51 protein-coding genes and 3 pseudogenes (1 of these 54 only partly in view) are annotated in these 57,186 nt (G+C 58.2%); 41 read left to right on the top strand and 13 right to left on the bottom strand.

All coding sequences use genetic code 11. The features are described 5' to 3' along the window. The 3 genes from AC19YS_RS20510 to AC19YS_RS20500 form a co-directional block, all read left to right on the top strand. Nucleotides 1-13,779: the 3' portion of a hemagglutinin repeat-containing protein gene (locus AC19YS_RS20510; RefSeq protein WP_500602518.1), read on the top strand. 3,651 nt of this gene lie to the left of the window's left edge; only the last 13,779 of its 17,430 coding nucleotides appear in the window; its start codon lies beyond the left edge, outside the window; the stop codon is at nt 13,777-13,779. Further along, complete coding sequence (locus tag AC19YS_RS20505) at nt 13,779-14,081, top strand: hypothetical protein (RefSeq protein WP_200625722.1); 303 nt, start codon at nt 13,779-13,781, stop codon at nt 14,079-14,081. The genes AC19YS_RS20510 and AC19YS_RS20505 overlap by 1 nt, the downstream gene beginning before the upstream one ends. 212 nt (nt 14,082-14,293) lie before the next feature. Continuing rightward, nucleotides 14,294-14,539 carry a hypothetical protein gene (locus AC19YS_RS20500; RefSeq protein WP_119735460.1) on the top strand — a complete coding sequence of 82 codons (246 nt, stop codon included), beginning with the start codon at nt 14,294-14,296 and terminating at the stop codon, nt 14,537-14,539. Nucleotides 14,540-14,583: 44 nt separating this feature from the next. Here the strand turns inward: AC19YS_RS20500 and AC19YS_RS20495 are convergent. After that, a pseudogene (locus AC19YS_RS20495) lies at nt 14,584-14,907 on the bottom strand (DUF6124 family protein). Between the two features lie 84 nt (nt 14,908-14,991). Here AC19YS_RS20495 and AC19YS_RS20490 point away from each other — a divergent pair. Both AC19YS_RS20490 and AC19YS_RS20485 read left to right on the top strand, forming a co-directional pair. Beyond that, nucleotides 14,992-15,336 (top strand): HNH endonuclease, encoded by a 345-nt coding sequence (locus AC19YS_RS20490; protein ID WP_500602517.1) that lies wholly within the window; start codon nt 14,992-14,994, stop codon nt 15,334-15,336. Nucleotides 15,337-15,353: 17 nt separating this feature from the next. Further along, nucleotides 15,354-15,824 (top strand): DUF4265 domain-containing protein, encoded by a 471-nt coding sequence (locus tag AC19YS_RS20485; protein WP_500602516.1) that lies wholly within the window; start codon nt 15,354-15,356, stop codon nt 15,822-15,824. 237 nt (nt 15,825-16,061) lie between these two features. Here the strand turns inward: AC19YS_RS20485 and AC19YS_RS20480 are convergent. Continuing rightward, nucleotides 16,062-16,148 (bottom strand): annotated as a pseudogene (locus AC19YS_RS20480) (DUF6124 family protein); the annotation flags it as partial. Nucleotides 16,149-16,202: 54 nt separating this feature from the next. On the opposite strand from AC19YS_RS20480, the gene AC19YS_RS20475 reads away from it, so the two are divergent. The 3 genes from AC19YS_RS20475 (at nt 16,203) to AC19YS_RS20465 (ending at nt 17,809) form a co-directional block, all read left to right on the top strand. After that, on the top strand, nt 16,203-16,433 hold the full coding sequence (locus AC19YS_RS20475) for a polymorphic toxin type 28 domain-containing protein (RefSeq protein WP_491725137.1): 231 nt from the start codon (nt 16,203-16,205) through the stop codon (nt 16,431-16,433). Further along, nucleotides 16,430-16,858 (top strand): contact-dependent growth inhibition system immunity protein, encoded by a 429-nt coding sequence (locus AC19YS_RS20470; protein ID WP_200625725.1) that lies wholly within the window; start codon nt 16,430-16,432, stop codon nt 16,856-16,858. The genes AC19YS_RS20475 and AC19YS_RS20470 overlap by 4 nt, the downstream gene beginning before the upstream one ends. A 564-nt stretch (nt 16,859-17,422) precedes the next feature. Further along, nucleotides 17,423-17,809, top strand: a complete 387-nt coding sequence (locus AC19YS_RS20465) for a DUF5376 domain-containing protein (protein WP_234452762.1) — start codon at nt 17,423-17,425, stop codon at nt 17,807-17,809. 116 nt (nt 17,810-17,925) lie between these two features. Here AC19YS_RS20465 and AC19YS_RS20460 read toward each other — a convergent pair. Beyond that, nucleotides 17,926-18,039, bottom strand: a pseudogene (locus tag AC19YS_RS20460) (DUF6124 family protein); the annotation flags it as partial. Between the two features lie 129 nt (nt 18,040-18,168). Here AC19YS_RS20460 and AC19YS_RS20455 point away from each other — a divergent pair. From AC19YS_RS20455 to AC19YS_RS20415, 9 genes are all read left to right on the top strand, one after another. Beyond that, nucleotides 18,169-18,801 carry a hypothetical protein gene (locus tag AC19YS_RS20455; protein WP_500602515.1) on the top strand — a complete coding sequence of 211 codons (633 nt, stop codon included), beginning with the start codon at nt 18,169-18,171 and terminating at the stop codon, nt 18,799-18,801. Between the two features lie 71 nt (nt 18,802-18,872). Continuing rightward, on the top strand, nt 18,873-19,352 hold the full coding sequence (locus AC19YS_RS20450) for a toxin C-terminal domain-containing protein (protein WP_169366361.1): 480 nt from the start codon (nt 18,873-18,875) through the stop codon (nt 19,350-19,352). A 1-nt stretch (nt 19,353) separates the two neighbouring features. Further along, a complete protein-coding gene (locus AC19YS_RS20445) occupies nt 19,354-19,551 on the top strand; it encodes a hypothetical protein (protein ID WP_119735454.1) in 198 nt (65 codons plus the stop codon). 363 nt (nt 19,552-19,914) lie between these two features. Then, a complete protein-coding gene (locus tag AC19YS_RS20440; protein WP_234452764.1) occupies nt 19,915-20,385 on the top strand; it encodes a hypothetical protein in 471 nt (156 codons plus the stop codon). Between the two features lie 418 nt (nt 20,386-20,803). Beyond that, the gene (locus tag AC19YS_RS20435; protein ID WP_218911098.1) at nt 20,804-21,406 is read left to right on the top strand and encodes a hypothetical protein; all 603 of its coding nucleotides are present in this window, start codon (nt 20,804-20,806) and stop codon (nt 21,404-21,406) included. Nucleotides 21,407-22,580: 1,174 nt separating this feature from the next. Beyond that, on the top strand, nt 22,581-22,961 hold the full coding sequence (locus AC19YS_RS20430) for an SCO4402 family protein (RefSeq protein WP_500602514.1): 381 nt from the start codon (nt 22,581-22,583) through the stop codon (nt 22,959-22,961). Between the two features lie 140 nt (nt 22,962-23,101). Then, nucleotides 23,102-23,521, top strand: coding sequence for a hypothetical protein (locus tag AC19YS_RS20425; protein ID WP_200625727.1), 420 nt, complete (start codon nt 23,102-23,104; stop codon nt 23,519-23,521). Between the two features lie 198 nt (nt 23,522-23,719). Further along, a complete protein-coding gene (locus tag AC19YS_RS20420) occupies nt 23,720-24,160 on the top strand; it encodes a hypothetical protein (protein WP_234452765.1) in 441 nt (146 codons plus the stop codon). Between the two features lie 174 nt (nt 24,161-24,334). Next, nucleotides 24,335-24,622: a hypothetical protein gene (locus AC19YS_RS20415; RefSeq protein ID WP_200625728.1), complete on the top strand. Its 288-nt coding sequence runs from the start codon at nt 24,335-24,337 to the stop codon at nt 24,620-24,622. Nucleotides 24,623-24,747: 125 nt separating this feature from the next. Here AC19YS_RS20415 and AC19YS_RS20410 read toward each other — a convergent pair whose 3' ends face one another. Further along, entirely contained in the window at nt 24,748-25,050 is a 303-nt protein-coding gene (locus tag AC19YS_RS20410; protein ID WP_500602513.1) for a DUF6124 family protein, read from the bottom strand. A 485-nt stretch (nt 25,051-25,535) separates the two neighbouring features. Between AC19YS_RS20410 and AC19YS_RS20405 the strand changes: the two genes are divergently transcribed. The 5 genes from AC19YS_RS20405 to AC19YS_RS20385 all read left to right on the top strand — a co-directional run bounded on the left by AC19YS_RS20405 (nt 25,536) and on the right by AC19YS_RS20385 (nt 27,871). Then, nucleotides 25,536-26,525, top strand: coding sequence for a hypothetical protein (locus tag AC19YS_RS20405; RefSeq protein WP_500602512.1), 990 nt, complete (start codon nt 25,536-25,538; stop codon nt 26,523-26,525). 2 nt (nt 26,526-26,527) lie between these two features. Then, nucleotides 26,528-26,890: a hypothetical protein gene (locus AC19YS_RS20400; protein WP_500602511.1), complete on the top strand. Its 363-nt coding sequence runs from the start codon at nt 26,528-26,530 to the stop codon at nt 26,888-26,890. 186 nt (nt 26,891-27,076) lie between these two features. Further along, on the top strand, nt 27,077-27,439 hold the full coding sequence (locus tag AC19YS_RS20395) for a hypothetical protein (RefSeq protein WP_200625691.1): 363 nt from the start codon (nt 27,077-27,079) through the stop codon (nt 27,437-27,439). Continuing rightward, complete coding sequence (locus AC19YS_RS20390) at nt 27,429-27,623, top strand: hypothetical protein (RefSeq protein WP_200625692.1); 195 nt, start codon at nt 27,429-27,431, stop codon at nt 27,621-27,623. The genes AC19YS_RS20395 and AC19YS_RS20390 overlap by 11 nt, the downstream gene beginning before the upstream one ends. A gap of 2 nt (nt 27,624-27,625) precedes the next feature. After that, the gene (locus AC19YS_RS20385) at nt 27,626-27,871 is read left to right on the top strand and encodes a hypothetical protein (protein WP_500602510.1); all 246 of its coding nucleotides are present in this window, start codon (nt 27,626-27,628) and stop codon (nt 27,869-27,871) included. A 176-nt stretch (nt 27,872-28,047) separates the two neighbouring features. Here AC19YS_RS20385 and AC19YS_RS20380 read toward each other — a convergent pair whose 3' ends face one another. The 3 genes from AC19YS_RS20380 to AC19YS_RS20370 are packed head-to-tail and all read right to left on the bottom strand — an operon-like array spanning nt 28,048 to nt 32,109. Beyond that, nucleotides 28,048-29,388 carry a c-type cytochrome gene (locus tag AC19YS_RS20380; RefSeq protein ID WP_500602509.1) on the bottom strand — a complete coding sequence of 447 codons (1,341 nt, stop codon included), beginning with the start codon at nt 29,386-29,388 and terminating at the stop codon, nt 28,048-28,050. Between the two features lie 16 nt (nt 29,389-29,404). Beyond that, nucleotides 29,405-31,642 carry a xanthine dehydrogenase family protein molybdopterin-binding subunit gene (locus AC19YS_RS20375; protein ID WP_500602508.1) on the bottom strand — a complete coding sequence of 746 codons (2,238 nt, stop codon included), beginning with the start codon at nt 31,640-31,642 and terminating at the stop codon, nt 29,405-29,407. Beyond that, the gene (locus tag AC19YS_RS20370; RefSeq protein WP_106580615.1) at nt 31,642-32,109 is read right to left on the bottom strand and encodes a (2Fe-2S)-binding protein; all 468 of its coding nucleotides are present in this window, start codon (nt 32,107-32,109) and stop codon (nt 31,642-31,644) included. Before AC19YS_RS20370 ends, AC19YS_RS20375 begins: the two co-directional genes overlap by 1 nt. Nucleotides 32,110-32,379: 270 nt before the next feature. Between AC19YS_RS20370 and AC19YS_RS20365 the strand changes: the two genes are divergently transcribed. The 3 genes from AC19YS_RS20365 to AC19YS_RS20355 all read left to right on the top strand — a co-directional run bounded on the left by AC19YS_RS20365 (nt 32,380) and on the right by AC19YS_RS20355 (nt 34,318). Next, complete coding sequence (locus tag AC19YS_RS20365; RefSeq protein WP_106580616.1) at nt 32,380-33,120, top strand: hypothetical protein; 741 nt, start codon at nt 32,380-32,382, stop codon at nt 33,118-33,120. Between the two features lie 131 nt (nt 33,121-33,251). After that, the gene (locus AC19YS_RS20360) at nt 33,252-33,542 is read left to right on the top strand and encodes a hypothetical protein (protein WP_106580617.1); all 291 of its coding nucleotides are present in this window, start codon (nt 33,252-33,254) and stop codon (nt 33,540-33,542) included. A gap of 266 nt (nt 33,543-33,808) precedes the next feature. Further along, complete coding sequence (locus tag AC19YS_RS20355; RefSeq protein ID WP_177410146.1) at nt 33,809-34,318, top strand: hypothetical protein; 510 nt, start codon at nt 33,809-33,811, stop codon at nt 34,316-34,318. A gap of 49 nt (nt 34,319-34,367) precedes the next feature. On the opposite strand, the gene AC19YS_RS20350 is transcribed toward AC19YS_RS20355, so the two are convergent. Next, nucleotides 34,368-34,994, bottom strand: a complete 627-nt coding sequence (locus AC19YS_RS20350; protein WP_500602507.1) for a helix-turn-helix domain-containing protein — start codon at nt 34,992-34,994, stop codon at nt 34,368-34,370. A gap of 5 nt (nt 34,995-34,999) precedes the next feature. Further along, nucleotides 35,000-35,158 carry a hypothetical protein gene (locus tag AC19YS_RS20345; protein WP_500602505.1) on the bottom strand — a complete coding sequence of 53 codons (159 nt, stop codon included), beginning with the start codon at nt 35,156-35,158 and terminating at the stop codon, nt 35,000-35,002. Nucleotides 35,159-35,419: 261 nt separating this feature from the next. Here AC19YS_RS20345 and AC19YS_RS20340 point away from each other — a divergent pair, with 261 nt between their 5' ends. The 3 genes from AC19YS_RS20340 (at nt 35,420) to AC19YS_RS20330 (ending at nt 39,409) form a co-directional block, all read left to right on the top strand. After that, nucleotides 35,420-37,537: a TonB-dependent receptor family protein gene (locus AC19YS_RS20340; protein WP_500602504.1), complete on the top strand. Its 2,118-nt coding sequence runs from the start codon at nt 35,420-35,422 to the stop codon at nt 37,535-37,537. Between the two features lie 400 nt (nt 37,538-37,937). After that, nucleotides 37,938-38,480, top strand: coding sequence for a sigma-70 family RNA polymerase sigma factor (locus AC19YS_RS20335; RefSeq protein ID WP_106580620.1), 543 nt, complete (start codon nt 37,938-37,940; stop codon nt 38,478-38,480). Further along, nucleotides 38,477-39,409, top strand: a complete 933-nt coding sequence (locus AC19YS_RS20330; protein WP_500602503.1) for a FecR family protein — start codon at nt 38,477-38,479, stop codon at nt 39,407-39,409. The genes AC19YS_RS20335 and AC19YS_RS20330 overlap by 4 nt, the downstream gene beginning before the upstream one ends. A 1-nt stretch (nt 39,410) precedes the next feature. Here AC19YS_RS20330 and AC19YS_RS20325 read toward each other — a convergent pair whose 3' ends face one another. Next, nucleotides 39,411-41,243, bottom strand: coding sequence for a sigma-54-dependent Fis family transcriptional regulator (locus AC19YS_RS20325; RefSeq protein WP_500602502.1), 1,833 nt, complete (start codon nt 41,241-41,243; stop codon nt 39,411-39,413). Nucleotides 41,244-41,621: 378 nt separating this feature from the next. Here AC19YS_RS20325 and AC19YS_RS20320 point away from each other — a divergent pair, with 378 nt between their 5' ends. The 6 genes from AC19YS_RS20320 to AC19YS_RS20295 are packed head-to-tail and all read left to right on the top strand — an operon-like array spanning nt 41,622 to nt 47,545. Beyond that, entirely contained in the window at nt 41,622-42,716 is a 1,095-nt protein-coding gene (locus AC19YS_RS20320; protein WP_500602501.1) for an ABC transporter ATP-binding protein, read from the top strand. Continuing rightward, complete coding sequence (locus tag AC19YS_RS20315) at nt 42,716-43,813, top strand: ABC transporter ATP-binding protein (protein ID WP_448210390.1); 1,098 nt, start codon at nt 42,716-42,718, stop codon at nt 43,811-43,813. Before AC19YS_RS20320 ends, AC19YS_RS20315 begins: the two co-directional genes overlap by 1 nt. Next, entirely contained in the window at nt 43,810-44,676 is an 867-nt protein-coding gene (locus AC19YS_RS20310) for a carbohydrate ABC transporter permease (protein ID WP_500602500.1), read from the top strand. Before AC19YS_RS20315 ends, AC19YS_RS20310 begins: the two co-directional genes overlap by 4 nt. A 10-nt stretch (nt 44,677-44,686) precedes the next feature. Beyond that, on the top strand, nt 44,687-45,487 hold the full coding sequence (locus AC19YS_RS20305) for a carbohydrate ABC transporter permease (RefSeq protein WP_106580627.1): 801 nt from the start codon (nt 44,687-44,689) through the stop codon (nt 45,485-45,487). Nucleotides 45,488-45,497: 10 nt separating this feature from the next. After that, complete coding sequence (locus AC19YS_RS20300; protein ID WP_106580628.1) at nt 45,498-45,770, top strand: DUF2160 domain-containing protein; 273 nt, start codon at nt 45,498-45,500, stop codon at nt 45,768-45,770. A gap of 32 nt (nt 45,771-45,802) precedes the next feature. Next, complete coding sequence (locus tag AC19YS_RS20295) at nt 45,803-47,545, top strand: ABC transporter substrate-binding protein (protein ID WP_448210391.1); 1,743 nt, start codon at nt 45,803-45,805, stop codon at nt 47,543-47,545. A gap of 208 nt (nt 47,546-47,753) precedes the next feature. Here AC19YS_RS20295 and AC19YS_RS20290 read toward each other — a convergent pair whose 3' ends face one another. Next, nucleotides 47,754-48,644 (bottom strand): AraC family transcriptional regulator, encoded by an 891-nt coding sequence (locus tag AC19YS_RS20290; RefSeq protein ID WP_500602593.1) that lies wholly within the window; start codon nt 48,642-48,644, stop codon nt 47,754-47,756. Nucleotides 48,645-48,782: 138 nt separating this feature from the next. Here AC19YS_RS20290 and AC19YS_RS20285 point away from each other — a divergent pair, with 138 nt between their 5' ends. From AC19YS_RS20285 to AC19YS_RS20265, 5 genes are all read left to right on the top strand, one after another. Next, the gene (locus AC19YS_RS20285) at nt 48,783-49,526 is read left to right on the top strand and encodes an SDR family NAD(P)-dependent oxidoreductase (RefSeq protein WP_124417049.1); all 744 of its coding nucleotides are present in this window, start codon (nt 48,783-48,785) and stop codon (nt 49,524-49,526) included. A 15-nt stretch (nt 49,527-49,541) separates the two neighbouring features. Continuing rightward, nucleotides 49,542-49,940 carry a VOC family protein gene (locus tag AC19YS_RS20280; RefSeq protein WP_200625699.1) on the top strand — a complete coding sequence of 133 codons (399 nt, stop codon included), beginning with the start codon at nt 49,542-49,544 and terminating at the stop codon, nt 49,938-49,940. Nucleotides 49,941-50,118: 178 nt separating this feature from the next. Then, nucleotides 50,119-51,498, top strand: coding sequence for an iron-containing redox enzyme family protein (locus AC19YS_RS20275; RefSeq protein ID WP_500602499.1), 1,380 nt, complete (start codon nt 50,119-50,121; stop codon nt 51,496-51,498). A gap of 12 nt (nt 51,499-51,510) precedes the next feature. Beyond that, a complete protein-coding gene (locus tag AC19YS_RS20270; protein ID WP_500602498.1) occupies nt 51,511-52,455 on the top strand; it encodes a methyltransferase in 945 nt (314 codons plus the stop codon). Nucleotides 52,456-52,580: 125 nt separating this feature from the next. Continuing rightward, nucleotides 52,581-53,825, top strand: coding sequence for a zinc-dependent alcohol dehydrogenase (locus AC19YS_RS20265; protein ID WP_106580634.1), 1,245 nt, complete (start codon nt 52,581-52,583; stop codon nt 53,823-53,825). A gap of 49 nt (nt 53,826-53,874) precedes the next feature. Here AC19YS_RS20265 and AC19YS_RS20260 read toward each other — a convergent pair whose 3' ends face one another. Then, nucleotides 53,875-54,306, bottom strand: coding sequence for a hypothetical protein (locus AC19YS_RS20260; RefSeq protein ID WP_472526775.1), 432 nt, complete (start codon nt 54,304-54,306; stop codon nt 53,875-53,877). Between the two features lie 167 nt (nt 54,307-54,473). Between AC19YS_RS20260 and AC19YS_RS20255 the strand changes: the two genes are divergently transcribed. After that, the gene (locus AC19YS_RS20255; protein WP_179607316.1) at nt 54,474-54,866 is read left to right on the top strand and encodes a RidA family protein; all 393 of its coding nucleotides are present in this window, start codon (nt 54,474-54,476) and stop codon (nt 54,864-54,866) included. Here AC19YS_RS20255 and AC19YS_RS20250 read toward each other — a convergent pair whose 3' ends face one another. Then, nucleotides 54,867-55,763: a LysR family transcriptional regulator gene (locus AC19YS_RS20250; protein WP_448202241.1), complete on the bottom strand. Its 897-nt coding sequence runs from the start codon at nt 55,761-55,763 to the stop codon at nt 54,867-54,869. It lies immediately after the preceding gene. Nucleotides 55,764-55,912: 149 nt separating this feature from the next. Between AC19YS_RS20250 and AC19YS_RS20245 the strand changes: the two genes are divergently transcribed. Then, the gene (locus AC19YS_RS20245) at nt 55,913-56,926 is read left to right on the top strand and encodes an ABC transporter substrate-binding protein (protein WP_500602497.1); all 1,014 of its coding nucleotides are present in this window, start codon (nt 55,913-55,915) and stop codon (nt 56,924-56,926) included. Nucleotides 56,927-57,186: the final 260 nt, after the last annotated feature.

Raw genomic sequence — 57,186 nt, 5'->3', positions numbered from 1 at the left:
GAGGGCGTGCTGGGTAACCGCCATGGTGAACTGCTCGGCCAGCGCTCGACGGTCAACGTGGCAGCACTGGATAACACTCAGGGTCGTCTCCAGGGCGACAACCAGTTGACCTTGACCGGCCAGGGCGCCATCACCAACACCCAAGGTACCTTGGCTGCCGGGCAGGTGTTGACGGTGAATGCCGCCAGCCTCGACAACGGCGCCGGCAAGCTCACCAGTGAAGGCGCCTTGACGGTGCAGGTTTCGGCCAACGTGCTCAACCAGGCCGGGCTGTTCGCGGCCGGCGACGGTTTGCAGCTCAATGCTGCCAGCCTGGACAACCAGGCCAAAGGCCGCATCACCAGCAAAGGTGATGCGCAGCTGCGTGTGGGCAAACTGGATAACCGCGAGGGCAGCATTACCTCGGTTGGCCAACTGCAGGTTCAGGGCGACGCGTTGGATAACCGCCAGGGCGGGTTGCTCAATTCGGGCAAGGCCATGAACGTGACCGTCGATAAGGTAGACAACCGTGGCGGTGAAGTGTCCAGCGTGACCGAGTTGACGTTGGCAGGGCATGACCTGGACAACAGTAACGGCGGTCGTGTGCTGGCTAACGGCGCACTCCAACTGACGCTCGACAGGCTGAACAACCAGCTTAAGGGCCTGATTTCAGGGCAACAGGACGTCAGCCTCAAGGCCGGCAACCTGGACAACAGTGCTCAAGGTAACCTCTACGCCAAGCGCAACCTTGACGTGAACCTGGCCGAGCACGCCGACAACAACCAAGGTGTGATTCGCAGCGATGCGGGGGTGCAACTGCGCACTGCCATCCTGGGCAACAACGGCGGGCGTATCAGCAGCGGCGGGGCGCTGTTACTAAGCACCCAGGGTGAAATCACTAACCAGAACGGTGAAGTGCTCAGTGCCGGCACCGCGACCGTGAACGGCGCCAGTGTCGACAACAGCCAAGGGCACATCATCGCTGACGGCGCATTGCAACTCACAACGGGTGTGCTGCTCAACCAGCACCAAGGCCGTGTCACCAGCGCCGATCGCCTCAACCTCAAAGCGACCAGCGTCGACAACCGTTTCGAAGGCCGTATCGCCAGTGGCCAAGCGCTCGCCGCCAGTGTGACCAGCCTCGACCAACGCGGTGGCGGCGAGCTTTACAGCAACAGTGAACTGACGCTGGACATGCAGCATGGGCTGTTGGACAACGCCGATGGCTTTATCAATGCACCGGGGATGTTGCTGCTCAAGAACCTCAAAGACGTCGACAACCGCAACGGTGAGGTCTCGAGCACACACGCCTTCACCTTGACCGCCGACACCTTGGATAACAGCGGCGGCAACCTGCTCAGCGACCAGGCATTGACCCTTAAAGTCGAACACGCCCTGCTCAACGTCAAAGGCTTGATTTCAGCGGCTGGAGTTGGGCTTGAAGCCTTGCGCCTGGATAACCGCGAAGGCAGCGTCAGCAGCACCTTGGACACGCGCGTGGCCGTCCAGCAAGATCTGCTGAACGACCAGGGCGAGATTATCAGCGCAGGGCACACCCAGCTGGGTGCAGCCAGCTTGAGCAACACCAAGGGGCAAGTGCTTGGTGATGTGAGCCTGGGCCTCAAGGTCAAGGGCGCAGTGAACAACCAGGGCGGCACAGTGGGTGCCGGCACGTTGTTGGACGTGCACGCCGCCAGCCTGGATAACCGCCAGGGCGGGCAACTGGTCAGCAATGGTCAACTGAACGCAACCGTTGACGGGTTACTGGACAACCAAGCCAAGGGCCAGGTGTTGGCCAAGGGCACCATGGAACTGCACACCGGCCAGCTGGACAACCGCGAAGGGCGGCTGATCGGCCAGGACCTGCTGACGTTGCACAGCGCTAATGTCGACAACCGCAGCGGCGTGGTCCTCGCGCAAAAAGACCTGCAACTCAATGTGGCTGAGTTGGACAACCAGAAAGGTTTGCTCAGCAGCAAGGCGGCCTTGGTGTCCGCCGGGCAACAGTTGCGTAACCAGAACGGCCTGATCAGTGCCGTGGGGCCGCTGCGGCTGACCGCCGCTAACGTGCAAAACGCGGCGGGCCGTATCGCCAGCCAGAACGACCTGCAGGCCACTGTTGGCGTGCTGGCTCAACAAGGCGGTGAGTTGGTTGCCCTGGGTGAGCTGAACTTGAGCGGTACCTCGCTGGACAATCGCGACGGCGGCTTGGTAGGTGCTACAAAAGCGCTGAATCTGAAGGTCGACGCCGTTGATAACCGCGCCGGCGAAATTTCCAGCCAGAGCAGCATCGACTTCAAGGGCCAGCGCCTGGATAACAGCGGCGGCAAACTCGTCGCCGGTACGGCGCTGGAACTGGCCGTGGCCCAGGTGATTAACCAGGCCCAAGGGCTGGTGTTTGCCCGCGATAACCACTTCAACGGCGCGCGCCTGGACAACAGCCATGGCACCTTCTCCGGCCAGCAATCCCTGAACATTGCGCTGGCAGCCATTCCCGGCACCGAACTGAACGGGCAGTTGGACAACCAGCAGGGCCAGATCAGCAGCGAAGGCACGCTGCAACTGACCAGCGCCAACCTCAACAACGCAGGCGGCGCAGTGTCTTCGGCCGCTGCGCTGACGCTGGAGGTCGGCGGTGCTGTCGCCAACCAAGGCGGCATTCTGGAAACCGATGCCAGCCTCAACCTCACCAGTGTCAGCCTCGATAACGGCCCCAAAGGCTTGCTCAACAGTCGCGGCGCGCTGACGCTGACCACCGGCGCCTTGAACAATAGTGGCCGTATCACCAGTGCCGACCGCCTGGACGTCTCGGCCGCCCAACTGAACAACAGCGGGCGTATCGCCAGTGAAAACAACCTCACGGCCACAGTGACCGGGCTGGACCAGCAGGGTGGCGAACTGTTCAGCAAAACCGGGCTCGACCTTGACCTCAATCACGGCCAGTTGACCAACGTCGCCGGCCTGATCAATAGCCCGCTGTTGATGCTCAAAAACCTGGCGGATGTAAACAACAGCCAGCTCGGCGAGATCTCCAGCCAACAAGCGTTCACCCTGGCGGCTCGCAACTTGAATAACGCCACCGGCAAGCTGATCAGCAATCAGGGCCTCACGCTGCAGGTGAAAGAGGCGTTAGGCAACGCCCACGGGACCATCAGCGCAGCCTCGATCAACGCGCGTGCCGCCAGTCTGGACAACAGCGATGGCCTGCTCAGCAGCCACGGGGCAATGGACATCGCCGCCGACCAGGCGATCAACAACCAGCGCGGTACGCTGATCGCCGACGGCGCGTTGCTGCTGTCTTCCGCGCGGCTCGACAACCGTGCCGGTGATGTGACGGGCAAGGCCGCGGTAACGGCCACGATCGACCAAGTCGATAACCGTGGCGGTCAACTTATCAGCACCACCGAGCTGGCGTTGCAGGGCACGTCCCTGGACAACCGCAAAGGCCTGGCAGGCGCCGAAAAAGCGCTGAAACTGCAGGTCGGCAATGTCAATAACCGTGGCGGCGAGCTGTCCACGAATGGCGACCTGGGCTTCACCGGACAAACCCTGGATAACAGCGACAGCGGTCGTGTGCTGGCCGGGCAAGCCTTGAGCCTGACCGTGGCGAAACTGCTCAACGGCAACGACGGCCAGCTCAATGCCCAGCGGCTGATGCTCACGGCGCAGGACCTGGACAACAGCAACGGCAAGTTGCTTGCCCAGCAACTTTTGCAACTGGAACTCAACGGCGAGCTCAATAACAGCCAGGGCGTGCTCAGCAGTGAAGGGCGCCTGAATGTCAACGCCGCCAACCTGATCAACCGCCAAGGCCGTATTTCCAGCGCTCAAGCGTTGGAGCTGGACCTGGCAGGCGCGGTGGATAACCAAGACGGCCAGTTGGTGACCGACAGTACGTTGCAGCTGCGCAGCGCCAGCCTGGACAACCAGAAAGGTGTGGTCAGTGGCAAAGGGGCGGTCTCGGTAACTACCGGTGCGCTGGACAATACCAACGCTCGCCTCAACAGCGGCGACACCTTGAACCTGAAGGCTGGCCTGTTGAACAACGCCGCTGGCAGCATCGGCAGTGCCCAGGCCCTGACGGCCAGCGTCGATGGCCTTGACCAGCAGGGCGGCAAGCTGTTCAGCAATACACGCCTGACACTGGACCTGAACAACGGGCAGTTGAACAACCAGCAAGGCCTGATCAACGCGAACGGGCCGCTGGTGCTCAATCGTCTCAATAGCGTGAACAACCAAGGCGGTGAAATCTCCAGCGGCCAGGCGTTCGACCTGCTGGCGCGCAACCTGGACAACAGCCATGGCCGGCTGCTCAGTAACCAAGGCCTGGCCTTGCGTATCGACCAGGTACTCACCAACGTCAAGGGGTTGGTTGCAGGTGCGAGCCTGAGTGCCAATGCAGCCTCTGTTGATAACAGCGGCGGCACGCTCACCAGCCGTGGCGACCTCGAATTGACCAGCACCGGTCTGCTGAATAACCGGCAACAAGGCCTGATCAACGCCGCACAAACACTGACGGTGAACAGCGGCGACCTCAATAACCAGGGCGGCAGCTTGCTCGGCACCCGCGCCTTGACGCTCAATGCCCAGGCCCTGGACAACAGCGCCAAAGGCCTGATCAACAGCCAGGGCAGCCTTGTGCTGAATGCCCAGGCGCTGGACGCCAGTGACGGTGGCGAGGTGTCGGCCAAGGGTGATATCGACCTCAACCTCAGCGCATTGGCACTGCGCAGCGGCAGGCTGATCAGTGATCAGCGCCTGACCGTGGACCTGGCCAATGGTGACCTGGACAACCGTCAAGGCCTGATCCTCGCCAAGGGACCTTTGACCTTGAAGCGTCTGCGCGACGCGCAAAACCAGGGCGGCGAGATCTCCAGCCAAAGTGCCCTGAGCCTGAGCGGGCGTAGCCTTGACAACAGCGCCGGCACACTCATCAGCCAACAAGTACTGAGCCTGAATGCCGACGCTGTGGTCAATCGCGCTGGCCTGATATCGGGTTGGCAGGGGCTGAATATTGCCGGCGCCAGCCTGGACAACCGCACTGGCGGCACGCTCTCCAGCCGCAACGGCGACCTCGACCTGCGCCTCAGTGGTGGCTTGCTCAACAGCGGCGCAGGCGTACTGGTCAGCCAGGGACGCTTGGGTGTCAGCGCGGCCAGCCTGGACAACAGTGACAAAGGCATTATTTCCAGCGGCGCGCAGCAGACCCTGAATGTGATCGGTTTGCTGAGCAACGCCCAAGGCGGCTTGATCGACAGCGGCTCAACACTGGACCTGAGCGCGGCCAACCTCGACAACAGCGCCGGCAGTATCACGGCAATGCGCAACCTGAACGTCTTGGGTGGCAACCTGATCAACACCGGCGGCTCGCTGATGGGCAACGACCACCTGGTGCTCGACCTGCAAGGTAACCTGGGCAACGTCAACGGCAAGATCGCCGGCACCGGGGCGCTGGTGCTCAAGCAGGCTGTCGAGGTGGATAACCGTGGCGGCCAACTCGCCAGCCAAGGGCGCCTGTCACTGGCCATGGGCGGCCTGAACAACAGCCAAGGCGGCACGGTCGCCGCCAAAGGCCCACTGGCGATTGATGCCAGCGCTATGGTGCAAAACAACGCCGATGGTTTGATTTACAGCCAAGAGGGCGACCTGCAGATCAAAGCCTTCGGCCTGAGCAACGCGCAAGGCAAGCTGCAGGGGCAAAACGGGTTGCGTGTCGAGGTCAATGGCGAACTCGATAACCAAGCCGGCCACCTCATCAGCCAGACCGGTGACGTGCAGCTCAAAGCCGGTAATTTCGACAACCGTGGTGGTGTGCTGGCTGCCCTCAAGGGTGATATCGACGCTGGCGTGGTCGGTGTGATGCGTAATGGTTATGACCAGAGCAGCAGCCGCAAGGGCGGTTTGATCCAGGGTGAGCGTCTTCTGCTCACTGCTGGCCAGCTCGACAACCAGGGCGGCCACATTGCGGCGCAGTCGGGTGACGCGCTGCTGACCCTCGCCACCCTGAATAACCAGCAAGGCGCGCTGTATGCCAAGGGTCTGATGCGGGTCCAGGGTGACAACCTCGACAACAGCAACGGGCAGATCGCCGGGGACCAGATAGCACTGGGCCTCACGGGCCAACTGACTAACCAGAATGGCCTGATCGAAAGCACCAACGCCCTGACGGTGGCGGCCAATGCCATCGACAACCAGGGCGGCAAGCTACGCGCGCTGGGCCGCACGGGCGCCACGCAATTCCAGATCGGCAGCCTGTTCGATAACCGCAACGGCGCCGTAGAAACCGCCAACCAGGACCTGATCCTGGCCGCTGCCAGCTTCCAGAACAGCGGCGGGCAATTGCTGCACATGGGTGAGGGCAATTTCGATATTTCCCTGCCCAATGTCACCGGTGCCGGCGGCACCATTGTCACCCGTGGCGGCCTGACCTTGAACGCGGATACCTGGACCAACACCAGCGTCATCCAGGCCGGGCGTTTGAACGTCAATGTCAATAACTTTACCCAGACCGAAACCGGGCAGCTATTGGCCTCCACGCACTTGGAAGGCAAGGGCGGCAGCTGGGTCAATAACGGGTTGATTGCCAGTGACGGCAGCTTGAAGCTCGATTTGGCGGGCGCTTACTCGGGCAATGGCAAAGTCACCAGCCAAGGCACCCTCAACCTGCACGCGGGCCAGTTGGACCTGAGTAACAGCGCGAAGATAACCAGCGGCGGCGATGCGGTGATCAACGTTGATGGCCAGCTCAATAACCGTGGGCGCCTGACCTCTGCGGCCACTCTCAACCTCGCGGCAAGTGGCCTGAACAACTATGGGACCCTGGGCGCAGCGCAAAAGGTAACGCTGACCAGCGCGACCCTGCTCAACGATCATGGCTTGCTGTTCAGCGGCAACGACATGGCGATGTACAGCGACTCGATCACCAATCAATACGGCGACATCTACAGCCTTGGGCGCCTGGACGTTGCCGGCCGTGACGGCGTGAGCAAAGCCGCCCGCCTGGAGAACGTCTCCGGCAGCATCCAGTCCAGCGGGGATATGTCGCTGAAGGTGGCCAACCTGACTAACCGTCGGGATGTGTTCCAGACCAAAGAAATCCCGGGCAGTGGCGGCTCGCTCGGCACCATTTGCTGGGACTGCAGTGGTGGCAGTTTTGTCGTCGACTTCGTCGGCACCGAGAATTATCAAAGTGAGCTGCTGAACACCTCGGCTGCCTCGACTATCCAGTCGAACGGGCGAATGGACATCGCCGCAAACAACGTGCTCAACGAATACAGCACCCTGGCTGCCGGCACGGACATGAATATCACGGCGGACACACTCACCAACAAAGGTGCGACGTCCGGCTCCGGCACGCGCACCCGTACCTGGAGGTTGACCGCGTCCAACGGTACTTACTGGCGTTTCAAACGCAGCGTCGTAGACCCGTACAACGCGCAGGGCGGCCCTAAAAGCTTGCCGGTCGGTGCGTTGTCGGCTTTCCCACTGGTTTCCGACACCCTGGTATCGACCGCCGGGGCGTCACTGGCGCCGGCGATCATCCAGGCCGGTGGTGCGGTGAACATCACCGCCACCAAGACCTTGATCAACAGCAGTGAGACACCATTCACAGCCTTGACCGAACGCGCCGCGCGCCACGAAGACACCGCTATCAGCACCGGCCCGGCAACGGTGGTGGTGCAACTCGCTGCGCAACTGCCGCCTGACCTTGCCAAACAGCAAGTCAACCCGCTGACACTGCGTGAGTTCAGCCTGCCGACCGGTACCCACGGCCTGTTCCACCTCAGTACCCAAGCGGTCGACGGCACCCAGGCGGTACAGGCCAACACGGGCCCGCAAGGCTGGACCATGGGCGGCGCCAGCCTCGGCCTGGCGCAACGCAATGACGCGCAACCAGCACCGACGACGCGTACCTTCGATTTGACCCAAGTCGATCAACAGAGCGCCGCGACTCGCCAATTGGGCTCGACAGCACGCCAGGTCAGTGGCGTCACCGCCAGCGCCACGGCGTTTGACGTCTCTGCGGTCACCGATGTGGACAACGGCGGCGTCTGGACGCCTGGCCAGATCACCACCGGTGAGATCGCTCGTGGGGATGGCATCAACAACCAAAATCCGTCCGCAGGTTCGACCCTGCCTACGGTCAAGGTCAGCGGGCCTGGTGACCAGCCAAATCTGGCGCTGACTGAGCGCGATACGCGCATACAGGTCACTACACCCGGCGACCTCGCGCGCCCCACAGTGAACATTCCCGGTGTCACCCCGGTGATGCCAGGCATCCAGCCGGTAGCCGGCACGCCCAATACACAAAGCCAAGGCAATCGCCCAACACAAGTAGCCACGGTGGTCGCTAAACCACTCGACGCAGGCGCGCAAACCACCTCGGTCGCCAGCCAGACCGTCAGCCGTGTGCAAGGCTTTACGCCCACCGGGCCGGTGTCCCAGCCGCACAAATACCTGGTCGAAACCAACCCGGTGCTCACCGACCTGAAACAGTTCATGAGCTCGGATTACCTGCTGGCGGGCCTGGGTTACAACCCGGATGAAAGTGCCAAACGCCTGGGCGACGGGCTCTATGAACAACACTTGATCCAGCAAGCCGTGCAAGCGCGTACGGGGCAGCGTTTTATCGACGGCCAGAACACCGACGAAAAACTGTTCAAGTACTTGATGGATAACGCCATCAGCAGCAAGCAACAGCTGAACCTGGCCGTGGGCGTGTCGTTGACCTCGCAGCAGGTTGCCGCCCTGACGCACGACATCGTCTGGCTCGAAGAGCATTCAGTGAACGGTGAGAAAGTGTTGGTGCCGGTGCTTTACATGGCCCAGGCCGATAACCGTCTTGCGCCGAACGGTGCCCTGATCGCCGGTAACGACCTGAACCTGATCGCCGGGGAGAACCTGGAGAACGCCGGCACCCTGCGCGCTACCAACAACCTTTCAGCCAAAGCCGGCAACGACCTGACCAACAGTGGCGTGATCGAAGCCGGTAATCGTCTGGACCTGCTGGCCGGCAACAACATCGTCAATAAATCCGGCGGTATCATTGCCGGGCGCGACGTCACGCTCACGGCCCTCAAGGGTGATGTGATCAACGAACGCGCCGTGACCAGCACCGGTAGCGGTACCGCGACGCGTCGCGACTACCTCGACAGCGTGTCACGCATCGAGGCTGCCAATGACCTGACCCTGAATGCCGGGCGCGACGTGGCCAACACCGGTGGTGTGTTGCAAAGCGGGCGCGACACCCTCATCACCGCCGGGCGCGATGTGCATATTGATGCGGTTGAGCAGCGCGATGGCTTCAACATGGGCAGCCGCCTGCGCACCGAAACCGTGACACAAAACGGTGCCAGCGTAGAAGCCGGCCGTGACCTGACAGTCTCGGCAGGCCGCGATTTCAGCGCCATCGCCAGCCGCATCGACGCCAAGCGCGACCTGAGCATTACGGCCACTGAAAACCTCAGCGTTTCCTCGGCTGCCGATGAGCAGCATTCCTCCAGCAAGTCCAAGAAAGTCACACAGTCCAAAGACCACATCAGCCAAGTCTCCAGCGTGCTGACCGCCGGCGGCGACGTGTCGTTAAATGCTGGCAAGGACCTGGAACTGACCGCCAGCCGAATTGCCGGTGGCGGCAACGTCGCCCTGGAGGCACAGCGCGATGTGAGCATCCTCTCGGTACTCGACGAAGACGCTTCGTTCTACTCGAAAAAGAGCAAAGGCTCGTTCGGTCGCAGCAAAAGCGAACAACGTGAAAGCTACGACAGCACCAACGTCGCCTCCGTCGTCGAAGCCGGCAAAGACCTGACCATCAATGCCAGCAAAAAAGCCGATGGCGGCATGAACATCGAAGGCGGGCGCGACGTCACCGTGATCGGCAGCCAATTGAAAGCCGGCGGCGACATGCTGCTGGGCGCCACGGGCGATATCGCCGTGCTGTCGGGTGTCGAGGAGCACGGTTCCTACAGCAAGAAGACCAAGTCCGGGTTCCTCGGGCTTTCGAAAAGCGGCAAGAGCCAGCTGAAAACCACCGCCAGCCAGGTCGGCAGCGAGTTGGAGGCCGGCAATGACGTGGTGGTGGCTGCGGGTAATGACGTGCGGTTGCGGGCGAGTGAGATCAGTGCTGAGAACGACACTGAACTGCGCGCCGGGCTGGTGAACAGCACCGGCGACATTAACCTGGTTTCTGCGAATGACACGGCTTACACCCGAAGTGAACAGTATAAGAAAAAGGTTGGCCTCTCTTCTTCTGGTGGGTTCATCTCCATTTCCTCGGCCAAGGAGTCGGGCAGACAAGCGCAAAGCAGCACAAGCGTTGGTAGCCAAGTGTCCGCCGACCGCGATGCAAGTTTGAAGGCTGAACGCGATATCAATTTGGTGGGTAGCGGTATCAGTGCCGGGCGCAACGTCAGCCTGGATGCCGGACGGGATGTCAATGTAGTCGCGGCACAGAACGCCAAAGCGGAACAGGGCTGGTCGAAGGCCAAACAAGTTGGCATTGGCGTATCCAGTGATGCCAACGGTGTCAGCTTCTTTGCCGGTGCCGACAGCAGCAGGGAAAAGAACCGCTTGGAACAACAGACCGCTGCCGCCAGCCAGATTAATGCCGGGCAGGACCTGACGGTCAAGGCAGTACGTGATATCAATCAAGTCGGTTCAGACTTGAGCGCCGACAAAGACATAAGCCTGACGGCAGGTCGAGATATTCGCATCGATGCTGCACAGGAAACTCAGTTGACCGAGCTGCAGCGCCAAACCGAGCGCAATGGTTTGGGTGTCACCCTCAACCACAACTACGGCCGAACCAAAGACGCCGTAAGCGGTGCGGGAAAAGGCGAAGACGGCGTCAGTAAAGGCTCAAGCGCGCTCAAGGGCGTCGATGCCGTTAGCCAGTTCGTGTCGGGGCCGACGGCCGATGTCAAGTTCGGCAATAGCAAGCAGAGCAGCGGTCTGGAGACCATCGAACAGACCAACCGGTCTTCGACGCTCAATGCGGGTAATGATCTGAACATTGCTGCCAACAATGATGTGGTGGTCAAGGGCGGGCAACTGCAAGCGGGGCGTGACATCAATGTAAAAGGTCACGACATTGTTCTTGATGTAGCCAAGGGGAGCGTCAGCCAGGAAAGCACCCAGAGCCAGAGTTGGGGGGGGATTCATGGTGGAACTAGCGGTGGCTTCAAAATCGGTATCGGTGGCAGTTACGGTGTGGCCACCGAAGACGGGGAACATGGTACATCCAGCACCACTAAGGTTGCGGCAGGACGGGACGTCCATCTGGACGCCGCCCACGATTTGAGCCTGGTGGGAACTCAGGTCAAGGCCGACCGGGACATCGAACTCAAGGCAGGCAACGACCTCAACATCACCTCGGCACAAAACAAGAGGAGCAGCGACAGCAATCGACACAATGGTGGCGGTGAAGCCGGACTGGTGTTCGGTTCTGAAGGTGTCGGCGTCTATGTCAGCGTCAGCATGGGCAAGGGCAACCTTGAGCGCGAGGGTGAGCGCCAGCAAGACGCTTACCTTTATGCCGGCAATCAATTGGGCTTCAACAGCGGCAATGACACCAATATCAATGGCGCCACGTTGCGCGGCGACGAGGTGGTTGGCCGTGTGGGCGGAGATCTCAACGTTTCGTCCGTTGCCGATACCGGTAAGGTCAAGGGCAAAGAGTTCGACATCAGCATCACCGCGACCATTGGCCCGGGTGCCGGGATCAGCGGCTCGGTCGGCTACGGTCAGACAACTGGAAAAACCAACTGGGTTGAACAGCAAACCAGCATTACCGGCAAAAACAAGGTCGACATCCGGACTCAAGACCACACCCAACTCGATGGAGCACTGATTGCGGCCGACAACGGCAACCTCAAGTTGGATACCGGCACGCTAGGTTTCAGCGATATCTCTGGAGAAGACAAGGAGCGCGGTTTTTACCTGAATGTCGGCGGCAGCTACACCGCAGGTAAAGGCGGCACGACCCAGGACGGCAGTCAGGTCGGTAAAGGCACGGAAGGAGAGAGCGGTTGGAGTGTCAACGGCTGGAAGTATGACAAAGAGCGCGAGCAGGCCGTACGGGCGACCGTAGGGGCCGGTGAGATTGTTGTGCGTCGGGATGCGACGACCGGCAATGACTCCACGTCGGGACTGAATCGGGACGTGGGCAAGGCGTATGAAATTACCAAGGACAAGGAGTCTCGAACCGATCTGTATGTCACCAAATCTTCTCTAGAGGCCGTGGCCGATCCGTCCGGTACGGTACAGGCTTGGAAAACCGGAATAGAGAACTATGCGGGCAGCACTGAAAAAGCATACGAGTCGGCTCTTTCTTTAATCAACGGGCCGATTCAGGCCACCGCACAGGCCTGGACCAATATCCAGGCTCAGCGTGTTTCTCTTGACGAAGTGCCCGCCGAGGCAAGAGCCCAGTTGGGTGATGACATTGCGTTGAGCATTGCCAAGAACCTGGTGCGCAATGGTAGGGACGCTCGTGACATCGAAAAACTAAAGCCTGAGGACGTGGCCGCAATCCTCAACTTTGCAAAGCGAGTCGCAGAGTTCTCTGACAAACAAGAAGCCTGCAACGCTTCGGGTGGCTGCACCTCAGGTGACGGGAGTCAGCAAGACCCTGTGTACAGCCACTATCGTGATCAGGGCAGCAACAACTGGGCCACAGGGCTCAAAGGTCTGACCCCGAATTCGCCGGGTGGCAAATTGCTCGCGCAGACGGAACAGCTGCAACACTTTATGGATCAATTGCCAGTCGAACAGGCTCAACTTTTGGCCATGGGAGTCCAGGCCGTGATGGGGCCTGCGAAAATGGCAGTAGGCCTGGCAGGGAATGTCCTGATCAACAAACTGTTTGGCGACAAAATCGAGGCGGCAAAAGACGCGCTGGCAAAATCCATCGCGAGTGAGCTGAGTGGTAAGAGCAAAGACAGCTTGGAGAAGAGCGATAATACATTCAAAAAGCTGCACGAAAATGGAGCGAGTGACCAGAAGGGCGATATCTATGTCCAGGGTGCCTCCACACTCCTGAACATCGCTTTGGGGACGACGGCAAAAGCCACTGTTGCGGTGGCTGGCAAGATCAGTGGAGTCATTGGGGGCCGCGAGACTACAAAGGTCAGCGAGCCGATGACCATTGATTCGAAGTTTGGAGAGCCGTCAGGGAAGGGATGGATGGAGCCTGGCCCTGGCAAGCCGACGCCTGTTTCGGGTGAGGGGCCCAAACCGGTCGGCGGCGGTCACTCTACCGGTTCGAGCCATCCGGACCTGCCTGTTGTAAAGGTGAACACCAGCAATTCCGTCAAAGGCTCACCTGAGTACGAAATACTCAACAACCCTAGTGCCCGAAGCCCTAATACACGCTACCAGGTTGATAACGGCGATTCGTTCACCACCAACAGCAAAGGGTTCGTGGAAGAGCTGACGTTCACGCCAAGCAATACCAAGGTTCCTCGAGATTCGAGGCAGACGGCGGCAGGCAAGGAAGGGCGGGATACTGATGTGGGTGGGCATGCCAAAGCGTGTAGCCAAGGTGGAACGTGTGATGGTTATAATCTGTTCCCGCAGGACCAGAATTTCAATAATTCGGCGTACAAGGTTTTTTATGAGAATAAAATCAGGGCGGCGTTGAATGATCCTAGTAAGACGGTAGGGCCGACGACGATAAAGTTTTATCGTGAGGATCCGCGGTCGCCACGTCCTGATAACATGGAAGTGACCTATACGATAAATGGGAAGACCGAAAAAGTTTTCTTTGAAAATGAGGCCCATAAGATTCCGGAGGTTATATAGTGATTACTCAAGACCTACAGTTAGTGAAGCAGATTTTTGAGTTGCTAGATGCTGGCATCGTGGAGGGCTACGACTCTTTCTGTTATGAGGTAGTAGTAAGCATGGGGTATATGGAAACTGTTCTTACTGTCGAGAAGGAAGGGGTTCGGGTGACGGATGCAGAAACGGATTACAATGGCGCAATCCTCTATCGTTTGGTGAAGGAATTGAGGGAGTGCGCCACCCGACGTGGTGAAACTTGGAATTCATTTGTGATGACTTATACGCGTGGTGGAGAAGTTAAAACCAAGTTCAACGTTTGATTGATAAAAAGCCTTATATCAAAAATATCCGTGAAAGCGGACGAGAAAGGGCGAGGTTATCTATTTGGCTTTGCTCGGTTATTCAGGCGGTGAAAGCCCGTGCTGTCATTATCCAGGTGTTGCGGTAGAAAAGGGGACAGATTTATTTGATTTTTTGGTTGCGTTCGACTAAATAAATTTACCCCTTTTTTCTATGCATCTAAGTGGTGTTTATGGATATCTTGAGCAAAGAGTGCATTGCCAGCGTCACGCTGTTTGATGTGAGGGTGTCGGAGGGCGAACTGATGGTGTTTGCCGACTGCATGAGAATTGTGATGGAGCACTACACCGATTCTCAGATTGCCGAGATGACCGTGTGTGAATCTAAGCAAGAGCTGTCTTACTTTCTTTCCGGGGTGACGGATGTCGTGAGAGAGATGGAGAGGCAGGAATATTTGCCTGATCGGTTCAAATCCTAGCGTGTGCGCGAGAGGGCAATACCCAAGTAAAGTTTAACGTGGACTCATGTGGGAGCAGGCAAGCCAGCCCCCACAGTTTTTGCCGTGTTCAGGCACTCAATAGAGCGGTCCACGGTGGTCTTGGCCATTTCCAGCAAATGCCACACAGCCAGAATCTTCGCCCGCTCGGGGCTAGGCAGCAGCTCACTGCAATTGAGTGTTGTGGCCGAAGCGCTGTCGAGCAAGCTTTAGGTGTAGAGCAGGGCGTCTTCGAAGCTGAGGTCTTCGATTTGAACACCTTGTGTGGGCAGGTAATGATCGATGGCGCGGTTGAAGGCGGCGCGGTCTTTAATGGTGTTGCGGGGTGGATCGGGGACGACTTTTTTCATGGTGTAACTCCACATGGTTGGAGCTGACACCCGTCGCGACTAAACGTTGGGTGGCGGCTGTACGCAGGTTAGTCGACCGGTCACATGGAAAACCGGCGCACCCGAAGGTGCCCTACGCACAGGCACCATAAAACTTCATGGAGGACCATGGGAGAAATAGGGGTCAGACCACGGTTTTGTAAAGGTAATCAAGATTGCTCTTCGAAACATGTGAATGGTGGTCTGACCCCTATTTCTTTCGTGTACTGTCGTAAAGAAGGAACTGGAACTCAAGTTGATCATGCGATTCCAAAGGCTAGAGGGGGAGACGCTACACTGGAAAATGCTCAGATGGCGTGCCCACACTGCAACGCGTCAAAAGGCGCACGAGACTTTCCTGTCAATCCCCCGCCAGGGTATCGTGGTGAATGGCCTCCTTCCCACTGGTAAATGAGTAGAGGATATATATGAAGTATCAGACCGGAGAATACGAAGCTGTTCATAAAGCGCCTGTTTGGCGTGATCGTGCCAATTTCATATTTGTCGCTCATCTTGGATCCAAGGATGGAAGTAACGAATGGGAACAGTTATGGGGGCAGAAAACAGCCGCTCACAGATTTGTTCTGTGCTGTATTCCTTTCTTTGCTCAAGACATTGCTCTAGGCGACGAAGTAGAAACGAATGTTGACTTTGTAGTCCAGCGAGTTATTCAGCATGGAGGGCGAATCACCTTCAGGGTATGGTTTGGTGCCAACGATAAAACTATACGCGAAGTATTGATGCTAGAAATTGAGACCATGAACCCATTAATGGAATGGTCTTCAGAGAATTTGCTCGCACTTAGCCTTTCTGATGGGATCGAAGCGCAACGCATGGCCGATTATTTGCACGCGCGTGAGGAACAAGGTTTGCTTAAGTATGAAACTGGGCGGCGCTGATATTTAGGCGCGAAAGAAGCAGATAGCGCTAAAAGAGAGCAAAAAGGGGACAGATTTGAACGGCACTTACTTAACCTCCTTCGGGTGTCCATTTCTTCTGACACGTCCATTAAATTAATCTGTCCCGTTTCTCTTGGTCCCCTTTCTCTAGGATGCACCGGCAAGCGCAGATATCCAACTGACAGAACCGATCAAATGTGGGAGCGAGCAAGCCCGCTCCCACAGTTTTTATTGTGTTCAGGCAGGCGGGGCAGTGGGTTTCAGGCACTCGATGGAGCGGTCCACCGTAGTCTTGGCCATCTCCAGCAAATGCCACACCGCCAGATTGGAAAAAGGAGAAATAGGGGTCAGACCACGGTTTTGTAAAGGTAATCAAAATTGCTCTTTGAAACATGTGAATGGTGGTCTGAGCCCTATTTCTTTGTTCCCCGGAAGAATGGCAGTGGTTACTGTGATCATTTGAACGAAATGCAGGAGCGGATAAGAGCGCTTACCAACCATGCAGAAACGCTTAAGAATTTAAGTAACCCAGAGGCGCAAGCGGCCCGACAGGCAGCTTTGGATACTTTAAAACGTATTTCTGACTCTCTAAATGGTGCGGGTATATGAAAAAGACATTTCGTCAAATAGATGAGAGTAATGGGTTTAAGTGGGAAGTTGAGCCTGATTCTGATGAGTCTGCGCTGGAGTCATGGCACAGGTCGATTCTGGACACTCCGATAACTGAGCTCGAGATCGGCGACCTTTGCAGATCGGTCAGGCAAGATATGTATACGTCGGAATTATTGCCTGTCGTGGTTAGCGAGTTGGATAAGGAAGTGCTGGTAGGATTTCTGGATGACGCCGAGTTGCTAAAAGGAACCTCAGAATTATCGGAGGCAGTCTGGGCGAAAAATTTACTGCTGACGCAAAAAATGTTGAAAATTCTGCGGCGAGATAAAGAGCTTATTGCTGCGGAGCCTCGCACTGTCGAATATGTCGAATATGCTCAGGCGCTAGAGAGGAAACTGCTGGCAGCGCTTAATGGTAAATGACACAAGAGGGAAAAGGGGACGGATTTATTTACAGCAAAAAGAGGACAGATTTATTTTTAGCTAGGCTGTAGCGCCTATACCGGAGCGTTGTAAGAAACATTTCCCGAGTAGCGCCAAACTCCACTCGCAAAGCTCACTGGCCGCTGTGGATAACAAACCAACAGCTCTGCGACGAACTGACAAAAGGATACGTCAAGTCGCGTTACCCAACAGGGAAAAGGGGACAGTTTTATTTAAGTAACAAAGAGCTCGGAGAATTAAATAAATCCGTCCCCTTCTTCCGGATTTATTTGATTTTCTTAGAGGTATTTTTTTCGGTTAAATAAATCTGTCCTATTGGCGCCGGCGCCGAATTGACCCAGTTGCCGAGATATCACTGACCCGGGCAGAATCCTCGCGAACAACTATTTTGACTGAGAGAAATAGGGGGCAGGCCACGGTTTTGTAAAGGTAATCAAAATTGCTCTTCGAAACATGTGAATGGTGGTCTGACCCCTATTTCTTCAAGTCGAGGGATATATGAGTCCGAAAACTACCGTCTATCCAAAGCTTTAGGTGCATAAAATGAAATTGCATTTTTCATGGGAAGAGTCAGCAGGAACTCTGTCGCCGGTTTGTAATTCAAACATGGTCAACAGAGATGGCGTTAGCCCGTTAGCGTGCCTCTTAACTGATGATGGCGGGCAATTATTTTTAGACACTGTGCCGTGGTTGGATGAGGGACTGGATAGAACAAGATTAGTTAAGGGGGATAAGGTTGATTTTGTAGACTGGAGTCGCGATGCCTGGGGGGCTGAATTGACTAAAGAACATGTAAAAATCTATTCGCTCCATGATGAAAGTTACTTCGAGCTAATTGCTATCGACTCATTTGAAATAGCACTATTAGCGTGGTTGGACTTTATTAAACTGAAACCAGCGGTGGGAATAATTCAGGAGGTTGAAATCTAAACTGCCATTTGGCAGTTGGAGTTGACAGGAAAACGGGGTCAGACCACGGTTTTGTAAAGGTAATCAAAATTGCTCTTTGAAACATGTGAATGGTGGTCTGACCCCTATTCTACTATTCAGGCAGGCGACTTTGTGGGGTTCAGGCACTCGATGGAGCGGTCTACGGTGATCTTGGCCATTTCCAGCAAATGCCACACCGCCAGAATCTTCGCCCGCTCGGGGCTGGGCAGCGGAGAAATAGGGGTCAGACCACGGTTTTGTAAAGGTAATCAAGATTGCTCTTCGAAACATGTGAATGGTGGTCTGACCCCCATTTCTTTCCGGGGGCAAGAGGTGATATTTAATCCCACGATTAATAAATGGGTGCCAGAATGAAACAGGTTAGTCAGTTTTCAATATCTTGGGTAACACCAATCGTGCCATCGGTGTCTCTCGCAGGTATACCTTTGGGTGTTGGTGCAGAGGTGCTGGCGCGAGTGTTACTCAACTATTTGATTGATGAGACTAGCAAGTTATACCAATTTGAGTGCTCTCCAGAGCTTCGATTAAGAAGTTGTGGTGTGGATGAGTTTGGAAATTGCGGTTATTCTTTTTCGTTATTTGATGAGTTTGTGGTTAATGATCTTCTAAAGGGGACGCCTGCTCTATCAATAGTGATTAGAGATGGAGCGGTATTTGCACTCAATGCTTACAGCTTCAGTTTTCCTGGAGAGCGAACACAAGAGCTTATGTATAAAGGTGTTTTGCCAATTGGTATTGGTTTGGGCAGTTTAGTTTCTGATTTTTTGCCATTTACTACTTTGGAGTTTGATGACGCTGAAGAGTGGTTTTATTCTGAAAGAGAATATGCGGGGTTAGAAATTACCGGTTGGGGCGTTCCTTTAGATGATCAGCCGGAACAAATTATTACTGCACTATGTGTGATATTGGCAGCGACTGAAGAAAATGGGGCAGGCATTGAGGGATCGCCGATAAATGGCGTCAGACCCTGAGGGGGGGGGGGCGATTTTTCTTATCGCAGAAAAACGGGGTCAGACCCTGAGGGATCCCCCAATTTATTGTCATGAAAGCTGTTGAGGGGACAGCGGCGGGGCAAGTAATATCAGAAAATATGGACAAGGCAAGCGCCTTCGTAGGGAAACAGGTCGCCGAAGTTATAGAAGGCTATGAATTAAATCCCACGTTTCAAGATGAAAAATATCTGATCGGCGGTGGCGAGCTGCTTGCCAGTGTTTTGTTTGGGGTGATGCCTGCACGCAAAGGCAAGGGCGGGAAGGAATCAGAGTCAAAGGGGCCTCGACCCCTTGCGGAACCTGTCTATAAGACGAGTAAGCAGGCTGCGGAAGCTTTAGGGTACAAAAAAATTAATGAAACAGTGCACGGTGGGCAGGCTGTTTTTAAGCGAGGTAATCGATATATTACTAGAGACCTAGACGGCCATAACGGCGGTGCTTGGAAAGCAGCTAAGTCGGTTAAGGATCTTGGCTCTAGAGAAACAAGATCCGGAACGTTTGATGTGAATATGGAGCGCATAGGTGATTGATATGAATGAATCTAAAGTCCCAGATTGGATTACGCGCGGAAAAACTATTTCTCAACTAATTAAGGAGTTGAGAACCTTTGAAAATCAAAATCTCATGGTTGAAATTTCCGTTGACGGGGGGGCGACTAAGAAACCAATAAGTCTCGTCGGAAAAGAGGATGGTGTGTGTGTTTTATTAAATTGCGAGTCTGAGGAATAGTCAAATTTTAATGTTGTGGGGCGGCCAGCAATAACATGAAGCTGGAGAAAAGGGGACATGGAGAAAAGGGGACAGATTTATTTGATTTTTCGATTGTGTTCGAATAAATAAATCGGTCCCCTTTTTCGGTGTTCAGTATCCGTTGCAAGGGCAAACTCCCGATTCTTATGCGAAGCTTGGAAATGGGCATGTTGTTGTCTACGGTCCTGAGGGGTGTGCACTATATGATGTGTCTAGCTCTCGGGTTAAGGTGGTCGAATGGAATCAAGCTCAGAATGGAAAATATTTCCCTAAGAAGGGAAGTGATACAAAAGTTTTTGAGGGGAATGTTCCTCAGTCGATTCTTGACAGCTTGGGGTCGAAATGATGAAAATTTATCAGGGTAATATTTCCAAAGAGTCGTTGAGTCTGTTTGTTTCAGATATTGGATCCAGATTACTAGGAGGGAATATGCGGCCACTTGAAATTAGCTTTGGGGGCATTGAGAAACTTTCCATTATTCCAGATTTTGATTTCTATAATCTAAATCTTGTGCTGGGGCTCAGCTTGCAGCGAGAAAATATGGGGCGCGCAGTTGATACTTACAAGGTTACCCTGGAGATGCTTTATGAGTCTGAGCAGTCGGCGTTTGAAGTTGTTTTAGGGTTTACAGGGGTTCGTCGTTTAGCAGTTCCTGATGTGTGTGGGAGTTTGTACTTGAGCGAAGTTGAAGTGGATGACGTCTCAGCTGATCAGCTTGAAGGAGTTAAATATAGTTTGAAAGACTATGGAGGCACAGGGTTTGAAGTGCTTGCCCGGGAATTTTCAGTTGTCAGCTGCAAGCAACACTTGTGAAACGAGAGTTAAGCGCGAAACGGGGGCAGATCACAGTTCTGTAAAGGTAATCAGTATTGCTCTTTGAAGCATGTGAATGGTGGTCTGACCCCTATTTCTTCGCTGGGAAGACAGCGATTGGTGCTAGCAATGGTGCCGTAGTGGCAGAAATGTTACATCCAACCACCGTAAGATATCTTGAGGATAAGCTAGGTGTGAAGATCGGCGAGTTCACTGATTTTTGTAAAAATAAGGCTGGCGCTTGCGCGGAGGTATCTGCCGCAGACTCGCTTGTTAGGCAAGGGGTGGATCCCGCTAGCATAAGGTTTACTGAGGCAGTTCGCACTCGAGAGGTCTGGGGGAAGGATCGTATTCCTGAAGGGGCGATAATTTCACCTTGTGAAAATTGCAGTGTAAGTTGGCCTCGAGGAGATCTATAATGATTGTTTTAAATGAAAGTTGGCGACCTGGATTTGGAACAATATTTACGTGGTTTGCCATAGATAAAAATGGAAGGATCGCTGTGATGGTGAATAATTGTTACGGAGAACTGCCGCAAATTTTGTTAAGGCTCGAAAATGTAGATGCTCAACTTGATAGGCTATCTGAGTTTGTTTGGGGCGAGTCTTCTGAGTTCTTAAGTTGTTTTCCCGATAAATGCGGTGAACTTAAGGTTGACCTTTATTCTGCCTGGCGATATCAGAAAAAATTCTCGAAGGAACGTTTGGTTGAGTACCTGGAGTCTGACCTGTTGGAATCAAAGTCCTTTGCAGAGGCTAATCTATCAGTCAATAAAGGCTTTTATGTCTATCATGGCGTAGAGGGCGATGATGTCGGTGTGGACTATCCTGTTGGCTATGAAGGGCAGACTGTAATGGGTGACTATTTCAGGTATTTGGTCCCTACAATATTCGGTGGCATTGATGATATTCCGGAGCCTTTACGTCAGGTGTTGGTGAAGTCTGATAGTTTTGACTTTGCGAGTGATCAGTTGTTGAGGAATGATCAAGTGAGCTATCACTTTTCTCGTATGCTCTACTAGGACCGGAAAAGGGTATGGATTTGAGTGTCACTTACTTGATTTTTTTCGGGTGTCCATTTTTCCTAACCTCGGCTCTTCCGCCGAACGCGTCTGTATCAGTATCGAGTAAGGCTAAGGCCTTCGTTTTATGGTGCGAAGCTCAATCCGTCCCGGCCGGTTTCCGATATGTTTCCTAGCGATCAACTTGAGTAAAACCTGCACACCTTTCGCCTTATTCGTCAGGAAATAGGGGGCAGGCCACGGTTTTGTAAGGGTAATCAAAATTGCTCTTTGAAACATGTGAGTGGTGGTCTGACTCCTATTTCTTACTATTTCTTACTGGTGACTTGTAGGTGACTTCGACTCAAGCCTGATTTGGGTTTACTGGTAAAGGTGTCCTGTCCCCTATTTTTCTGGGCAACCTGACATGCATCCTAAGCCCCACTATCATGTGTGAGAGGTGGAGCTAAATCAAAATGTCAAAGGTGCCAGGCCTGCGCGCATCCAGATTACTAGGAGGGAATATGCGGCCACTTGAAATTAGCTTTGAGGGCATTGAAAAACTTTCCATCATTCCTGATTTTGATTTCTATAATCTAAATCTTGGAGAGAAATAGGGGTCAGACCACGGTTTTATAAAGGTAATCAAAATTGCTCTTCGAAACATTTGAATGGTGGTCTGACCCCTATTCTATTTTGTATCCTGTTAAAAGAGTAGATGGTGTTGGTCGTTTGCCTTTGGTGCAAAGGTGGAGCTGCTAGCTCCAGCGCTGAAAATGCGGCCTTATATCCAAAGTTGAAGGATCAACTGATATAAGAAAACCTGAGCAATATTGCGACCCAAGACTCAAGATTAGCTGCTGCTGTGAATGGCAGTGGAACGAAAAATCCGGAGCAAAAAGAGAAATAGGGGTCAGGCCACGGTTTTGTACTTACCTGATCGGTTCAAATCCTAGCGTGTGCGTGAGAGAGCAATACCCACGTAAAGTTTAATGTGCGTTCATGTGGGAGCAGGCATGAACTGGCCTAATGATTTTGGATGCTTCAATCGGGCGCTATGATGGCGCCCAAATCTGAGGTGTTTGGATATGAAGAAAATAGGGGTTAGGCCACGGTTTTGTAAAGGTAATCAGAATTGCTCTTTGAAGCATGTGAATGGTGGTCTGAGCCCTATTTCCTTAGGTGAGTATAAAAAGTGGAAAAGTTGGAACTCTCCGAATTAAAGTTTCCCGCGATGAGAGATGAGTTGATCTCTTACTTGCAGGGGCTGTCGAGCGCTGAGTATCAATACAACGCTTGGGTTGCAAGAGCAGACCCGGTTTTAGCTTATGATGAATTTAATTATGTTGTGCACTTTTTGTATGATGACACTGATCTGGCGACTGATGCCGACTCGTGGGTCGGATTGATATTTAGGGGGGAGAGTGAAGCGCTCGCTATTTCTGAGGTTGTGCGTAGCTTGGACGTAATATTTGAAAAGTATGGTACAGCGCTTTCCGATGCTGACTATTTGACGAAGCCTGGATGGGCTTACGTCATTGAGTCATCTAAACATGCACTACTGGAGCTGTCCTGAGCATAAGCAAGAAAAGGGGGCAGATTTATTTTTAGAGAAAAGGGGACAGACTTATTTAATTTTTAGATTATGTTCGAATAAATAAATCTGTCCCCTTTTTGTCATTGAATCCAGATGATTTCAAGAAAAGGTGATGATGTATGGTTTTTGATCATTTGACGGCGGGTTCAATTGGCCCCCTAAGCGGTGGTATGCCGAGAGCAGAGGTTCGCTCTTGCTTAGGTGAAGAGTTTAGAGCGTTCAAGAAAACGTTTTTGTCGTCAAATACGCTGGACGCCTTTGATCATCATGCTGTGCACATTTATTATGACGATGCTGATCTTGTAAAGGGCGTGGAGCTGTTTTCTCCGGTAAACTTTTTCTGGCGTGGAAAAAGACTTTTAGGTGAAAGTTATGCTGAGTTGAAAAAATATTTGGCTCACCAGGGCGTCGTTTTTTCTTCAGATGATTTTGGGGTTGAAGTCGATGCGCTTGGGATGGGGTTCTATATTCCGGACATTAGTGATGATGGTGATTTTGCGGCAGTTAAAAGTGTATATATTGACTTGACTGTCGGCTGAGTGGGGAGGCGCCGAAGTCGGAGGCAAGAAAAGGGGGGCAGATTAATTTAATTTTTCGGGAGAAATAGGGGTCAGACCACGGTTTTGTAAAGGTAATCAAGATTGCTCTTCGAAACTTGTGAATGGTGGTCTGACCCCTATTTCTTTCCGGGGGCAAGAGGTGATATTTAATCCCACGATCAATAAATGGGTGCCAGAATGAAACAGGTTAGTCAGTTTTCAATATCTTGGGTGGCACCAATCGTGCCATCGGTGTCTCTCGCAGGTATACCTTTGGGTGTTGGTGCAGAGGTGCTGGCGCGAGTGTTACTCAACTATTTGATTGATGAGACTAGCCAGTTATACCAATTTGAGTGCTCTCCAGAGCTTCGATTAAGAAGTTGTGGTGTGGATAGGTTTGGAAATGGCGGTTATTCTTTTTCGTTATTTGATGAGTTTGTGGTTAATGATCTTCTAAAGGGGACGCCTGCTCTATCAATAGTGATTAGAGATGGAGCGGTATTTGCACTCAAGGCTTACAGCTTCAGTTTTCCTGGAGAGCGAACACAAGAGCTTATGTATAAAGGTGTTTTGCCAATTGGTATTGGTTTGGGCAGTTTAGTTTCTGATTTTTTTGCCATTTACTACTTTGGAGTTTGATGATGCTGAAGAGTGGTTTTATTCTGAAAGAGAATATGCGGGGTTAGAAATTACCAGGAAAACGGGGTCAGACCACGGTTTTGTAAAGGTAATCAAAATTGCTCTTTGAAACATGTGAATGGTGGTCTAACCCCTATTCTATTTATGTATTACTTAATGTTGTGGGACAAGAAAATGGCATCCGTCGATAAAGATGGATGTCTTGATAAGGTTGAGGTGCCAATAGAAATGGCAAATTTATTGTTCGATTTGGATGCTAAGGAATTTCCAATTCTCAGCAGCCTTAGCTTTGATGACTACGATATGTTCTCAGGTTCGCAATTAGACTCGCTTGCGGATGAGCTGCTTACTGCGGCTAGGCTGAATCCGCAGGTTTCAAAATTAGTTAACCCGATGTTGGGTTTGATATATGAGGCGAAGTCCTCAATGAAAGATGTTTTATTTAACCCTTTTGGGCGGTAATAGAAGTGAAAAGAGAGAAATAGGGGGGCAGACCACGGTTTTGTAAAGGTAATCAAAATTGCTCTTTGAAACATGTGAATGGTGGGCTGACCCCCTATTCTATTGCTCCCACAGTTTTACTGAATTCAGGCAGGCGATTTGGTGGGGTTCAGGCACTCGATGGAGCGGTCTACGGTGGTCTTGGCCATTTCCAGCAAATGCCACACCGCCAGAATTTTCGCCCGCTCGGGGCTGGGCAGTAGCTCACTGCAATTGAGTGTTGTGGCCGAAGCGCTGTCGAGCAAGCTGGAAGTGTAGAGCAGGGCGTCTTCGAAGCTCAGGTCTTCGATTTGAACGCCTTGGGCTGGCAGGTAATGGTCGATGGCGCGGTTGAAGGCGGCGCGGTCTTTAGTGGCGTTGCGGGGTGGATCGGGGACGACTTTTTTCATTTTGCAGCTCCTGGGTGATCAAGGAACCGACACATTTCGCGACTAAACGTAGGGTGGCGGCTGTACGCAGGTTAGTCGACCGGTCAGGAGCATCCGGCGCGCCCGAGGGCGCCCTGCGCACAGCCACCATTAAACTTTATGGGACGATGCGCCTACTCCTAAATCCGAGCGACTAAACCCGATCACTGATAAGCAGTGACTGACCGCAGACTAGCCATCGATTCGAGGAGGCACAAGGCGGCAGGAATTGTCTAGGAAACGTCCTGCAATTTAAAGAGACACGCCCTGCTGGCCCTTCAAAAACCATGACTGAATGCCACTAACCCGCCCATCAACGGTGGTGGTGAATGGCTTTTTGTAGGTGCTTTTCCCCTGCGACGTAGGCAGCTTCTGAAATATCGCTCAGCCTACCCAGGCTTGTGTGCGGGGCGTATCCGCTTGCTTATATTCCGACGCCAACTTCATTGCATCCAGGGATGTGAGGCATGGCGCAGGGCTATATCAACGACCGCACCACGGACTACAGCGGCTTGAAATTCCGGTTGATGGGCAGTGCCCCGAGTCGGCAGCGTTCCGACCATTTCGACGTGCTGAACAGGCACCTGCGGCCTGGGCTGGTGATGCCTGGGCAGTTGGTGATTGTTCCCGATCCCTACAGCGTGACCTGTTCGATGGAAGAGGCCTGGCTGGTACGCCGGGCCGAGGCAATTCGTCGGGAGTTGGACGCTGGCGCCGGACCCCAAGTAGTCAATAACTATGACCTGCTACAGAGTTTTTTGGGGTACGGCTCGTTGGGCGTGGGCAGCGCGACGTCAGCGTGGGCCCGGCATCTGGATGAAGTGGCGCAGACCCTGGAGGCGATTGAACAGCTGTATCAGCGCCTGAAAAACACTGGTTTGGACCGTGAGGCGTTTCTTCGCCAGCGTAAGGCGTTGTTCGGGCTGCTGGACGCCCAGCTGCAAGGTGCGGCGCGATTTGGCACCGGGTTGCAGGGCAATCAGGCGCTGAAGAAGGTGTTGGGGATTTCTACCAAAAGCTATCTGCAAAAGGGCGAGATCGCCGGGTATGCGCAGCGGATGCGGGATATTGCGCAAACGTCGAAATGGTTGGGCAAGGGCGCGTATGTGGGATTGGCACTGGACGTGGGCGTGGCAGGGCTGGAAATCAAGGAGGCGTGTGTGGCGGGGCGGGAGGCGCAGTGTCGGCGGGCGAAATATGTGGAGACGGGGAAATTGATGGGAGGGGTGGGAGGGGCTTATTGGGGAGGGAAGATAGGTGCGAGATTAGCCCGACATGGGTGTGAGGTTTTTTTGGGCGTCGCGGCTAAAGGTAACGGCGCGCTGGCCTGTGCAGTGATCGGCGGCGCTGCGGGAGGGTACGCAGGGGGCAATGCAACGGGCGAATTCGGAGCGTTTCTGGGAGGGAAGATCGAAGAGATCGACGGTGATTTGATCTTTCAGCCAGAGGGGGCTTAAGCATGGACTTTCAACTCATCCTGGCAATCATTTTAGCTGCCGGGACGCTGATTTTCGCAGGGCTGACTCTATACGCTGAGTGCACAAAGCTCGAAGCCCTGGAAAGCTACTTCAGCCAGAACAAAGTGATCTGTGACAACAAACGCTTTTGGGGCAGAAATCAGCATATCGACAGGTTTCATCGCATGCTCGTGATCAATGGCCTGTTGGGAATGCCTAAATTTCACATCAAAAGAGGGGAGGTAACCGAGGCTGAATTGGCGTCCGTGCCCTTGTCCCTCAAGCGTTGGGCGTTGTGGCCGTATCGTTTTGGAATGGTGTGGTTTGCCGGCTGTATGCTGTGGTCCATTTTGTATGGCTGGTAGCCCGGGACGCACCACGTTTCTGGCGGCATTCTCACGGGTGCTTGACACTGGCGTCGCGGCTAAAGAAAACGGTGCGCTGGCCTGCGCAGTGATAGGCAACCTATTCGGCACTGGCGGTGCGTTTCTGGGCGGGAAGATCGGAGAGATCGACGGTGATTTGATCTTTCAACCAGAGGGCGCTTAAGCATGGATTTTCAACTCATCCTGGCAATCTTTTTATTTGCAGGGGCGTTTGTTGGCGCGGGACTCACTTTATATGCTGAGTGCACAAAGCTCGAAGCCCTGGAAAGCTACTTCAGCGAGAACAAGGTGGTCTGCGACAACAAACGCTTTTGGGGCAGAAATCAGCATATCGACAGGTTTCATCGCATGCTCGTGATCAATGGCCTGTTGGGAATGCCTAAATTTCACATCAAAAGAGGGGAGGTAACCGAGGCTGAATTGGCGTCCGTGCCCTTGTCCCTCAAGCGTTGGGCGTTGTGGCCGTATCGTTTTGGAATGGTGTGGTTTGCCGGCTGTATGCTGTGGTCCATTTTGTATGGCTGGTAGCCCGGGACGCACCACGTTTCTGGCGGCATTCTCACGGGTGCTTGACACTGGCGTCGCGGCTAAAGAAAACGGTGCGCTGGCCTGCGCAGTGATAGGCAACGTATTCGGCACTGGCGGTGCGTTTCTGGGCGGGAAGATCGAAGAGATCGACGGTGATTTGATCTTTCACCCAGAGGGCGCTTAAGCATGGATTTTCAACTCATCCTTGCAATTTTTATGTGTGCAGGTGTGTTCGTGTTCTCGGGGCTCACTCTATACGCTGAGTACACAAAGCTCGAGGCCCTGGAAAGCTACTTCAGCGAGAACAAGGTGATCTGCGACAACAAACGCTTTTGGGGCAGAAATAAGCATATCGACAGGTTCCATCGCATGCTCCTGATCACTGAACTGTTGGGAATGCCCAAATTTCACATCAAAAGAGGGGAGAGGTAACCGAGGCTGAACTGGCGGCCGTCCCTTTGTCCCTCAAGCGCTGGGCGTTGTGGCCGTATTATTTTGGGATGGTAGTGGCTGCCAGCGGTGTCCTCTGGACCCTTTTGTATGGTTGGTAGCGCGGGACGCACCGCGTTCCGGGCTGCATTCCCACGCGGGAGCGTGGGAGCCCTCTCTCAGCGCATATGCAAAATGATCGGGCTGCTGCTCGCCGGGTCCGTATGCCCGCGCAGCTTGTTCACCGCCGCGGCATCGACCGCACCGCCGTTGTTGCCCCACGTACCTCGCACGTAAGTCAGCACCTGCGCGATTTCCTCATCCGACAGCTGCTCCCTGAACGCTGGCATCCGGTAAGCATCCGGCATACCCGCCGTCACGATCCGTTGTGAGCCATTGAGCGTGATGTTGATCGCCGAGGCATTTTCCTTGGCCAGTGCCGAAGTCGCGCCTGCCAGCGGTGGCATCCACTCGGGCTGGCCCTTGCCATTCAGGCCGTGGCAGGAAGCGCAGCGGGTCGCGTAAGTGTGGGCACCCGGTACGTCCGCAACCGCGTTGACCGCCTGATACTGCCACGGCGAACCGTCCCGCTGCGGGTCGCCAGGCAGTGACTTGAGGTAGCGGGCGATGGCGTTCAAATCCTCATCGCTCATGAACTGCGTCGAGTTGTTGAACGCCTCGGTCATCGAGCCATACACCACCGCATGCTGGTTGCGCCCGGTCTTGAGGAACCGCACGATCTCTTCCTCGCTCCAGCGGCCCAGCCCGGTGTTGTGGTCCTGGCGCAGGCTCGGTGCATACCAGCCATCGAGCAGGCCGCCGGCCAGGTAGGGTGCGCCGGACTCGTCCAGCGCCTTCTCGTTAAAGGCCAGGCCGCGCGGCGTGTGGCAACTGCCGCAGTGCCCCGGGCCCTGGACGATGTAGGCGCCGCGGTTCCACAGCGCGTCCTGGGCGGGTTTGGCCGCGTAGGTGGCGTTGGGTGCGAACACGCCGTTCCACAGGGCGATGGGCCAGCGCATGTTCAGCGGCCAGGGAATGCTGCTTTCGATATTGGGCTGATTGGCCGGCTCCACGCCTTGCATGAAAAACGCGTACAGCGCACGCATGTCGTCATCGCTGAGCTTGGCGTAAGACGGGTAGGGCATGGCCGGGTAAAGCCTGCGCCCACCCGGCGCGACGCCGTGGCGCACCGCGCGGTCGAAGTCGGCCGGCGTGTAGGCGCCAATGCCGGTGTTGCGGTCGGGCGTGATGTTGGTGGCGTGAATCGCGCCCAGCGGCGTGGCCATCTCCAGGCCGCCAGCGAACGGTGCCTTGCCCGGCAAACTGTGGCAGGCCACGCAGTCGCTGACGCGAGCGACGTACTCGCCGCGGCTGACCAGTGCCGGGTCGGCTTTGGCGGCGGGTTGTTGCTCAAAAGGCGAGGCGGGCTCGCGGGTCACGTACCAGGCCAGTACGCCTGCGGCGACCGCGCCGGCCAGCACCAGCCAGCCTGCGGTTCTAGCCAATCGTTGGTTGTTCATGCGCGTTCCTTGTCGGTCAGGCGAAAGTGTATCGGCTCAAAGGCAGGCTACGAATGCGCTGGCCGGTCAGGTGCGCGACTGCATTGGCCACGGCCGGCGCCACTGCAGGTAACGGCGGTTCGCCGATGCCACCCATTTTTTCACCACTCTCGACAATCTTCACGTGCACCTGGGCCATGCGCGACAGCGGCAGGATCGGGTACAGGTCGTAGTTGCGCGCCCGTGGTTTGCCGTCCACGTACACCGCTTCCTCCAGCAAGGTTTGCGACAAGCCCAGGGCCACCGCGCCATTTACTTGCGCTTCAACAATCGCCGGGTTGACGATGCTGCCCGGGTCGATGGCTTCCCAGATGTGGTGCACTTTGACCTGGCCGTTTTCGATCGACACTTCGGCGACCACCGCAGCGTGGGAGCCGAACGGTGAGGCCATGGCCACGCCGCGTGCACGGCGGCTGCCGTCCTCTGCGGTGTAGGGGCCACGCTTCCAGCCGCCGGACAACTCGCCCACCGCCTTCAGCAGCGTGGTCAGCCGCGGGTTATCGCGCAGCAAATGCAGGCGCAGCTCGTAGGGGTCTTGGCCGCCTTTGTCGGCCAGCTCATCGAGGAACGCTTCATAGAAGAAGTCATTCAGCGAATTGCCCACCGAGCGCCAGTAGCCGAGCATGGTCGGGCCTTTGACGTAGATCTGCGCAATGCGCTTGTTGGGGATCGCGTAGCTTTTGCCCGACAACCCTTCGAGGGCCGTGGGGTCGATTTTGTCGCCCTGTTTACCGGCGATGGCTTCGCTGGGGCCTTCGGTGGCACTCACCGCTTCAATGGCCACCGGCAACCCTTGCGCGTCCAGCGCGGCGCGGAACTTGACCACGGCGACCGGGCGCAGCACATCGCGCAGGAACTCCTCTTCACGGCTCCAGATCAGCTTGACCGGGCGACCGACTGCTTTGGCCAGTGTGATGGCCTGCGGGTAAGGGTTGGCCGAGTCATACAGGAAGTGCCGGCCGAAAAAACCGCCCAGCAGCGGTGAGTGCAGGGTGATCTTCGCCGGGTCGAGCCCGGTGCGTTTGGCCATGTCGGCGCGGAACATATCCGGCGCCTGGTTCGGCAGCCACACCTCCAGCGTGCCGTCGGGGTTGAAGCGTGCCAGGGCAGAAGGTGGCTCCAGCTGGGCGTGGTTGACGTACTGGTTATGGTAGGTGGCTTCGACTTTGGTTTTGGCGTTGGCCAGCGCGCCGGCTACATCGCCTTCGTTTTCATCGTCACGCGCCGGGCCTTGCTGGGCGGCGAGGAAGTCGCGGTACTTGTCGCTGGAAAAATCCGCCGGCATCGCGCGTACGGTCGAATCTGCAGCGGCTTCCAGCCATTCCACCTGGATCGCCTCCACCGCGCGCTTGGCGTGCCACCAGCGCTCGGCCACCACGGCCACGGCGCCGGGCAGTTGATGCACCGAGTGCACGCCCTTCATGGCTTCGACCTGCGCCTGGTTACGCAGGCTGCCCACGGTCATGCCCAGGCGCGGCGCGTGCTGGACGGCGGCGTGGAGCATGCCGTCGACTTTCAAGTCGATGCTGTATTGCGCCTTGCCGGTGGATTTGTCGTAGGCATCCAGGCGTTTGACCGGCTTGCCGATCCAGCGGAATTGGCTCGGGTCGCGCAGGGTGATGGTGGCCGGGTCGGGCACCGGCATGTCCAGGGCGCGCCCGGCCAGCTCACCGTAGCCCAGCGAGCGGCCGGAAGCGGCATGCACCACGCGGCCGGGTGTTGTGGTCAGTTGCGCGACCGGCACGCCAAGCTGCTCGGCGCCGGCCTGCAAAAGCATCGCGCGGGCGAGGGCGCCGAGGCGGCGCATGGTCGGGTAACTCATGCGCACCGACATGCTGCCGCCGGTGATGCGCATGCCGTTTTCCATCACCACATACGCATCGCCGGGCGGCGCGGCCTCGACAATGAAGGTGGCGGGGTCGGCGTCCAGCTCTTCACCGACAATCTGCGCCATGGCGGTGTGAGTGCCCTGGCCGCCTTCCATGAAGGGGCTGAGCAACCGCACGGTGCCATCAGGGCGAATCTCTAAAAACGCCGGCACCTGGGTGCCGCGTTCTGCCGCGTCGGGCGTGGCGGCGTAGGCCCTGAGCGTGCCCAGCGGCAGGCCGAAGCCAATGACCAGCGCGCCCACGGCGGTGCTGGCCAGAAAGCGGCGCCGGGACAGGTTGATCGGTTCGCCCAATGGCGTGTCGAGGAGGGCGTTGCGCGTGTTCATCAGGCGCTCTCCTGCCGGGCAGGCTGAACGGCCAGGTCATGCACCGCCGTGCGAATGGCGTTATAGGTGCCGCAGCGGCACAGGTTGATCATCGCCGCTTCAATCTGCGCATCGCTGGGCGCCGGGGTGTGCTTGAGCAGCGCAGTGGCGGCCATCACCTGCCCGGACTGGCAGTAACCGCATTGCGCCACTTGATGCTCGACCCAGGCCGCGACCACGCGCTTGCCCACGTCATCGGCTTCGATCGCCTCGATGGTGGTGATCTCGTGGCCAACCACACCCGCCACTGGCGTGACGCACGAGCGCACCACGTTGCCGTCCACCAGCACCGAGCAGGCGCCGCACTGGGCCAGGCCGCAGCCGTATTTGGTGCCGGTCAGCCCCAGGTCATCACGGATCACCCAGAGCAGCGGCGTATCGGCGTCGGCATCGACCTCGTAGGATTTCTGGTTGATACGTAATTGCATGGTTCACCTGCTGATCATCGGTTGGTGTGGCTTTTTTTATAAGTTGCCCATCGTTGCACTCTAGACCACGGCGCAACAGCTATCGATCCCGTCATCGACAACTCGGAGGATCAGGCAAGAATTCGACAGGATTGCACCACTGCGCGTGCTTTTAGCCTGTAGGCCTTTGCTGATCCACGCCGGCGCGCTGCACTTTTTTTCATTCTTCTGATCTATCCCTGTCACGACCGCGCTCATTCTGCGCGTGGACAGCAGCCAGACCCGGTGCCGATGGATCGAACGTCAATTGCTTTTATCACCCGCTGGCCGCTGCTGATCGCAGCGGTGTTTATGCTCTGTGCCACCGGCTGCAGCCAGCAACAGGGCCGCGATATCGCCAGGCAGTTCAGCGATGGCAAGCCCGATGAGTTTTTTCAGACCAGCGTCGACCGCATGGCAACCCTGAGCATGCGCGACAACCTGCAAAGCCTGTACGTGCTGATGAACAAGCTCTACCTGCGCAACCCCAACCAGTGGCGCCAATCGGGTTATACCGATGCGGTGAGTGCCGCACGGGAAATTCGCCGCGCCATCGAGAACCGGCAACCGCTGCCTGCCCTGGGGGACCGTCGTGACCTGGTGGCCTTGAGCTATTCGCTGAGCCCGGACTTTCGCGGCGACCGGGTCGGGGCGTTTATCTATGCCATCGGTAGCATGCTGGTGACTGCACACGGTGGGCGCACGCAGTTTTATGTCACCGACTCGATCAACCCGCAATTTGTCAGCAATGCCGCGCGCAATATCGAGAAAGCCACCTGGCTGCTCAGCCAGCGCCAGGACGCCAATGGCGTGTTGCTGTTGTTCTCCAATGAAATCTCGGAGGAGGGCAGCAACCTCAGTTTCGCCGTTGAGTTCGGCAAAGTGGTTGCGCGCCTCGACCTGCTCGCGCAGATGCTTGATGAGCGTTACCGGCGCGTTGCCCTCAATTACGCGCAGAGCTTGCTGCTGATGAATTTTTTGCCCGTGCAGTGATGCGTGGACCGATCTTGCAGTGCGGCATTTCCCTTTCATATGTGGGAAACGGCCTATCTTGCCCCCCTTTGCTTGAAACATACCCACGGTCGGCAATAGCCTCGGACTTTTCTTGACGATGAGTGCCTACCTTGGGAAAGCGCAAAACGGTTTGGCCTACTGATCGCGAAGTCCGCCTGCGATTTATCCTGTTTGCCGTGATCGACGTGGCAAGTGCTCAAGGCGTCCCCGCCGACGTGCTATTGCCCGCCCACAAACTGCTGCGCGACGCACCGACAGAGGCGCAGTTGCGTGAAGCGCTCGCAAGTGTTCTGGCGTGTGACGAAATGCTTGGGTTCAGGTTTCCACAGGGCACGGAGGCGGATGATTTGCTGCGCTTGCTGGCGCCGACGGCCGATGAGACCCCTGCGGGGTTTATTTGAAGCGGGTTAGATCGTTTATTTCCTTACGATTGGTCTGAAGAGCGTAATCGCATATCTACAGCGACGTTTATCTGCCTATACAAGAGGTCAGCGACGTCGCGACGTCGCTTGCTCTGTTATCGCAGCGTGCGCAGCTGTTCTGGTCAACTAAGCTTGCCCCCGAACAGCCAATCCTGCTGCTCTGCCGCCGTCTTGCGCCGCTGCCCGGCGTCTCTAGAATCGGCGCCAGAACTTAGCCATTTCCTGTCGATTACGGAGTTTCGAACATGATGAATGCGATGCAGATGCCGATGAACACTTCCATGCCAATGATGCCGATGATGATGGGCATGCCGATGATGATGGCCACCATGCACTGCGAAATGGCCGGCGACGCCATGATGTGCACCATGAAGCCCGCAGCCGGTATGGACATGGCTCAGTTCAAGACTAACGCCGAAATGATGGCGATGATGATGAACTGCGGTATGCCGATGATGATGCAGTGCGCCAACCTGTCGATGATGTGCCTGTCGGCCGACGCCATGAAGATGAACATGGAAATGCCGAACATGATGCCGATGATGGCCATGGGCATGTCGATGCCGATGATGAAGTGCATGATGGAATGCACCCTGATGGGCGACAGCCTGCAGTGCAAAATGATGCCGATGCCGGGCATGAGCATGGCCATGATGGAAAACTGCTGCATGCTGATGAACAAGCTGATGAATGACTGCGCCATGCCGATGATGATGAGCTGCAATGGCATGCCGATGATGTGCTGCACCTGCTGATAGCACCCGCAGACTAAAAAACGCCCCGATGATTCGGGGCGTTTTGCATTCAGTCCAGGCGTTCCGGGTAGGTGATCACTAAAAACGCCACCGCCTCGCTGTCCGCCGGGTTGCGGTAGCGGTGGGGCTGGTCGGCGTAGAACAGGATCGAATCGCCAGTGGAGAGCAGGTAGCGTTCGTCGTTGACGCTGACTTCCAGCACGCCCTGTGCCACCACCAGGTTTTCCTGGATGCCCGGGGCATGGCCTGCGCAGACTTCCTCGCCGAGGGCGCGCAGGCGGATCTCGTAGAATTCGGACTGGCGGGCGGTGTCGTAGGGGAACAACGCGCGGCTGACAAACGCACCATCGGCACTCACCAGGCGTTTACTCTGCTGCGCCGGCAACACCTCGACGCCTTCAAAGGCGCGGTCTTCCAGAAAGGCCGCCACTGACACCTTCAACCCCTTGGCGATTTTGCACAGCACCTTGATCGACGGCACGCTGCGGCCCGATTCGATCTGCGCCAGCATTGCCCGGCTGACGCCGCAGGCGCGCGCCAGCCCATCCAGCGACAGGTGGCGTTTGCTGCGCAGGCGCTGCAGGTTCTGCGCAACACACAGGCTGGTGTCGTCGTCATCGGTGCCAGGTTTTGGAAGCGGTTCGGGTGACTCGGCAAGTACCTGCAGAAAATTCATCGGCCTTACGCCCGGCGCGTATCACTGGAGGGCGTCGCCTGGGCGGTCAACACGGCAAGCCCGGCGCGTGCCGCATACATCGCCCACATCAGCTCGGCCGCTGCACGCGCTTGGCGGCGCTTACGGTGGAGGGTGAAGTCGATGACGGGGGCAGATGTTTGCATGGGCGCGATCTCTTGGGGCCTGGGTGATTCACGTAGGTGACTCAGTGGCTCCACAGTACTGCGTGGCGGTTATTTCCTTAAATACTGAGTTTGCATGTGTTAATTCGATTTTGGACTTAACCAATACAGGCAGTCCGAACCTGTTGTGGGAAGGGTCTGGTCCGTTAATAAGGCGTGACTCGGTAAGCCTGCGTGGCTTCCCACCCCTGTTAGCGTGCTCGGCCCCGGCCTGTCTCGCCCCTACATTCCAAGGATCTGTCCATGCTGTTGCGCCAACCTCCGCTGCTTTTTGCCGCCTTGACCCTCAGTTCGCTGGCGCAGGCCGACGCCCTGCAATTGGCACCGGTCGAGGTCACCAGCAGCGAGGTCAGCGCAGGCGAAGTGGCCCAGGCGCAACTCAAAAGCGTGCCCGGTGGCACCAACTACATCGACATGAGCAGCGTGCAGCAGGGCCGGGTCGGCACCAATGAAGACGTGTTCAAGTACCAGGCCGGGGTGTACGCCAAGGCGGCCAACAATGAAGGCGTGAAGCTTTCGATACGCGGTTCGGGCTTGAACCGCAGCCCCGGTTCGCACGCCTCCGGCCTGTATGAAATGTTCGACGGTTTGCCGCTGACCGGCCCGGGCGGCACGCCCTACGAACTCAAGGACCCACTGTGGCAAAGCCGCGTCGAAGTGCTGCGCGGCGCCAATGGCTTTGACCAGGGCGCGCTGGCCTTGGGCGGGTCGGTGAATTACGTCACCCGCACGGGTTACGACGCACCCAAACTGCAAGTGCGTTATGAAGCAGGCAGTCGCGGTTATGCCCAGCGCGAGATCAGCTCCGGTCAGGTGCTGGGCGATGCCGACTATTACATCAGCCTCACCGACTCCGAATCCGATGGCTACCAGCACCAGAGCGCCGGTACCGGCAAGGGCATCGCCGCCAACTTCGGCTACCGTTTCAACCCGGACCTGGAAACGCGCTTCTATTTTCGCTACCGCGAAACCACCAATGACACCCCCGGCAAGCTGACGCGTGACCAGATCAGCCACGATCCAACGGCCGCCAACAGCCTCAACGCCGCCCGCGATTCCAAGCGTTTGCAGCCGGGTTCGACCTGGATCGCCAACAAAACCACCTTGCAATTGGATGACAATTCCCGCGTTGAAGTCGGGCTGGCCTATCACGACTATCCGATGGACTTGCGCGAGGGCACCAATCGCCTGAAAGTCGCCTACACCGACGTCAGTGGCACGCTCAATTACATCCGCCAGGACCTGCTGTTCGGCCACGACAGCAAGACCACGATAGGGCTGCGCAGCACCCAGGCGATGCCGAATAACGGTGCCTCGGAATACGTGCGCACGCCTGCCGGCAACACGGCTATTTACGCGCCCGGCACCAAGACCCGCGACTACAGCTATCTCGGCGCTGACACCGTGCTGCATGTCGGCAACGACTTGGAGCTGGTACCGGACCTGTGGCTGACCACCGGCCTGGCCGCGATCTACACCCGCCGCGAAACCCAAGTCACTTATCCCGAAGGTCAGGCGCCGTTGAGCCAGCACGACTGGGACTACGCCCCGCGTATCGGCCTGCGCTATGACTTCACCGCGCAATTGCAGGTGTATGGCAACCTGAGTCGCTCGGTCGAGCCACCGCATGCGTGGTCGATGATCTGGGGTTCCAATAAATACTTTCCCACCGGCAGCGGCCCGGCCACCGGCTTGCAGCGTGAAGGCGTGAGCCTGCGCAACCAGACCGCTACCACTGTGGAAGTCGGCGGCCGTGGCGAACAGTGGTTTGGCCAGTGGGACCTGGCGCTGTACCGCTCAGAAGTGCGTCACGAACTGCTCACCGTCGAAACGCAGGCGCAAACCGCCACCGCCAACGCGATTGTCGCCGAGGCCAACGCCAGCCCCACCGTGCACCAGGGTGTGGAACTGAGCCTGCTCAGCCCGCTGTGGGACGGCGGCGGCAATGGCCAGTTGGCCTTGCGCCAGGCCTACACGTTCAGCGACTTCCACTACCGCGACGATGACCGCTTCGGCGACAACACCCTGCCGGGCATCCCCAAGCACTACTACCAGGCGCAGTTGCGCTACAGCCATCCGACGGGGTTCTACACCAGCCTCAACACCGAGCATTCCTCGCGTGTGGCGGTGGACTACGCCAATTCCTACTACGCGGCGGCCTACACCACCCTCGGCGCCACCTTCGGCTACGACGCGCCCAAGCAGGACTGGCAAGCCTGGGTCGATGTGCGCAACCTCACCAACCGGCGCTACGCCAATACGGTCACCCCGGGTTATGACGACAAAGGCCTGGATGTGGCGCGGTCCACACCGGCAGACGGACGAGGCATTTTTACCGGCGTGTCGTGGAGTTGGCGTTAAGCAACCGTGTGGTGAGCAGACTTACTGTGAAGCGCGGGTTTACCGTGAAGCGCGGGTTTATTGACGGCGGGCGGGCTTGTTGTGGCGAGCGGGCTTGCCCCGCGTTGGGCTGCGCAGCAGCCCCAAAACCGGCTAACGCGTTCTAACTGTAAAAACGCGGTGACCTTACTGGGGCCGCTTCGCGCCCCAACGCGGGGCAAGCCCGCTCGCCACAACAATCCCATTGGCCACCACAAGCCCAGTCGCCACAACAAGTCCGCTCGCCACGGGAAGCCCATTCGCCACAACTACCAGCATGAAAGCCCGAAAAGCAGCAGACCGGAGCCCCCTTGCCCTCATACCGTTTTGCTGGCATTGTTCGCGCAATTGGTAACATTTCCCATTTGAGAAGTTTTTGCGCATGCATGACATTCCGGCCGCGCCGGGCGATGGCGCCCGTCAGCAGACCCTCACGGCAATGTACCGCGAGCACCACGGCTGGTTGCACGGCTGGCTGCGCAAAAAACTCGGGTGTTCGCAGCACGCCGCGGACCTCGCCCACGACGCGTTCATCCGCGTCCTGATGCTGGCCGAACCCCACAACATCAAGGAACCGCGGGCTTTTCTAGCCACTACCGCCGGGCGTTTGCTGATTGATGGTGCGCGGCGCCGCCGCATCGAAAGGGCCTATACGCAAGCCCTGGTGATTCAGTGCGAAGACGCCGGCATGCCCGATCCGGCGGCAATCCACGTGGCGTTGCAGGCGCTGGAGCGCATCGCCGAGATGCTCGCCGGTTTGCCCGCCAAGACCCGCGAAGCCTTTCTGTTAAGCCGCCTCGACGGGCTGACTTACAGCGAAATCGCCAGCTGCCTGGACGTGTCGCCCAGTACCGTCAAAAATTACATTTCCACGGCGCTGGTGCATTGCTACCACAGCCTGCACGCGGCGGACCCGCTGTCGTGAGCACTGAACACATCATCCAGCAAGCGGCGAACTGGCTGACGCGCCTGCACGACGAAGACGTCAGCGACGCCGACCGTCAGGCTTTCAATACCTGGTGCCAGGCCGACCCGCGCCATGCCGTCGCCATCGACCGCATGCGTGCGCTGTGGGGCAATTTCGACGCCGTGCCCGCGCGCCCGGCGCGCATCGCCCTCAACCATGCTTTCGCCCCCCAACGCTCGCGGGGTGCGCAGGTGCTGGGTTTACTCGGCGTATTACTCTGCGGCTGGGTCGGTGTGGAGCGCGCGCCAGTGTGGATGGCCGACCAGCGCACCGGTGTCGGCGAACGCCGTCAGGTCGCGCTCGAGGACGGCAGCCGCTTGCAGCTCAACAGCAACTCGGCCGTGGACGTGAAATTCGATGGCCACCAACGCGTGATCCAGTTGCTGCAAGGCGAGCTATGGGTGGAGGTGGCCAAGGATGCGCAACGGCCATTCGTGGTGCGCACCGATCAAGGCACGGCCACCGCCCTGGGCACCCGCTACCTGGTCAAGCGCGCCGCGGACGGCACCACCGTGGTCACGGTGATCGAGTCCAGCGTGGCGGTCAAAGGCGAGGGCGCAGAAGGCGTCAAGGTCGCAGCCGGCCAGCGCGCGGTGCTTGACCATGGCCGCGCCCAGTCGCCGCAGGCGATTGGCAATACCGACCCGGACGCCTGGACGCGTGGCCTGCTCAAAGTCAATGACCAGCCCTTGAGCGAGGTGCTGCAAACCCTCGCCAGCTACCGCCATGGCCTGGTGCGGTTTGACCCACAGGCCCTGCAAAACCTACGGGTGTCCGGCGTGTTCAAGCTCGACGACACCGCGGCGGCGCTCGCGGCACTGGCCGACAACCTGCCGATCAAGGTGGAGTACTTCACGGACTTGCTGGTGGTGGTCAAGCCGCGTTAAGTCAAGGCTCATGTTGGCGCAGGCGCTTGTACAGCGTGTTGCGACTGACGCCCAACTCCCGCGCCAGGTGGGAAATATTGCCGCCAGCGGCCTTCAAGCGTTGCGTGAGGTCGATGCCATCTTCCACATCCTCGCTGGCAGGCAACGGCGCTGGCACGTTCAAATCCACAAAAAAATCATCCGGCAGATGCTCGGGGCGCACCGGCTGCTCCTCGGCCATGGCCAGTGCTACCTGCAACACGCTGCTGACCTGGCGCAAATTGCCCGGCCACGGGTGTTGCTCGAACAACGCCAGCACCTCGGCACTCATCCCGGCCCATTGAGTTGGCTCGCGGTGCTGCTGCCACAACTGCTGGAACAACGCCTGCTTGTCGGTGCGCTCGCGCAACGGCGGCAGCTCCAGGGTCAGGCCGCCGATGCGGTAGTACAAATCCTCGCGAAAGCGCCCGGCCTGCACCCATTCGCGCAACGCGCGGTTGGTGGCGGAGATGATCCGCAAGTCCACCGGGAACAGCTCGCTGCTGCCCACCGGCTGCACGCAGCGCTCCTGCAGCACCCGCAGCAAACGGGCCTGGGTCGGCAGCGGCATGTCGCCGATCTCATCCAGAAACAACGTGCCTTTGTCCGCCTTGCGAATCAGGCCGATGCTGCCTTTTTGATTGGCGCCGGTGAAGGCGCCTTTTTCATAGCCAAACAGCTCTGACTCGACCAACTCCGCCGGAATCGCCGCACAGTTCACCGCGATAAACGCCTGCGCGCTGCGCGAGCTGGCCTGGTGCAGGGCTTTGACGAACACCTCTTTGCCGACGCCGGTTTCGCCGTGGATCAGCAACGGAATGTCTTTTTCCAGCAGACGCTCGGCCTGGCGCACGGCTTTTTCCACACGCGCATCGCCAAAGTGCAGGGTCTTGAGGTTGATCGCGGTCGGCTTCAGCTCGGCAGGCTTGCCCGGCTTGGGCTCACTGAAGATCCGCGCCTGCACCGGCATCTTCTTCGGCCGCTTCAATAAACACTGAAACCGATTGCGTCCCGCCGCCTGCAGCGAGAACGGCAAGCCTTCCGGCTGGTTCAGCAACTCCAGCAACGAGACCTTGAACAAACTGTCGATCAGCACCCGCGACAAACTGATGCCCAGCAAATTGTCCGCCCGGCGGTTGGCCGACAGCACTTGCCCGCTCTCATCAAAAATCAGCAGGCCGGCCCACTGACTGTCGAGGTTGTTCAGGCCGGTGTTGAAGGTCAGCTGAAAATGCTCGCCGCGAAACAGGTTGAGGATCAGCCGATTTTCCACGGTCTGGCTCATCATCTTGACCATGCCCAGGGTGTGGGAGGGCGGCAGATAGCTGTCGCTGGACACATCCAGCACCGCGATGATTTCGCGCTGGGCATCGAAGATCGGCGCCGCCGAGCCGGTCATGAAGCGGTTGGCCTTGAGGAAGTGTTCGTCGTGCTCGATATGCACCGCCTGGGCACAGGCCAATGCGGTGCCGATCGCATTGGTGCCGCTGCTGCGCTCCCTCCAGCTGGCGCCGGCGCTGAAACCGCGCGCCAGTTTCGGCTCGATAAAGCGCTGGGTGCCCCACGAGGTCAAGACCTGGCCCTGATTGTCGGCCAGCATGATCAGGCAGTTGGAGTTGCTCAGGATGTTTTCGTAATAGGGCAGCACTTCCTGGTGAGTGGTCTGCACCAGCGAATGCTGGCTTTCCAGCAATTGGCTGATGCCCTCGGCGGGCAGTTGGTCGAAGCTGGGCGTGCTCTGGTGATCCAGGCCAAACGCGCGGCAGCGGCGCCAGGAATCCTGGATGAGGGTGTCGTGAGCCAAGGGTTCGGCCATGGGGGCGACCTTCTTTTTTATTGTTATTGGGCGTGCACAATCGGGCTGAAGAAACAGGGCCGAAATGTGGGAGCGGGCTTGCCCGCGAATGCGGTGGGTCAGCCAATACCGATGCCGACTGTTCTACCGCATTCGCGAGCAAGCCCGCTCCCACCTTGAATCTGTGTCGCCCATCAATTGTTGTTCAGAACTGTTCATTGTCAACCCGCCCGTTGTTCAGTTGTTCAGCCCCAGTTGTTCACTTCTGTTGATGCCTGAACAGCCAATCGGGCCCATGTCCTTACAGATCAATCACCTGCCAGTTCTGGCACGAAACTCGCTCTGGGCTCTCGTCGAACGTATTGCCAGATTCATTCCAATAATAAAAAAGGGCGTGTCATGTCATTGACCCTGGAACATGTCTCCCGCGTCGTCGAAGGCCAGACCTGGATCGACGACGCCAACCTGCGTTTCGAAGCCGGTTCCTTCAATGTTTTGCTGGGCCGCACCCTGTCCGGCAAGACCAGCCTGATGCGCCTGATGGCCGGCCTGGACAAGCCCGACAGCGGGCGCATCCTGATGAACGGCGTAGACGTCACGCACACGCCGGTGCGCCTGCGCAACGTGTCGATGGTCTATCAGCAGTTCATCAATTACCCGACCATGACCGTGTTCGAAAACATCGCCTCGCCGTTGCGCCAGGCCGGTGTGTCCAACGAGATGATCCAGAGCAAGGTGCTCGAAACCGCGAAAATGCTGCGCATCGAGAAATTCCTCCAGCGCCATCCGTTGGAGTTGTCCGGTGGCCAGCAGCAACGCACGGCCATGGCCCGCGCGCTGGTCAAAGACGCCGAGTTGATCCTGTTCGATGAGCCGCTGGTGAACCTGGACTACAAACTGCGCGAAGAACTGCGTCAGGAAATGCGCGAGCTGTTCAAGGCCCGCCACACCATCGCCATCTACGCCACCACCGAACCCAACGAAGCCCTGGCCCTTGGCGGCACCACTACGATTCTGCATGAGGGCCGGGTGATCCAGAGTGGCAAGGCTGCCGAGGTGTACCACCAGCCGCAGACCGTGCTGGCCGCCGAATTGTTTTCCGAGCCGCCGATCAACCTGATGCCGGGACGTATCAGCGGCAATGAAGTGAGCTTCGCCAATTTTGTGCACTTCCCGCTCAACGTCGACCTGCGCCCCATCGGCGAGGGCGAGTTCCGCTTTGGCGTGCGCCCCAGCCATATCAGCCTGGTGCCGAGCAACGACGATGACCTGGAACTGGCCGTGACCGTGGAAGTGGCCGAAATCAGCGGCTCGGAAACCTTCCTGCACGTGCGCAGTGAGCATTTCCTGCTGGTGCTGCACCTGCCGGGCGTGCACGAGTACGACGTCGATGCGCCGATCCGCGTGTACATCCCCACCCATAAACTGTTTGTGTTCGATGGCCAGGGCCGCTTGGTCCAGGCCCCCGGGCGCCGCGTAGCGAGGGTTGCCTGATGGCCGAGATCCATTTGCAGAACCTTGCGCACAGCTACAGCCCTACACCCGCCGGCCCTGAAGACTACGCGATTCGGGAAATGAACCACGTGTGGGAGCAGGGCGGTGCCTACGCTTTGCTCGGGCCTTCCGGGTGCGGCAAGTCGACCTTGCTGAATATCATCTCTGGCCTGCTCAACCCTTCGGAGGGCCAGGTGCTGTTCGACCACAAGGTGGTCAACGAACTCACCCCGGAACGCCGCAATATCGCCCAGGTGTTCCAGTTCCCCGTGGTGTACGACACCATGACGGTGTTCGACAACCTGGCCTTTCCGCTGCGCAACCAGGGCATGCCCGAGGCGAAAATTCACAGCAAGGTGCAGGAAATTGCCGAAGTCCTCGACCTGCAAACCCTGTTGAACAAAAAGGCGCGCAACCTTACTGCCGATGAAAAGCAGAAAGTCTCCATGGGCCGTGGCCTGGTGCGTGACGACGTGTCGGCAATCCTGTTCGACGAGCCGCTGACGGTGATCGACCCGCACCTGAAGTGGAAACTGCGGCGCAAGCTCAAGCAGATCCACGAGCAGTTCAATATCACCATGGTCTACGTGACCCACGATCAGCTCGAAGCCTCGACCTTTGCCGACAAAATCGCGGTGATGTACGGCGGGCAGATCGTGCAGTTCGGCACGCCGCGCGAGTTGTTTGAGCGGCCGAGCCACACGTTCGTCGGCTATTTCATTGGCAGCCCCGGCATGAACCTGATTGAAGTGCAGGCCGAGGCGGGCGGGGTGCGTTTTGCCGGCACGCTGCTGCCGTTGCCCGAGGCGATGCAGCAGCGCATCCGCGAGACCGATTGCCAGAAGCTGCAGGTGGGGATCCGCCCGGAATTTATCCACGTGTGGGACGAGTACAACCCTGACGCGCTGCAGGCCGACGTCACCCATGTCGAAGACCTTGGCACCTACAAGATCATGACCCTCAACCTCGACGGCGCGCCGTTGAAAGTACGCCTGGCCGAAGACAAACCGGTGCCCCAGGGCAGCGCCTCGATCAGCTTCCCGGCGCAGTGGCTGATGGTCTACGCCAATGATTACCTGCTGGAGGTGCAGCCATGAACAAGGTGCAGAACAACAAGGCCTGGTGGCTGGTGTTGCCGGTGTTTCTGTTGGTGGCGTTCAGTGCGGTGATCCCGATGATGACCGTGGTCAACTACTCGGTGCAGGATATTTTCGACCAGTCCAGCCGCTACTTTGTCGGCGCCGACTGGTACAAGCAGGTGCTGCTCGACCCGCGCTTGCATGACTCCTTGCTGCGCCAGTTCATCTACTCGGCCTGCGTGCTGCTGATCGAAATCCCGCTGGGTATCGCCATCGCCCTGACCATGCCGACCAAGCGCCGCTGGTCGTCGCTGGTGCTGATCATTCTGGCGATTCCGCTGCTGATTCCGTGGAACGTGGTGGGCACCATCTGGCAGATCTTCGGCCGTGCCGACATCGGTTTGCTCGGTTCAACCCTCAACGCCATGGGCATCAACTACAACTACGCGGCCAACACCATGGACGCCTGGGTCACGGTGCTGGTGATGGACGTGTGGCACTGGACCTCGCTGGTGGCGTTGCTGTGTTACTCGGGGCTGCGGGCGATCCCAGACGTGTACTACCAGGCCGCGCGGATTGATCGGGCATCGGCCTGGGCGGTGTTCCGACATATCCAGTTGCCGAAGCTGAAAAGCGTGCTGCTGATCGCGGTGATGCTGCGGTTCATGGACAGCTTCATGATCTACACCGAGCCCTTCGTGCTCACGGGCGGCGGCCCGGGGAATGCCACTACCTTCCTCAGTCAGACGCTGACCCAGATGGCTGTCGGCCAATTCGACCTGGGCCCGGCGGCGGCGTTTTCCCTGGTGTACTTTTTGATCATCCTGTTGGTGTCCTGGCTGTTTTACACCGCCATGACCCACTCCGACGCCAACCGCTGAGGCCGCCAGCATGAGCAAACGCAAGCTGATACCGCTGCTGATCTACATCCTGTTCCTGCTGGTGCCGATCTACTGGCTGCTGAACATGTCGTTCAAGAGCAACACCGAAATCCTCGGCGGGCTGACCCTGTTTCCGCAGGCTTTCACCCTGGCCAACTACAAAGTGATCTTCACCGACCCGAGCTGGTACACCGGCTATATCAACTCACTGTATTACGTGAGCCTGAACACGGTGATTTCCCTGAGCGTGGCGCTGCCGGCGGCCTACGCCTTCTCGCGCTACCGCTTCCTGGGCGACAAGCACCTGTTCTTCTGGCTGCTGACCAACCGCATGGCACCGCCGGCGGTGTTTTTACTGCCGTTTTTCCAACTGTATTCGTCCATCGGCCTGTTCGATACGCACATCGCCGTAGCCCTGGCGCATTGCCTGTTCAACGTGCCGTTGGCGGTGTGGATTCTGGAAGGCTTCATGTCCGGCGTGCCCAAGGAAATCGACGAAACCGCCTACATCGACGGCTACAGCTTTCCCAAGTTTTTCGTGAAGATTTTTATCCCGCTGATCGGCTCCGGCATCGGGGTAACCGCGTTTTTCTGCTTCATGTTTTCCTGGGTCGAGCTGTTGCTGGCGCGCACGCTGACCTCGGTCAACGCCAAGCCCATCGCGGCGGTGATGACCCGCACGGTCTCGGCCTCGGGTATCGATTGGGGCGTGCTGGCGGCGGCGGGGGTGTTGACCATTCTGCCCGGCATGCTGGTGATCTGGTTTGTTCGCAACCACGTGGCCAAGGGCTTTGCCCTGGGCCGGGTCTGAGGAGTCGATGATGGAATGGATGGCCTGGACCACTCCCACCGCGTTGTTCTTTGCGGCCATTGGCGTGCTGCTGGTGGGCATGACCACCTGGGAACTGCGCTCGCCGAGCATCCCTCGGCGCGGTTTTTTACCGATCAGCACCACCCGTGGTGATCGCCTGTTTATCGGTCTTCTCGGCAGCGCCTACCTGCATTTACTGGTAATCGGCGTTACCGACTGGAGCATCTGGGTGGCGTCCGCGCTGTCCCTGGTATGGCTGTTGAGTGTGATGCGTTGGGGCTAGTGCCCTTGTGAATAAACCACCAGGAGGTCTCTATGTTGAATAAAAACAATAAGCTGCGACATAGCATTTCATTGGCCGCCGTACTGGCCCTCAGCGGTTTGAGCGCCACGGCCTGGGCCGATGCGTATGAAGACGCGGCGAAAAAATGGATCGGCAGCGAGTTCAAACCGTCCACCCTCACCCAAGACCAGCAGCTCGAAGAGTTGAAGTGGTTTATCAAGGCGGCAGAACCGTTTCGTGGGATGAAGATCAACGTGGTGTCGGAAACCCTCACCACCCACGAGTACGAATCCAAGGTGCTGGCCAAGGCCTTCAGCGAAATCACCGGCATCAAGCTGACCCACGACCTGCTGCAGGAAGGCGACGTGGTGGAAAAGCTGCAAACCCAGATGCAGTCCGACAAGAACATCTATGACGGCTGGGTCAACGATTCCGACTTGATCGGCACGCACTTTCGCTATGGCAAGACCGAGTCGATCACTGACCTGATGGCCAACGAAGGCAAGGACTTCACCTCGCCGACCCTGGACATCAAGGACTTTATCGGCATCTCGTTCACCACCGCGCCGGACGGCAAAATTTACCAACTGCCCGACCAGCAGTTCGCCAACCTCTACTGGTTCCGCGCCGACTGGTTTGAGCGGCCGGAGCTGAAAGCCAAGTTCAAGGAAAAATACGGCTACGACCTTGGCGTACCGGTGAACTGGTCGGCCTATGAAGACATCGCCAAATTCTTCAGTGAAGACGTCAAGGAAATCGACGGCAAACGTATTTATGGGCACATGGACTACGGCAAAAAAGACCCGTCACTGGGCTGGCGTTTCACCGATGCCTGGTTCTCCATGGCCGGCGGCGGCGACAAGGGCCTGCCCAACGGCTTGCCGGTGGACGAGTGGGGCATTCGCGTGGAGGACTGCCACCCGGTGGGCTCCAGCGTGACCCGCGGCGGCGACACCAACGGCCCGGCCGCGGTGTACGCCACGCAGAAATACGTGGACTGGATGAAAGCCTATGCGCCACCCGAAGCGGCGGGCATGACCTTCTCCGAATCCGGCCCGGTGCCGTCCCAGGGCAACATCGCCCAGCAGATCTTCTGGTACACCGCGTTTACCGCCGACATGACCAAGCCGGGCCTGCCGGTGGTGAATGCCGACGGCACGCCGAAATGGCGCATGGCCCCATCGCCGGTCGGGCCTTATTGGGAAAAGGGCATGAAGAAGGGCTATCAGGACGTGGGCTCCTGGACTTTCCTCAAGTCGACGCCTGAGAAGCAGAAACTCGCGGCCTGGCTCTACGCGCAGTTCGTGACCTCGAAAACCGTCTCGCTGAAAAAAACCATTGTTGGCCTGACGCCGATTCGTGAGTCCGACATCAACTCCCAGGCCATGACCGACCTGGCGCCCAAACTCGGTGGCCTGGTGGAGTTCTACCGCAGCCCGGCACGGGTCGAGTGGACCCCGACCGGCACCAACGTGCCGGACTACCCGCGCCTGGCGCAACTGTGGTGGAGCAACATCGCCGCCGCCGCCAGCGGCGAGAAAACCCCGCAGCAGGCGCTGGACAACCTGGCCAAGGAGCAGGACGCGATCATGACGCGCCTGGAACGCTCCAACGTGCAGCCGACATGCGGCCCGAAAATGAACCCCGAGCGTGATGCCCAATACTGGTTCGACCAGCCCGGCGCGCCGAAGCCGAAACTGGCCAATGAGAAACCCAAAGGCGAAACCGTGAGCTACAACGACCTGCTCAAGTCGTGGGAGGCAGCGCGTAAGTAACACAGCATCCGTGGCAAGCGGGCCTACGTGGCGAGCGGGCTTGCCCCGCGTTGGGTTGCGAAGCAGCCCCAAAACCTGATGACCGAGTACTGTCTGGATGAACTCGGCGTCATTATTGGGGCTGCTGCGCAGCCCAACGCGGGGCAAGCCCGCTCGCCACATCAAGCCCGCTCTTCACAATGGGCCGTTCAGCACACTGATTTTGTGCCTACTGACACCCCCTGTTTGCCGCCAAAATCCGCGCCGTGTCCCGCGCGGGCGGCAGCCCGAACACCCGCGCATAGTCACGGCTGAACTGGGTTGCGCTTTCGTACCCCACCGCAAACGCCGCGCCGGTCACACTGCTCGCAGTGGCCAGCATCAGCGTGCGCGCCTGCAGCAAGCGCACGCGCTTCTGATACTGCAACGGGCTCAGGTTGGTCACCGCCTTGAAGTGGCGATGAAACGCCGAAACACTCATCGCCGCCTTGTGTGCCAGCGCCTCCACGCGAATCGGTTCGGCAAAATCCCGGCGAATCCATTGGATGGCCTGGTTGACTCGCGCCATGGCAGTGTCCGGCGCGGCGATGTCGCGCAACATCCAGCCATGGGGGCCTTGCAGTACGTGGAAGAGAATCTCCCGTTCGTACGCAGGTGCCAGTGCCGCAATCGCTACCGGGTCGCCCATCAGGCGCAGCATGCGCACCCACGCGTCCATCAATGCCGGCGTTACCGCCGCCACCGAGAAGCCGGCTTCCTGCGCACGGCGTGCAGTGGGCGCAGGCAGGTCGTTGAGCAGGGTGGTCAGCAGCGTCGGGTCCAGGCTCAGGCTGACCGCCAGGTAGGGCTCGCCGCTGCTCGCCGGGTGCACTGCGCCCACGGCCGGCAACTCGATGGACATCACAAAGTATGTCGCCGGGTCGTAGTGCAGCGTGCGGTCGCCCACGGTCATGCTTTTACTGCCCTGCAGGATCAGGTTGATCATTGGCTCATACACCGCCGCCAGCCGGTGTTCCGGGATCTCGCCCTGAACCATCGCCACACGCGGGATACCGGTCTCGGTGCGGCGGTTTTCGGCCTTGGCGGCCAGGACGCGCAGTTCGATCAATTGATTATTCATAGCGGCCATGCTGTGCCTTCCTGCGAACCGCGCGCAAGCAAAAAGCAGAAACAGGCAGGATTGGAGTAGGAACGGCTGCGCTGACGGGAAGGACGATGGCTACTGTAGCCACTCAACTTTTAAAGCGTGGAGCAGCTCATGAGCGTCATCGTAATCACCGGAGGCAGTCGTGGCATTGGTGCCAGTACTGCAGAGCTGTGTGCCCGTCAGGGCCATGGCGTGATCCTCACCTACCATCACCATCCTGAAGCGGCGCACGCAGTGGTGCAGCGCATTGAGTCCGCCGGCGGCAAAGCCGTTGCCTTGGCGTTGGACGTGGCAGACGTCAGCGTTTTCGCGGCATTTCGTGAGACGGTGCTGCATACGTTGCAGGCCACCTGGGGTACCCAGCGCCTCAGCGGGCTGGTGAACAACGCCGGCTACGGCCTGTTCAACCCTCTCGAATCGGTGAGCGAGGCGCAGTTCGACGGCCTGTTCAACGTGCACCTCAAGGGCCCGTTTTTTCTCACCCAAACCCTGTTGCCGTTACTGGAGGACCACGCCAGTATCGTCAACCTCACCAGTGCCACCACCCGCGTGGCCACGGCGGGCGTTGCGCCTTATGCCGCCTTCAAGGGCGGCCTGGACGTACTCACTCGCTACATGGCCAAGGAGTTCGGCGAGCGCCGCATCCGCGCCAATGCGGTGTCCCCCGGCGCGATCCGCACCGAGCTTGGGGGCGGCTTGAACGATGAGTTCGAAGCCCAGTTGGCTGCGCAAACCGCCCTCGGCCGAGTTGGCGAACCCCAAGACGTGGCACGGGTCATCGCCATGCTGCTGTCGCAGGAAGGCCGTTGGATCAATGCCCAGACCCTTGAGGTCGCGGGTGGCTACATCATTTGAATTGTGAGGTCACACATGCTGGATCATCTGTTTATCTCGGTCAGCGACATCCGCCGCTCGGTCCGTTTCTATGAAGGGGCGTTGGCGCCGCTGGGCATCACCACACGGTTTGACTACGACGGCAAGGACGGCCCCCCCGGCCATCCCGACCTCAAGGGCTTTGGTGCCAACGGGCGGATGTTCTTCTGGCTGCGCGAAGGCGTGGTCGACGGGCGTGCGGTGCATGTAGGCTTTGTCGCCAATAGCCGTCAGGAGGTCGAAAAGGCCTACGCGGCTGCACTGGAGCACGGCGCCACCGACAACGGCGCACCCGGCGCGCGCATGCACTACGACCCCAACTACTACGCCGCCAACGTGGTCGACCCGGACGGGTACAGCCTGGAGTTCGTCTACAAGAACTGGCAGCACGTTTAATAGCCTGTGGCGCCTCTCGGGCGGTGCCGGATAACCGCTGATCCGCAGCCTCGCAATGCCGATTGAATTTTCCCCACAGCCGGATGCTCTGCACTTTAGAAGCGCGCGTTTTGAGCGCTCTTGCGGGGCTTTCTGGTGAGAAAGCCGAGTAGTATCGGACTTTGTGGAAACTGCCATCATGACGCTTTTTACAGCGCTGTCGGGCCAACCGGCCACCCTGACTGACTCGGCCGACGGCCGCCATCAACGCGTGTACCAGCAGTTGTACAACGAGGCGCAGGGTTGCGAGGCGCTAGCACGGGAATTCTTGCTGGCGCAATTGGCCCAGGTGCAGGACGTGCCCTGCGAATTGCCCGACACGCCCGAACAATTGCCCGCGTGGGTCGAGCAGCGCTGCGCCGCCGTGGCCCGCGACTACGCCGACTACCTTGAGCAACGCCAGCAGGGTCAGCCACGGCGCTACTTCCAGAACAAGGCTCACGCGTTGTACGTGTTGCAATGTGTGGCGCCGACCAAACAGGTCGATGGCGCCTGGCTCTACGGTTTACTGCGCTATTGGCAGGACCAGCGCTTCGATGGGCTGCTGACCACCTACCTCGAAGAACTGGGCGACGGCGAAGCCGCGCAGAACCATGTGGTGATCTATCGCAAGCTGCTCAGCGAGCACGATGCCGACAGTGAAGCCGGCGTCAAGGATGACGACTACCTGCAAGGCGCCTTGCAACTGGCGTTGGGCCTGTGTGCCGAGGAGTTTCTGCCGGAAGTGATCGGTTACAACCTGGGCTATGAGCAATTACCCCTGCACCTGCTGATCACCTCGTACGAGCTGAGCGAGCTGGGCATCGATCCCTATTACTTCACCCTCCACGTCACCATCGACAATGCCAGCAGCGGCCACGCGTGCAAGGCCGCGCAATCGGTGTTGAACCTGCTGCCGCTGGGCGAGGGCAGGGAGCAGTTCTACCGCCGCGTGGCCCGCGGTTATCAGCTCAATGACCTCGGGCCGGGCACCACGGCCGTGATCGAACGCTTCAACCTGCAGGAGCAGGTCGTGGCCATGCTTGAGCGTAAGCGCACGTATGGCCAGCACATGCATTCCGATTACTGCCGCTTCGAGGGCAAAACCGTCAATCAATGGCTGGCACAGCCTGGGCAGATCGCTGAGTTCCTCCAGGCGCTGCAAGACAAAGGCTGGATCAAGCGCAACCAGGACCCTGCCGACAGCCGTTTCTGGCAACTGATCGAGGGCGCTGGTGCGGCGATGTTCGGCGTGTTCAGCGGCGCTGAAAAGCAGCTGCTGCACGACTGGATTGCCGGTGACTGGGTCAGCGGCGAGCGCGTGCCGCCTGCACGGCCGGGGCGCGGCAGCCGTTTTTCCCGGGAGCAGCATCGCCCGGCCGACCCGGACACCCAGGCGCTGGTTGAATCACTGTGCAAGCTGCCCGATGAACAGCAGCTCGATGCGCTGATCCCGTGGATGTCGGCGCGGCGCCATTGCGCTCCGGCCGGGCTTTACGCGACGCGGCGCTTTATCCAACTGCGCGCGCGTCTGCGCTGAGGAGGGTCGTTCATGTCTGCACAGCAGCTCGTCGATCGCACTTTGTTGAACCTGGGCCGCGGATTGAAGGAGAACGGCTACCGGTTTATCACGCCGACGCCCCTGACCCATGAACGGGTCTGCCAGCGCCTGGCAACGCCGCTGGCGATGACCATGCGCGATGTGTTCGGCTGGTCGCTGCCATTTGATAACGCGTTGTTGCCAGAGGCCTTTCGCGAAGAATTGCAGCAAGCGCAGGTGATCGAAAAACACGACGCCCTGTGGCGCAGCACCGTGCGCTGGTCGAGCCTGGACGAGTTGCTGTTTGCCCACTCGCCGTACCCGACCACCCAGGCCGACGCGGTGTTTTTCGGACCCGACAGCTACCGGTTTGCCCACGTGATCCAAGCCTATCTGCAGCAGCGTTTCGACCCTGTGCGGCGGGCGGTCGACATCGGTTGCGGCGCGGGTGTCGGTGCATTGGTCATCGCCCGCGCCCGGCCTGACGCTGACGTGCTGGCGGTGGACATCAACCCCCGCGCCCTGCGCATGACGGCAGTGAATGCCGAGCTGGCGGGCCTGGCGAATGTCAGCGCCTACCACAGCGACATACTGGCCAGCGTCGACGGCGAATTCGACCTGATCGTTGCCAACCCGCCCTATATGAATGACCCGCATCAGCGCGCCTACCGCCACGGTGGCGGTGCCCTGGGCGCGCAGTTGTCGGTGCGTATCGTCAGCGAGTCCCGCGAGCGCCTGGCCCTTGGCGGCAGCCTGGTGCTCTACACGGGCGTGGCGATGGTGGCCGGTGCCGATCCCTTTCTGGAGGCGATCAAACCGCTGGTGGCCAGCGCTGACTATGGCTGGACCTACCGCGAAATCGATCCTGACGTCTTTGGCGAAGAGCTTGAAAAACCCGGCTATGAGGGCGTCGAGCGGATTGCCGTGGTGGGGCTCACCGTCACCCGGCTGCGCTGAGGCGTGGCGCGCGTCAGCGGCGACCACTGATCGGCTGTGGCCATACCTCGACGGAACGCTCGCGGGCGCCGCGCACCTTAATCAATAACCCTCTCAACACCCTCTCAAGAACAGGAGTGCAGAGCATGCGAGCGATGACTTTCCAGGGCGCGCACAAAGTGCAGGTCGATACGGTGCCCGATCCGATCATTGAGCAGCCCGACGACATTATTTTGCGCGTCACCGCCACCGCCATTTGCGGCTCGGACTTGCACCTGTACCGCGGCAAGATCCCGACCGTCGAGCACGGCGACATCTTTGGCCATGAGTTCATGGGCATCGTCGAGGAAACCGGGCCGGCGGTGACAGCCGTGCAGCGCGGCGACCGGGTGGTGATCCCGTTCGTGATTGCCTGTGGCGACTGCTTCTTCTGCCAACTGCAACAATTTGCTGCCTGCGAAACCACCAATGACGGGCGTGGCGCGATCCTGAATAAAAAGGCAATCCCGCCGGGTGCCGCGTTGTTCGGCTACAGCCGTCTGTATGGTGGCATTCCCGGCGGCCAGGCCGAGCTGGTGCGGGTGCCGAAAGCCAACACCGGGCCCTTCAAGGTGCCTGGGCTGCTGGCGGATGAAAAGGTCCTGTTCCTCTCGGACATCCTGCCGACGGCCTGGCAGGCGGTGACCAACGCCGGCATCGGCAAGGGCTCCAGCGTTGCGATCTACGGCGCCGGCCCGGTAGGCCTGCTCAGCGCGGCGTGCGCGCAGATGCTTGGCGCCGAGCAGATCTTCATGGTCGATGACCATCCCTATCGCTTGGCCTATGCGCAAAAAATGTACGGGGTGATCCCGATCAACTTCGAAGAAGATGACGACCCCGCCGACACCATCATTCGCCAGACCGCCGGCATGCGCGGGGTCGATGGCGTGGTGGACGCCGTCGGGTTCGAAGCCAAGGGCAGCACCACCGAGACCATCCTCACCACGCTCAAGATCGAAGGCAGCAGTGGCAAGGCCCTGCGCCAGTGCATCGCCGCCGTGCGCCGTGGCGGGGTGGTCAGTGTCGCTGGGGTGTATGCCGGGTTTATTCACGGGTTCATGTTTGGCGACGCGTTCGACAAGGGGCTGACGTTCAAGATGGGCCAGACCCATGTGCATCGCTTCCTGCCGCAATTGCTTGAGCACATCGAGCTGGGGCATCTGAACCCCGAGGCGATCGTCACGCATCGGTTGTCGCTGGAGCAGGCTGCGCGCGGCTATGAGCTGTTTGACAAGGCCGAGGAGGAGTGCCGCAAGGTGATCCTGCTGCCGGGCATGGATGAGCGGCCGATTGTCGAACCGCTGGAAGAAGTGACGCCCGATCTACGCCTGCAGGGCGTTCCAGGCTTCTAAACCAAACGCAGCGCAAACCGGGAGGGGGCAAGCCCCTCCCGCATTCACGTCAGGCTGACGCCTGCGGTTGGATCTGCAGCACGCCGTCCACGTCCTTGACCAGGCCACTGGCCACAAACAACGGCGCCACGCGCTTGTGCAATTGCGGCTCGACGAACTCCTTGACCGTGTCCAGCGCCAGCTCGCCACTGAGCGGTAGCTCGGCCTTGGTGTACGACAACCAGGCTTTTTTCAGCATCGTCAGCACATCACTGCCCGCGGTCGAGGCAAAGCGGCGGTGGGTGGGTTTGCCGTCGAAGTTGAAGCTGTGCTGATACGCGTAGCCGGTTTCGTCACCGTTGCTGGCGGCGCAGCGTACGCAGGTGCATGGGCCGTCGCCGAACGCGCTGCGCAGGTAGGCGTTGAAGTCCACCACGGGCTTGAGTGACAGGCGCTTATCCACCTCGAACAGGTCCCCGGTCATTTTATCGTCAGTGTTCAACGTCCATTTCCTCGCAGGTCGGCAGGTGCATTTCAAAGCGCGGCACAATACCAGCCGAGCGGCGCCCATGGGGATTTTTTGCGCGAAAGGTACTCGCTTCAGTGTCGACGTCCATTCGCCAATAGCCTTGTTAGAGTTTCCCCAATCAACCCCCACAGGACACTCGTATGCGCACTCAGACTTCTATCTATAACCATGGCGTGGCCTGGGAAGAGGGCAACAGCGTCAGTCAAGGCTACAGCGTCAACGGTACGATTTTCATCGCCGGGCAGTTTTCCCACACGCTTGAAGGTGAATTCGTCGATGGCGACGCCGCAGCGCAAACACGTAAAACCCTGGAAAACCTCGACCATGTGCTGGCAGGCTTTGGTGTCGGACGCTCGAACATCGCCGCCGTGGATATTTACCTGGTACACGCCAAGCGCGATTTCGAGGCGGTGGTGGCGGTGTGGAAGGCCTACATCGGCGCGCATCGCCCAGCGGCCACGCTGGTGGGTGTGAATTACCTGGCCTCGGACGCGCAAATTGTCGAGATCAAGGCCGTCGCTCACGCGGATTGATCAGCCCGGCAGCTGCTCGGCCAGCAGGTCGATGAAACGCCGGACTCGCGGTTCCAGGTAACGCTTGCTTGGGTACATGGCCATGATCTCCACATCGCCTGCGTCCAGGCCGGGCAGTACCGCCGCCAGCCGCCCGCTGGCCAAGTCGTCGGCGACCAGAAAGTCCGGTAGCAGGGCGATCCCCATGCCAGCCACGGCGGCGTCACGCAACGCCTCGCCGCTGTCCAGGCGCAGGCGGCTATGGCCGGGGGCCTTGAACCATTGACCCTGTGCGTCACGAAAGCGCCAGCTCTGTTTGCGCGTCCGGCTGCTGAAATACAGGCAGTCATGGTGGGCGAGGGCGTCCGGGTCGCGGGGTGTGCCGTGTTCGGCCAGGTAGGCCGGGGCGGCGCACAGCAAGGCTCGGTAGCGCGCCACCACGCGGGATACCAGTTGGCGGTCGGCGTGCTCGCCGCCGATACGAATCGCCAGATCGAAGCCGTCCTCGACGATGTCGGCCATGCGGTCGGTGAAGCTCACTTCTACCTGCACGTGTGGCCAGGTTTTCAAATAGGTGTCGAGCAGCGGCAGGATCACGCGGCGCCCGAAGGCATCCGGCAGGGTGAGCCGCAGCACCCCGCGCGGCGTGCCGCTGGGCTGGCCGATGGCCGTTTGCGCGGTGTCGACGGCGGCCAGAATCTGCACACCTTGATCGTACAATGCACGGCCTTCATCGGTCAGGCTCAGGTTGCGCGTGGTGCGGTTGAGCAGGCGCACGCCAAGGCTGTCTTCCAGACGCATGACGGCCTTGCCGGCCGCCGAGCGCGTAAGCCCCATGGCCTGGCCGCCCGCGACAAAGCTGGCACCGTCGACCACGGCCATGAAGATCAACATTTCATTGAGATTGGTGCGCAGCATCGAGCGACTCGCGATGGAAGGGCAGGCGCGCAATATAGCAGTTCAGCGCTGCTGATTTATTGCATAAGAATAGAGCTATATATTCTTTTCGTGTCTTAAAAAACGCCGCTAGGCTTCATCACCTTCCCGAAAACGCGGCAGATTCCCCCATGACTTTCAAGCGTTCCTCCCTGATCCTATTGGCCGCGTCGCTGGCCGCTGCTGGCAGCTTGCTCAGCCCCGGTGCCCAGGCCGAAGGCAAAATCAGCATCGCCCAGCAGTTCGGCATCGGCTACCTGATCCTCGACGTGGTGCGCGACCAGCACTTGATCGAGAAACACGGCAAGGCGCAGGGGCTGGATATCCAGGTGGAATGGAACAGCATCTCCGGCGCCACGGCGATGAATGAATCGCTGCTGGCGGGTGCGCTGGACGTGGTATCGGCCGGTGTGCCGCCGATGCTCACTTTGTGGGACCGCACCAAGGGCAAGCAGAACGTCAAGGCCATCGCCTCCCTCGGTTCGATGCCCAATTACCTGCTGACCAACAACCCTAATGTGAAGACCCTCAAGGACTTCACCGAGAAAGACCGCATCGCCGTGCCCGCTGCCGGTGTGGGGTTCCAGTCGCGCACTTTGCAGATCGAAACCGCCAAGCAGTTTGGCGATGCGAATTACAAGAAATTCGACGATATCTCCATCAGCCTGGCTCACCCTGATGCCACGGCGGCGTTGATTGCCGGTGGTTCGGAGATTAATTCGCACTTCTCCAGCCCGCCGTTCCAGTACCAGGAGTTGCTCAACCCTAACGTGCACAAAGTGCTCAGTTCCTACGACATCCTTGGGGGGCAGGCTACGTTCAACGTGCTTTACACCACTGAGAAATTTCACGACCAGAACCCCAAGACCTACAAGGCGTTTTACGACGCGCTGGCTGAGGCTGAGACGATTATCAAGGCCGATAAACCGGCCGCGGCCAAGGCGTATATCCGTGTGGAGCAGTCCAAGCTGCCGTTGGACCTGGTGGAGAAAATTGTCCAGGACCCGGAGATCGATTTCACCATCGTGCCGCAGCGGACCTATATCTATGCCGAGAAATTGCAGGAACTGGGGGTATTGAAGAACAAGGCGGCGAGTTGGAAGGATTACTTTTTTGAAGAGGCGCATGGTGGGAATGGGAGTTGAGGGGCCATTCGGGTAAATCGGGGGGCGTTATGGTGGTAGGGCGGGGTACATATCCGTTGCTGCGGTAACGGCCGCTTAGGGTTCCGCTCTTACAGCGGGTCACTTTTGGCAAACGCCCGGAATGCCGGCCCAGCCAAAAGTAACCAAAAGGTCTTTGCCCCACCACTCGGCACCTCGCCTGGGCTCGGTGTGCCCTCACTCCGGCTTGAATCCGTGGGCCGCCGCGACGGGCCATCCATGGCCCAACGCGGCTAACCCGG

The organism is Pseudomonas sp. MF08831 (assembly GCF_059862645.1).
The sequence above is the reverse complement of the archived record's forward strand: the minus strand, read 5'-3'. Positions and strand labels throughout refer to the sequence as shown.

Excerpts from the sequence above, each read along its gene's own strand:
- AC19YS_RS20500 (WP_119735460.1), top strand. The coding sequence starts at position 14,294 with ATGGATATCTTGAGCAAAGAGTGCATTGCCAGCGTCACGCTGTTTGAT.
- AC19YS_RS20490 (WP_500602517.1), top strand. The coding sequence starts at position 14,992 with ATGGAAAACCGGCGCACCCGAAGGTGCCCTACGCACAGGCACCATAAA.
- AC19YS_RS20485 (WP_500602516.1), top strand. The coding sequence starts at position 15,354 with ATGAAGTATCAGACCGGAGAATACGAAGCTGTTCATAAAGCGCCTGTT.
- AC19YS_RS20470 (WP_200625725.1), top strand. The coding sequence starts at position 16,430 with ATGAAAAAGACATTTCGTCAAATAGATGAGAGTAATGGGTTTAAGTGG.
- AC19YS_RS20465 (WP_234452762.1), top strand. The coding sequence starts at position 17,423 with ATGAAATTGCATTTTTCATGGGAAGAGTCAGCAGGAACTCTGTCGCCG.
- AC19YS_RS20455 (WP_500602515.1), top strand. The coding sequence starts at position 18,169 with ATGGGTGCCAGAATGAAACAGGTTAGTCAGTTTTCAATATCTTGGGTA.
- AC19YS_RS20450 (WP_169366361.1), top strand. The coding sequence starts at position 18,873 with ATGAAAGCTGTTGAGGGGACAGCGGCGGGGCAAGTAATATCAGAAAAT.
- AC19YS_RS20445 (WP_119735454.1), top strand. The coding sequence starts at position 19,354 with ATGAATGAATCTAAAGTCCCAGATTGGATTACGCGCGGAAAAACTATT.
- AC19YS_RS20440 (WP_234452764.1), top strand. The coding sequence starts at position 19,915 with ATGATGAAAATTTATCAGGGTAATATTTCCAAAGAGTCGTTGAGTCTG.
- AC19YS_RS20435 (WP_218911098.1), top strand. The coding sequence starts at position 20,804 with ATGATTGTTTTAAATGAAAGTTGGCGACCTGGATTTGGAACAATATTT.
- AC19YS_RS20425 (WP_200625727.1), top strand. The coding sequence starts at position 23,102 with ATGGTTTTTGATCATTTGACGGCGGGTTCAATTGGCCCCCTAAGCGGT.
- AC19YS_RS20420 (WP_234452765.1), top strand. The coding sequence starts at position 23,720 with ATGAAACAGGTTAGTCAGTTTTCAATATCTTGGGTGGCACCAATCGTG.
- AC19YS_RS20415 (WP_200625728.1), top strand. The coding sequence starts at position 24,335 with ATGGCATCCGTCGATAAAGATGGATGTCTTGATAAGGTTGAGGTGCCA.
- AC19YS_RS20410 (WP_500602513.1), bottom strand. The coding sequence starts at position 25,050 with ATGAAAAAAGTCGTCCCCGATCCACCCCGCAACGCCACTAAAGACCGC.
- AC19YS_RS20405 (WP_500602512.1), top strand. The coding sequence starts at position 25,536 with ATGGCGCAGGGCTATATCAACGACCGCACCACGGACTACAGCGGCTTG.
- AC19YS_RS20400 (WP_500602511.1), top strand. The coding sequence starts at position 26,528 with ATGGACTTTCAACTCATCCTGGCAATCATTTTAGCTGCCGGGACGCTG.
- AC19YS_RS20395 (WP_200625691.1), top strand. The coding sequence starts at position 27,077 with ATGGATTTTCAACTCATCCTGGCAATCTTTTTATTTGCAGGGGCGTTT.
- AC19YS_RS20390 (WP_200625692.1), top strand. The coding sequence starts at position 27,429 with ATGGCTGGTAGCCCGGGACGCACCACGTTTCTGGCGGCATTCTCACGG.
- AC19YS_RS20385 (WP_500602510.1), top strand. The coding sequence starts at position 27,626 with ATGGATTTTCAACTCATCCTTGCAATTTTTATGTGTGCAGGTGTGTTC.
- AC19YS_RS20380 (WP_500602509.1), bottom strand. The coding sequence starts at position 29,388 with ATGAACAACCAACGATTGGCTAGAACCGCAGGCTGGCTGGTGCTGGCC.
- AC19YS_RS20375 (WP_500602508.1), bottom strand. The coding sequence starts at position 31,642 with ATGAACACGCGCAACGCCCTCCTCGACACGCCATTGGGCGAACCGATC.
- AC19YS_RS20370 (WP_106580615.1), bottom strand. The coding sequence starts at position 32,109 with ATGCAATTACGTATCAACCAGAAATCCTACGAGGTCGATGCCGACGCC.
- AC19YS_RS20365 (WP_106580616.1), top strand. The coding sequence starts at position 32,380 with ATGGATCGAACGTCAATTGCTTTTATCACCCGCTGGCCGCTGCTGATC.
- AC19YS_RS20355 (WP_177410146.1), top strand. The coding sequence starts at position 33,809 with ATGATGAATGCGATGCAGATGCCGATGAACACTTCCATGCCAATGATG.
- AC19YS_RS20350 (WP_500602507.1), bottom strand. The coding sequence starts at position 34,994 with ATGAATTTTCTGCAGGTACTTGCCGAGTCACCCGAACCGCTTCCAAAA.
- AC19YS_RS20345 (WP_500602505.1), bottom strand. The coding sequence starts at position 35,158 with ATGCAAACATCTGCCCCCGTCATCGACTTCACCCTCCACCGTAAGCGC.
- AC19YS_RS20340 (WP_500602504.1), top strand. The coding sequence starts at position 35,420 with ATGCTGTTGCGCCAACCTCCGCTGCTTTTTGCCGCCTTGACCCTCAGT.
- AC19YS_RS20335 (WP_106580620.1), top strand. The coding sequence starts at position 37,938 with ATGCATGACATTCCGGCCGCGCCGGGCGATGGCGCCCGTCAGCAGACC.
- AC19YS_RS20325 (WP_500602502.1), bottom strand. The coding sequence starts at position 41,243 with ATGGCCGAACCCTTGGCTCACGACACCCTCATCCAGGATTCCTGGCGC.
- AC19YS_RS20320 (WP_500602501.1), top strand. The coding sequence starts at position 41,622 with ATGTCATTGACCCTGGAACATGTCTCCCGCGTCGTCGAAGGCCAGACC.
- AC19YS_RS20315 (WP_448210390.1), top strand. The coding sequence starts at position 42,716 with ATGGCCGAGATCCATTTGCAGAACCTTGCGCACAGCTACAGCCCTACA.
- AC19YS_RS20310 (WP_500602500.1), top strand. The coding sequence starts at position 43,810 with ATGAACAAGGTGCAGAACAACAAGGCCTGGTGGCTGGTGTTGCCGGTG.
- AC19YS_RS20305 (WP_106580627.1), top strand. The coding sequence starts at position 44,687 with ATGAGCAAACGCAAGCTGATACCGCTGCTGATCTACATCCTGTTCCTG.
- AC19YS_RS20300 (WP_106580628.1), top strand. The coding sequence starts at position 45,498 with ATGGAATGGATGGCCTGGACCACTCCCACCGCGTTGTTCTTTGCGGCC.
- AC19YS_RS20295 (WP_448210391.1), top strand. The coding sequence starts at position 45,803 with ATGTTGAATAAAAACAATAAGCTGCGACATAGCATTTCATTGGCCGCC.
- AC19YS_RS20290 (WP_500602593.1), bottom strand. The coding sequence starts at position 48,644 with ATGAATAATCAATTGATCGAACTGCGCGTCCTGGCCGCCAAGGCCGAA.
- AC19YS_RS20285 (WP_124417049.1), top strand. The coding sequence starts at position 48,783 with ATGAGCGTCATCGTAATCACCGGAGGCAGTCGTGGCATTGGTGCCAGT.
- AC19YS_RS20280 (WP_200625699.1), top strand. The coding sequence starts at position 49,542 with ATGCTGGATCATCTGTTTATCTCGGTCAGCGACATCCGCCGCTCGGTC.
- AC19YS_RS20275 (WP_500602499.1), top strand. The coding sequence starts at position 50,119 with ATGACGCTTTTTACAGCGCTGTCGGGCCAACCGGCCACCCTGACTGAC.
- AC19YS_RS20270 (WP_500602498.1), top strand. The coding sequence starts at position 51,511 with ATGTCTGCACAGCAGCTCGTCGATCGCACTTTGTTGAACCTGGGCCGC.
- AC19YS_RS20265 (WP_106580634.1), top strand. The coding sequence starts at position 52,581 with ATGCGAGCGATGACTTTCCAGGGCGCGCACAAAGTGCAGGTCGATACG.
- AC19YS_RS20255 (WP_179607316.1), top strand. The coding sequence starts at position 54,474 with ATGCGCACTCAGACTTCTATCTATAACCATGGCGTGGCCTGGGAAGAG.
- AC19YS_RS20250 (WP_448202241.1), bottom strand. The coding sequence starts at position 55,763 with ATGCTGCGCACCAATCTCAATGAAATGTTGATCTTCATGGCCGTGGTC.
- AC19YS_RS20245 (WP_500602497.1), top strand. The coding sequence starts at position 55,913 with ATGACTTTCAAGCGTTCCTCCCTGATCCTATTGGCCGCGTCGCTGGCC.